Source organism: Sphingobacterium sp. UBA6320 (genome assembly GCF_002440335.1).
Lineage (GTDB): Bacteria > Bacteroidota > Bacteroidia > Sphingobacteriales > Sphingobacteriaceae > Sphingobacterium.
On the sequence record NZ_DJTA01000007.1, the window covers coordinates 91,516 to 149,186 of the forward strand.

Below are 57,671 nucleotides of genomic sequence, written 5' to 3' on the forward strand. Positions count from 1 at the left end.
TTTGAATTTGATATAAGTTTCAATAATAATCTGCTTCACTCCTAATTCTGGAAGATTTTCTTCTCCCTTTTGAATGAGGGTGTCTCCTTTTTGAATCAATTCGAAATCAAAGATATTATTTTCCCAATCTCGCATACTGCAGTATTGAAGTCGTTCTTGATATTTGTTACCATTTAATGTATAAGTTCCACCTCCAGAAACAAATAAAGGATCTTTTCCTTTGCCCTTCTCTTTGTCGTGATTAAAGAAAGAAAAATGATTTTCATTAAACATTTTAAACATCTCTGTTTTTAATGTATCTGAAAAAGCAATAATAGTATCCCCTCCTTTGATGGTTTTACTTTCAATTAAACGATAGGTTCCTGAAAGGTTTTGATCACTTTCGACTGCCTTATCCATTTTTTTAGAACAAGAGGTACACAAAATAAAGGACAACAAGACTAGCAGCTTTTGATTTTTTAGGTTTTTCATAAAATGGTTTTATAATAATAGCGTTCAAATAATTATAGTCTGAACGCTATTAAAGATGCAAGATTTTTTTTGTACCACCAAATTGCTATTTTCAATTTCCCGTTTATATAAAAAATGTATCACAGTAAACCGTTGGACATGCGGTAAAGAATAATAAATTACTGATATACTTTCACCCAATCAATCAGCATTTCCACGGGTAATTGTTTCGAATCTACTTTCCCCACCCAATTACCTCCTAATTGTTGATCTATTAATAAAAAGAAAGGTTGATCATAGGGCCATTGTGCTTGATCTAATTCAGTCATTCTAGGATATGTAAACGTATCTTTACCATTTAACTGGAATACAATCCGATCAGGATACCAGCTTATGCCATATATATTATATGCAGCTGCATTGATTTTAGCTGTTCCGGAATGTGGCGGATTATTTTTTCTTCCGAGATCCAATGTATAATAGGAATGAGTTGTCTGATAGATGATAGAATCATGATTAAGATGTTCCATAATATCAATTTCTCCATTTTTAGGATACTTGCCATATTTATCTAATTCAGCAAGCATCCAAATTGCTGGCCATGCTCCTTGTGCACTACCAAGCTTAGCGCGTATTTCAATTCGACCATATTGAAAGGCAAACTTTCCTTTACTCCAAATACCACCTGTTAAAAAAGGACGGGAATCTCTGGACGAATCCGAATTATTAATGCCCTTCAAAATCAGTTTACCATCTTCCATTGCAAAACAGGCAGTATCCATACTCATATGTCTATTCCAATCAGACTCGCCTGCGGGTATTTTACTCCATTTTGTCGTATCTATAGAAGTGCCATTAAAATGATCTTCCCAGATCAATTTCCATTTTTTTGCTTCACGCCGCTCATGTTGTATATACACATATGGATGTGTTATTAAGCGATTGCTAACTTGACATGAAGTTAAAAATGCCATGCATGTAAAATATAGAATAAAATAATTAGTCATCTGCATAAAAAATTGCATTAGTATATGTAAAATTACTTAAAACACTTCTATTATGATTAAGTATGTGAACCAGTTAGCCAATTATTATATTTGAAATCATTTATGAGGTTTATCTCTTTAAACTTCTCATTGAGACGCTAACAGTAAACAGCCCAATGTAGGTACAAGATCATCAATAAACATGAGCAAATTAAATTTCACCTTGTGGCACTCTTTAAAACAATCATAATAAATGGTATTTCTACTTCTGCTAATGGATCTTTATATATTCTACTATGATCAGCGACTGTAATAAAAATAGTTTATTTTTCTATTCCAATAGTTTGTTTGGTTAACTAACAGATTTCAACAGCTGATTACTTTCAAAAAATATAATTATTCACTAAAAGATTAATCGTGGACAAAAGGTAGCGGATCTCGTAATATAAAGCGAAAATCTATCTTAGTTCCGTTTCTGTCTATCTTCATTATGATTTCTTTTCCTTCTTCCGATTTCATTAAATTTGTGATATCTTCTAATGTATAAGCAGAAGCTGTTCTCCCATTAACTGCTAAAATTTTATCATCTCTCCTTAAACCTGCCAATTGAGCAGGAGAATCTGCCCTGACCATATCGATTTTAAATAAAGGTTTTAAAACAAACTTAAACTGCAGTTTATTATTAAAATTAACATCCTTACTATCATCACGCTTTAATGTAACTGGTATTTCCTGCTTTTCCCATTTCATTCCATCGTGTACAATTTCTAAACCACTCATATTCAAATAATAAAATTTATCAAAATTTCTATTCTTACTTAGATAAATCTGTTTATTGGGATAATCAAAAATAATTCTAAACCGCCGTAATAACTCATTGCCAATAGATCCAATTCTCTCATTTACCATCTTTGCATTTTGAACGAATTCCAACTCCGGGTAAGCCACCAGTGGAAATGACATTTGGAATGGACCTATGGTCAATTTCTTTATGCGATTTCGCAAACCATAAATTTCACCATTAAATCCCTGACCGATATAATCCGAGATAAAGGGGGGGCGAATTTCATAATCTTTCAATCTATTTTTCAATAACAATACCGCATCACTATTTCCCATATCGATAAGTGCTTTACCATTAATCTCCAGATTATCTTGCTGTACAGAAATTTTAACAAATGGGCGACTTCCGATAACCTCAATGGCTAATGTCGTTACCTTTGACCATGACTTTGGGGTAGTTTTATTAGGAAATACTGTTATTCTCTTTTTCAAAAAGTCAAATTCAATTCTATGGTCTGAAAAGAAGCGACTGCCCAATATCCCATTCACCTCAACACCTATTCGTGATGATATATCAATATGCTCATTATCTAAAATAAAAATAGGATGATCTCTATCTACCATTCTTTTTGCTATTCGCAAATGATTATTGATCGCTAGAATTCCCTCTATCCCACCACTACTTCCAAATCCCTGAAACTTATTTTTAAATATGGTACTATCGACAAGACCTAAAGACTTTCCAAATACCATTGTTTCTTTCACACCAGTATCAAGCAAAAAATTCATCATAAAACCATTGACTTCGACAGGTATAATAACCAAATTATGAGCAAAAATAAAAGGGATACTCAGCTTTTTATTTTTGAGCAAAACAAACCCTGACTGCGCGAAAGCGCATTGGAAAAGAAAACATGTGAACAATAGGAGGCCTATTTTCATAAAAGTCTATATTGGTATCCACAATATACAAAAAAAGAGGATAATAACACATTTGTCCTATAAGAGATAAAAAATAAAAATTTAAAAGCAAAAGAAGCCTTCATATATTTCATATGAAGGCTTCTTTCAAAGATAGATGTCAAATCACCTATCTATGTTTATTATAAATTATTTTGCAAACCAAAGTTTTTTATCGATCTCATCACCACCAAGCTTACTGACAGCATTACTCCAATTAGTACCATTTAAAGTTTGTTGAGTAACCGGATATCTCACACGAGCAGGAAGATCCTTAGCTACAACATTACCCGATTGAAGCGGGATAAAAGTGTAGGTAGAACCATCGTGTGGACGCGTTGCTGTTTCACCAGGCATCAATAATATTTCAGTATCAGGAAAACCTGTTCTTCTATATTCATTCCAAGCTTCATCAGGATTATAGAATAAACTTACGTATTTCTGGTTTAAGACATTACGTTGATTAGCCGTTGGAAGTTTAGCTACAAATGTCGCGATATCTGTTTCAGGCACACCTACTCTCTCCATACTAGCACGCACTCCCTTTTCATAATGATCTTTAGACCAGGAGTTATTTTCACTCAATATAAATTCTACTTCAGCATATTCCATTAAAACTTCTCCGCGATTTGCTGTTAAGATTTCCTTAGAAAAGAAATTTACATTTGCTGCTGCTTGATAGTAAGTCTCCACTTTAGGTAAAGCATACGGAACACCGATATAATCCTTCATATCTTTTGAATCAGTATATCCTGTACTATTATATGCCAAAAATGTTATACCTTTTGGAGCGGCTATTTTATAAAGTCGTGGATCAAATCCAAAATTTGCAGTTTCTCCTTTAAGAAGTTGTACAAAAGAGCGGTTTGGCCAAAAGTCAGTACGTGGAGTACCAGCATAAAAAGTCTGCCAAAGGGGATTACCTTCTACATTTGTAGAGCCAAAAGCATGTACTGCATTATCTTCATTAGATGTAAAAACACCGCTTGCGATTGCATCTTTTATTTCAGCAGCAGCAGCAGGGTATACATGTTTGATACGATTGGCTATACGAAGTCGTAAGGAATTAGCAAATTTCTTCCATTTTGCCGCATCACCGCCATAAATGTTATCTCCACTAGTGAATCCTGATTCATTAATTTTTATTTGAGCAGCTGCTTCTTTAAGTTCTTTTAGAAGATCTTTATAGATATCTTCCTCAGTTGCATAAGCCGGTAAAGGATATTGTTCAACATTTAATGCTTGAAAATTAGGATTTTCCTTTTGCCCATATGACCAATAAGGAACTGGACCAAAATGAGACACAAGATTATCAAATGTATATGCTAACATGATACGAGATGATGCAATTTGATTATCCAAATTACCATAAGCTGACATTTTAGTACTAGTTTCTGGATTTGTACACATATCAATAATATCCTTGAAACTATTAGCTGATCTATATAAATAAATCCAACCATTTGTAGTTTGTGCATCACGATATTGATATTTATCCTCTTCTACATAGTTGTTTTGTGCAGAGTATTGCATCCAGGGCATAGACATTCTAGCCATCCACCAACCATCACGTGTAAAATTCATCAGATAGCGGTTTGCTCCATTAAATACCGTGTAACTTGGTACTTCTTCTGGTGAATTCGGGTTTTTATTAATGTCAGCAAGATCTTTTGTACAGGACATCATCGTTAATGTAGATAATCCGATCACAGAAGACAATAATATTGCTTTTATATCTTTCATATTAAAATAGTCAAAGTTAGAATTGTAGTTTTAAATTAAATCCAAATGTTTTTGAAGCGGGTAAATTTCCGCCTTCAAAACCTTGAATGTTACCACTTCCTGTAGTTGCCATCTCTGGATCAAAGTTTTTGTTGTCTAGACCCCAAGTTGCAAGATTTCTTGCAAAACCAGAAATGGTTGCTCCTTTTAGATGTAATTTGCTAATAAACTGGCTTGGTAAATTAAAACCTAAAGTTATCTCACGCAGTTTTATATAGTCGGCGTCAAAAACGTTTTGCGCAGTAGGTCCAGCATAATAATGTCTATAATACTGTTCACCTGTAATTTGTTTAGTATTTTCCTTAGTATCCGTAACAGTATATGAGCCATCTTGGTTAAATGTAACTTTACCTGTTACTCCTTTAGAAATAGTACCATTTTCACGTACACCATCAGCAGCGGTTGCTTCCATGACACCAGTATAGTGACCAAACATATTAGAAATAGAGAAAAACTTACCACCTTTTTGCATATCAATTAAGGCCGAAAGCGTGAATGCTTTGTAAGTAAACGTATTTCTCCAACCTGCATTAAAATCAGGAAGTATAGAACCTAAATTTTTATTTGGAGTTTTCAGATATAACCCAGACGCCTCAGATACCACTTTATTTCCTCCGTCATCATAAACAAAATCAGAGCCAAATATTTGACCATAAGGTTGGCCCGGTTTAGCTATTAGAGTTGCATTAAATGGAGCTGTACCGATTGTTAACGATTGCAATCCTTCAGCTAATTCTACCACTTTATTTCTATTTCTAGAGAAGTTAATATTAGATGTCCATTCAAAGTTTTCTTTACGTACAGGAACTAATGTTAACATCGCTTCGAAACCCTTATTAACTGCTTTACCTGCATTTAACACTCTTGAACTAAATCCAATCTCTGCACCAGTAGTTACTGGCATAATTAGATCAGTAGTTTCTTCATTATAATAAGTAAAATCTATACCAACTCTATTGCTTAACATTTGCGCTTCAAAACCGAATTCATATGATTTTTTGGTTTCAGGACGTAATTGAGAATTCAATTTTGAAAGTCCTTTAAGGAAATAGGGGTTATCTAAGAATGTGGTATTGTCAAAAACATTATTTAAATAAACATCTGCTAAACGATAAGGATCCGTATCATTACCAACTTGCGACCATCCAGCACGCAATTTACCAAAATTCAACCACGATTGTTTCAAGACCTGAGAAAAGACAAATGATCCTGTTACAGAAGGGTAAAAATAGGAATTATTATCTTCTGGCAAAGTAGAAGACCAATCATTACGCCATCCAAAATCTAAAAACAATAATTCTTTATATCCTGCTGAGAAATTTCCAAAAATTGAATTTACGCGCTTTTTCGAATGAAAAGTTTCTATTGTAGCAGCTTGAGTACTATTGTTGATCGTATACAAATTTGGCACAATTAATCCACCCTGAGTTGAGGCAGTAGATCGATGAGTTGTTGTATTTCTACGATTCATACCAGCAAAGGCATTCAAAGAAAATGTCTCCCACTTTTTATCAAAATGTATACGACCTTCATAATTCATTTCCATGAACTCTCGTATAGCTTCGGAGAATGATGAAGTTGCAACAGAACCTACAGCAACCTGTTCATTAATTTTCAATGTGTAATTATCACCATAAATATTTCCAGTTGCGTATAATCCAGGCATAATATCATAACGTAACTCTACATTTCCATAGAAACGATCACGTTGATCAGTCGCAATATTTTCATTAACAATCCAATAATGATTATCTGAATAATTTGGAGTTGGATCATCCCAAGATTTAATATTCCAAGATTTTTGCGCACCAGTAATCGTTTTATAATTTTTCAGACGAGAATAATCCAATTGAGTCTGTCCCCACTGAAACATTTTCTGACCAATAGAATTATCTCCATATCCTTGCTCTGGTCTATTGAAACCATTAGTTCTTACATAATTAATTGTTCCTTTAGCAGTTAATTTATCAGAAAACTTGTTATCTAAACTCAATGCAACTGTAGTACGCTTAAGTTCACTATTAGGTACAATACCTGTTTGACTTGTATTCGATAGTGATAGACGCGCTGCTGTATTTTCATAAGACTTAGCAAGAGCTAAAGAGTTGGTATATGATACTCCTGTGTTAAAAAATGATTTATAATCATCTTTAGGATAAGCCCATGCACGAGTTTTTAAATAGTTTTCAGTATCATTTGGATCGAAAGCATCCCAATGCAATACTTGTTGCCCATCTAATTTTGGACCCCATGACTCATCCGCGGAATAATCAACCAATTGATATTCTTTTCCGTTTATTGTAGCTTTAGAAAAATCTGAGCTATATCCACCACCATATAACTTCTGTAATTTAGGTGTGATACCTAAACTCTCAAAAGCAACACCTGTATTGAATACGATCTCATCACGACCTTTTTTAGCTGATTTTGTCTTAATTAACACGACTCCATTTGCTGCTCTAGCTCCATACAAAGCCGATGCTGGACCACCTTTTAACACGTTGACTGACTCTATATCATCTGGATTAATATCAAATCCTGCATCTCCATAGTCACGTCCACCAGCACCACGTTCCGCATTGGCTGAATTGTAGTTGGAATTATTCATTGGAATTCCGTCTACAATGATTAAAGGTTTATTCTCTCCTGTAAGTGAGCCAATACCGCGAAGGACAATACGTGTTGATCCCCCTAAACTTGAAGAAGGTGCAGAAACAACTGCTCCAGCAACATTTCCTGAAAGAGATTGTAATGCATTACCACCTCGAGCTGCTGTTAAAACATCACCTTTTACCTCTTGCGTCGCATATCCTAAAGATTTTTTATCTCTTGTTACTCCCAAAGCTGTAACAACAACTTCATCCAAAGCATTATCGGAATTATCCAAAGTAACATTAAAAGCGGATTGTCCTTCTTTAACAATGAGGGTTTTATCAGAATAACCAATAGAACGGAAAACGATAACTTTTCCTGTAGGAACAGAAAACGAATAATTTCCATTCGCATCTGTTTGGGTAGCTAGAGTAGATCCTTGTACAGCAATAGTAACTCCTGCTAATGGTTTACCATCAGCTCCAGTCACTCGACCGCTGACCTTTTTATCCTGTGCAAATGCAACAGAGGTCAGAATCATACTACCCACAAAAAAACTGAGTAATGTTTGTTTCATATGTTTATGTTTATTTAAGTATGTAAAGCCTTAAAAAGGCTTTGGTTAAGTAAATTCCTTTTCATAAAATTTTAACAACCGAATCTTCTCGTACTATTTTCGATAATTAAAATTCATATTCAATCAAGATTTTCAATCCATTTTATCTTTATACAGACGAAAAACCGCAATCGATTGTTTATTTTTTGTTTAACACATTCTTATAAAAACTATATTAAACTTATATAAATATTTCGTTGGTCAATTAGGTATTAGCTCTTAACTAATCTAGATTTTGCCTAACACACTTTATAATTTCAAACAACAAGCTTGTTAAAAAATGTTAAAAACAAAGTTAAAATAATAATTTAATTAATCAACAATCCAAATAAAAAGATATGATTGGAGTTTATTACTGTATAAAATCACCAAATTATTGTGGTACAATTAAACTCTTTTAATATGTTATTGCTACTTTAACCGAGGATAAAGCACTTTGTCCTATAGATTTGCTACTACTTAAATTGTCATGCAGTATTTAGTTTTCTTCTTTTTTAAGATCAGTTAGTATACTTTGTTAAAAAAATGTTAAAACAAATATATACCATTTTTTAAATTTGAAACAGTAAAATGATATGCTAGCATATAAAATCTCCAATAAACTACATAACTAATTGATATTTAGATGATTATTTTTAATCTCATATGTAACAAAAATCTTTATGTATCAGTTAATTCTGTATAAAGAAGATTTATTAATCATTGTTTAGACAATTATTAAAGATTTAATGAAAGAATAGACACACAAAAACTGATTTACGATTTGCAGGCCGGATTATTTTTCTTAACAAGGTGCTAATAATGATATTCTACATTTGAATCAAAAAGAGCTTGCATAAGCAGATGATGAACTATTTTCTTCCATATCAGATCTGGAACTAATATCCAATCTTCTTTACCTCCATCATGAAAGACCAGTGATAACAACCAAGTCTTTTCGCTTATTTTACAGTTTGCTCCGCAGACTATTTGATTATCTTCTAAAATATAAAAACAAGCAAATTGATGAACCTATCATCAGACACTATCAGCTCTTATTCAGTTTATAGGATGTATAACGTAACCACATGGATACTCAAGAACAACCTACCGATATCAAATCAATCTTCTACATAACAAACTCCACACCCATCATAGACGCTCTCAAAGAAATGGGAATCTCCGAAACCCTACTGTAGGAAATCCAATATGCTGTCGACCAACACTTCGATGATATAAAATTCAATCTCTCCTGTTAACGTTATTTTTTAAAATTGAGTATATTTTTACTACTAACGTTTTTACGCTCACAAGACTATTTAATTAAATAATTTCAACTCCCATGAATATCCTGAATCTCCCAAAAAAATTGAAGATCATAAAAGACACCCTGATTCAAACAGCTAATTATAAAAAGTAGGGGTATACCCCCGTTACCCCTATACCGACCGGCCAACTTCTCTTTAAAAACAAGCTCTATATCTCTGTAGAGCTAATTCTATAGATCAGCTGAAAATACCCCATTTCCTATAGACTACCCCTCACCTCCCTTTAAACACCAGTTAAGCCGTCTATCCGGTGTAGAATACCCTATTCATTGCCCCTACGCAACGCCATTAACCGATTTATCTTTGTTTTGAAGCGTACGAATAAGCAGAAGCTGACGCTTAAACAGGTCGCCCCGTCACAACGGGGAGTAAAGGACTGTGGCGCCCTGTTTTTAAAAATAAATAGTAAAACACAAATAATTGGACTTAAAAACGCAAATAATTGGGCTCAAAAACCCAATTATTTGGATTTTCTTTTTATGAACTTTAGGTGAACATTTATAAAAAGCAAAAAATAACAATTTTAAAACCCATAATTATGTTAAAATCATTACAATTACAACTCGATCAACCATTTGGAACTATCTGTGAGCCTAATAAACTAATAATGAAATCTCATATGGAGATGAAAAATGGAAATTGCCAGCATTTTAAGCGGGCAAAAACCGAAGCCATCTTACAAGAATTTGATGGCCTATTGGCATTTATCAATCTATTGGACGTCAAGTCTACAGATAGATGTATTATCCCATTTAAGGTCATAAAATCAGATATCCACTTAGTCCACCTACTAAAATCAACTGGATCAATCCTGATTAAAGATCTGCAGGGAAATAAAAGCTATACGATCAATCCTTTAAGAGGTCGCTACATTTACTTACCAGCAGGTCTGTATGAATTGCATATACCAAAAGGCCAGAGCCATTTATCGAATCTCTATTTTCGATGTAAAATCTTCCGTGATGGCAATGAACGACCTTTCCATTTTTTACATCCTCTCATTGAAGCCCATCGTAGTCAAAGTATATATTCCTGTGTCAGCATAGATTTTGAAGTCGGTACACGTACACACGCCCATATCAAACATTTAGTCAGTAATCTAAAAAAAGGAAAACTAGAAAATGAAGAACATATTTTTACAGCAGTCAAAAAATTGATCAGACTCTCCTCAGAAAAAATTTTTAATGAATATGAACGTGTTGACGGAAATGAAAAAACTGCACTTGCATTGCACGATAGTATCAGGACTTATTGTGAACTCGAAGGACATACCTTTACCTTAACAAAACTTGCTAAGGACTTTGGAGCTAGCTTCAGAAACTTGAATAAGATACACTTGAAATATTTTAAGAAAAGCATGCAGCAATACAAGAACGAAGTGATTCTAAAACAAGCTACAGATTTAATTTTAGCTGGCAATCCCTCTTCAAATGTATCTGACACCTGTAATTTTAAACATCGTGAAACTTTTAATCATTTCTTTTACCGTCATACTGGTATGAGTCCCACAGATTATTTCAAAACACAAGGTAAATAATACTACACAGATTCATTCCATTCAAAGAATAAGAGAAGCAGTTTCACTAAAACTTCCTCCTCTCTTAATACTTCTTCTCTACATCACCCAAATTTTCAAGCAACCGCAGCAAGAAAAAAGGATAAAATCGTCAAGTTCTAAGAACCAAAATCGTCAACCCATCCTCAATCTTAGTCCCGACCTTAGCCTTAGCAATTTAAATAAATAGCAAAGCGAAGAAAATAAATAGTAAATCAATCATGAAAAAGAAGATAAGACATATCACCAGCAATAGCATCCATATCTTTATGATCGTGTTTTGGCTATTTGTAGCTACAGATAAGCTCTGGAACTTGGAGACTTTTCATAGTGCGTTACTTAAACAGCCATTTCCATCTTTGTGGGCAGGTACACTGTACTGGAGTCTTCCTATTGGAGAACTGATTATCGGATTATTATTTATTGGACAGTACCGTCGTTTGGCTCACCTTCTTTCAGCAATTTTGTTACTCATCTTCAGCATCTATATCAGCCTAGGGGTGATGGGATTGTACTCAAAACTACCATGTGGATGTGCTTCTGTCTTTAATGAACTTTCGTGGCATTGGCATCTTATTGTGAATATTATTCTTTTCAGCCTATCTATATTGGGATGGTACTTGACTGGACCAACCAACCCCATAGATAATAACCCTGATAAGTGCACAGTTCAACCAATCTCCTATAAGAAGTTTTTCGTTCTACTTATCATCTTCTTTCGTACTGAATTTTGTAGGTTAAGAAAAATATTTCCGAAAAAATTCGCATTATTCCCGGGTAGGCCGGTACAAATTTAAATTATGATACGTGATGGTACACCCCGTAAAAAGAGATCCCGAGGAACAGACAGATCGGTACACCTCGCTAAAGCATGTTACTGATCAATGACAATAAAATAAAGTTTTTTGGAGGACGTTTTTTGCTATTATAAAAACGGGAACACAAGATGAATATCATTAATTTCATCAAAAAAAATGCAATGGCTATGGTAGCTGCAGTTGCAATAATCGGTTTTAGTTCTTTTAATTTGGTGGAAAACTACAATTCAGCTGGTCTGATGTGGTATCCAGTGGATGCTACTGGAAATATCTCCAGTACAGGTAATTCGTCCCCTACGAGTGGATGTAGCGACCAACAACTTCCGATTGTTTGTGAAATACAGTTAGAATCAAATCCAAACGGAACTCCACCTGCAAATCATATCGATGATACGCAGTTAGAGGGAGGATCAGTTCCTTTCTCTTCAGCCAAATTTCGTGAAGAAAACTAAAATCTAACGAATATAATTAAATACCTCCCGCTAATACATACTTTGCGGGAGGTATCTTTTTATATATCATCATTGTGCATAGCTACCTAGATCAACTACCACTTGCGGGAACGGCATAGCGTATCGTAAACTATTTGGTTCTAAAGAATATGTCTCTCCTTCTACAATCTTAGTAACTGTTCGTTCTGTATTTTTATGAAGATTCAATCTTTTCAAATCAGTCCACGCAACTCCACGTAATAACAGTTCTTTACGTCGCTCCAATAAAATACGGCTCAATAATTCATCACTTGAAAGATCTGCTATAGGCTGAAAATCTTTATATCTTTTAGACAGCAAAAAATTCAGATCTGCCCTACTCTTATCAAGATCGCCACTCCGTAAATAACATTCCGATCTAATTAAGTATAATTCATCTGTTGCAAGACCTCCAAAATAACCATTCGGACCAGTATATGAACCTTTAAAATTAGTAAGACCATTTTTCAACACAAAAAAACCTTTTTTGCGAAGATCATTATCGCTGTACTCTTTGAGTAATTCCGGACTAATATCAATACGTACTGCCGACATGACTTGCGCATAACTTATAGAAGTATAAAAAACAACCTCAACATTGCCATCTGGAAATGGATAGGCTTTAGTAAGATCCAAATCATTATAATTTAAAAGCTCACCATTTAACTTTATAGCTTCATCACTATTATGCAAAGCACTTTTATAATCCGCCATTATTAAATTAACACGAGATAATAACATGAGTGCTGCTCTCCTATTAGGTTGGTACATATTAATAGTTGTTTCATCAAGCAACTGAATAGACTCCGACACATCATTTTTCATTTGTAAATAAGTCTGTCCAATAGTAGATCGAATTAATTTAACATCTAAATCAGTACCATCTCTTAGCGGCAATCCCGGTTTACCTATATTTTGTTCGCTATAAGGAAGGCAATAAATCTGTGCCAACTGGTAATAAGCCCATGATCTAAAAAACAAAGCTCTACCTTTTACATTGTTATATTTTTTTTGATCGTCAATTTTATCAATTTTATTTAAAATTTCTAAAATCAAATTTGCATAGTAAATCTGTTGATAAAAATTCCCCCAGTTTTCCAAACCAATATTGTCAACAAACAATTCTTCTTTCCACAAATAAGCATTTGCCTGCCATGGAACAAGACTTCGCCAATATGATGAAGGTACTATAAAATCTCCTGCAGCAATATCGCCAAGTGGGCTTGTTCTCCCTTCATTCATGATTGTTGTCCTATTCAAAATAGCTTCGGCATCTGACAAGGTACTTGGAATTACCAACCCTTTTGAAGAACGAATCTCCAACCATTCTTTTTTACATCCCTGAAGAATCACTGTAAAAAGAAAAGTTAAGAGAATGAATATTATCTTTTTATTTTTCATTATAGCAGTTTTAAAGTTTAATAATTCATTTTTAATCCAATCGAAAGCATACGAGGAGATAAATAATATGATGCTGATGGAAAATCAGGATCCAAACCCTTTCTATTTTTCCTCCATAGAATACCCATATTGTTTAAATAGCAATAAACAGATAAATTTGAGATTTTAGATCTACTTCTCAAAAACTGAGACATTGCATAATCTAGTCGGATATCGCGAAGTCGAATATGGTCTCCTTCCTCCACCAATATTTCAGAACGAGTGTACACCATATCTCTATTTGCTACATTTGCAAAGGGATTAGATGGCACATTCGTTTTCAATTCATCTCCTGTTTGCTTCCACCGATCCAAATAATCAGCATGCATCCCTTTTCCATTAGTTAGCAAAAGACTATATTCCACTGAATTTCTTCTAAAATAATACCCAAATTTGAATGCGATATTAAAACTAATAGACAGATATTTCCATTGAAGATTATTTCTAAACGCTCCACTATAAATCGGAATACTGCTTCCGTGATCAACGAGTTTATCTAATGCGAGTCCATTAATATACTTAGTATACTCCGTGTTTAATACTCCATCATTTTCTACCAAAGGATTACCAGTCTGTGGATCCAGACCATACCAAGGCAAACTATACATTTCATCAATGGACTTATTTTTTATAGGACGATTATCCATACCTCTAGTATATCCTGAGACTGAAACTGTATTATCACCATAGTAGTCTGTTACCAAATTACTCGTGCGTGATATCCAGAATTCATTGGACCATTTCACCTTGTTCCCTATTCCATTCAATCCCAGGGTTAAATCGAATCCCTTCGTTTCCATCTTCGCATAATTACGCTTAAGCTTTGCTTGCGTACCTCCGTAGTACACCGTCGGATCAATCAAGTCTATTCCAATAAGGTCGTCTGACTTCTTCCGATAATAATCAAAAGAGCCGTTAAGCTTCCCTTTTAACAATCTAAAATCAGCACCTAAATTAAAAGTAGTGACCTTCTCCCAACGCAAATTTTGATTTCCTGGAGACGTAATTAAAGCCTGCTGTAGATTAGTTGTCGAATTTACACTGTAAGAAACGGTTGGAAAAGCAGTCATACTTCGGTCAATGTTACCATTCTTTCCATAGGTAACTCTCCATTTCAACATTTGCACAAGATCATTTTTAAAAAATGATTCTTCCATCATATTCCATGCAACACCTGTTGACCATAGCGGAACACCTTTTTGATTCGTATTCACACCAAACAAATTAGAGGCATCCCATCGGATACTACCAGAAATCATGTATCTGGATCTCCAATCATAACCAAAATTGGCATAATAAGACAAGTAACGGTCAATGTTCTCTCTCAATGCACTAGACGGAAAAGGAATACGACCAGATGATTGCGGACGCAGTGGATAAACTTTTGTATAATCCAAAATCATTTGAGAAGTAAGTAATTCGTCATCATAACCATAAAGAGTATAGTCGTCCAGTTTACTTTTAACTTCCCGTTGTTCCGTTCCCATAAGTAAAACAACACGATTTGACCCAAATTGCTGATCGACATCCAGTTGCAGTCTTCCAGATCTGGAAAGCAGATTTTGTTTACCTTGATTTAATATATCACCATATGGAAAGGCTCGAAAACCATCAGACTGGGTATAACGATTGACCAAGTTCCTGACATAGTAACCATCTTTTGAATTCAGATTCCGATTATTAGTTATAGCTTTCAAAGATTGTAGATTAAAGGAGAACCGTACTCCTTTCAATAGATTATAGTTGACCCCAAAAGTCCAACGATTTTCATCTCTATCCGAGTGCTTGTCCTGCAAAATAAGTTCATCCAATGGTCGATAAGACCAATCCAATAAACCTTCCGAAGATGCATTTTTTACGTAGTCAAGATTATAGTCTTTTACAATAGATGCATGGCTTCCATCATCTTCTTGAAGTGACATGTAGGGATATAGATAAGAAAAGCTTCTAAAATCAACTGCATTGGACAGACTATTCTCGGCTATAAAACCATATGAAAAATCGACATTTAAGTTTTTAATCGGACTATAGCTGAGCGAAGAAGAAAATGTACTCCTTTGTTGATGATTACCCATATCAGTCATTCGCTTTCCATCCCATCCGCCAGAAAAGAAATAGCTCAATTGCTGAGAACCACCTTGCATATTCAAATTATACTGTTGTGAAAAAGCAGGTCGATATAAATAACGTGAAGCTTGGTCACGAACATCAATTTGAGATAACTGCAGCAACATATTATTTAATTCTGAGTTGCTCAACTCCTTGTTCCTGTGTTTAAATAACATCATAACAACGGGTGATAGTGGAGATTTTGCGACATCATTATACTTCGCATCATAGATACCCCGATTAAAATATTCCTTCTCAAGGTCGAGGTAATCTTTTGTTGGAATAAAGTCATCTCCATACTTTAAGTTTGGTTTGGAAGAGAATGAATTTAATGCATTTAAGGATACTGAGAGCGGATGATCTTTCTTTCCTTTCTTGGAAGTCAAAACAATTACCCCATTTGAAGCACGCGCACCCCATATGGAAGTTGCAGCTGCATCTTTAAGTACGGTAATTGACTCAATATCGTTAGGATTTAGACCCGTTATATCACCATCATAAGGAAAATTATCCAAGACAATCAAAGGTGAACCGTCAGCATAAATAGTATTAGCCCCTCTTAATCGCATAGCTAGGCGTTCATTATCACCACTAATTTGTCCCACCCTTCTTTTGTCAAATTGCAGCGAGGGTGTAATATCCTCAAGCCTATCCAAAATAGAAGAAGAGGTACTCCGCTGTATTAACGTATTGTCAATAAAATCAAAGCTTCCAGTAGCCCGTTCTTTTGGCAATGAATAATACCCCGTACTGATCTCTACTTCATCCATCAAAATAGAATGAGGTATCAAAGTTACTTGGAGATTAGTTTTATTGAACGCCACTTTTTTAGCCCTGTATCCAACAGACGATATCCAGATTGAATCCTGTATGTCTGAAATGATCTGAAAATTTCCGTCAGCGCCAGATATTGCCAACACTTCAGATCTTAAGTTTTTGATCGTAGCACCTTTTATTCCGACTTTTGTAATGTCATCAACTACAGTTCCAGTATACCTAGATTGCGCAAAAATTGTATTAAAAAGGTATACTAATCCAATAATAATAAAATATTTAAATTTATTCATCGCTACCACTCCTTTCTACGATCAACATAGGTAAAGTTGACATACCCCTTTTTATACCCAACCCAAATTGATAAAGAGCCTTATCAACAGCATTCAAATCCTTAGGATCTGCTTCCAGCTTGAGACTTACACTGCCAGCATAACCTGTCATGTCAGCAATTGGAAGACTATTTCTAAAATTGTTGGTGCGCAAATAGGCAATTAGATTTCTTAATGGTCTATTGACCAAAGTATATGAATTTACATCGGAAGATGTTTTGGGAGTACCATTCTGCATTTGGAATTTTTCAAAAACGGTTTTATCTTTTACATAAAGACAGAATGATTCTACACTTTTATCAACGACATAAGCCTTAACATTAAATCTTAAGGAAAGAAAACGAGAGAGATCCTGTTTGTATAAATCCATCTTTTGTTTTTCCCCCAATTCATTTACATGAGTAAGATAATAGCAATATAAATTAGATTTTTTCCATTGCCTAAGATTGCTTTCTGTCTTATAATCCTTCGTATTAATGAGCTCCAAGGGCAATTCCATCCTTTGCCTAAGCGAATCTGAAATACGCCATATAATCCGATTTTTCATACCACTAAACGGTATATTATCACGGTTTGCATAAAGTAGCAATCCGATAATAGAATGATTGAACAATGTCAATGATTGTTTTTTTTCAGATACTGCAAATATGTTATAAGGCAAGGCTTTTGTAAATGAGCTGCTAAAAATAGTATTATCTGCAATCATTTGACTCGTATCCGATATTGTTAATTTATTAAGGTCTGAATGGTCTATCTCTGATTCTTTTTGCAACAATTGAACAGGTTTGTTCATTACAAAATCATTGATTTTAGCAACTGTGGTAAGATTTCCATCCGTTATATAAGTCACTATCCCATCTTTAATCCATATCTGATGAGGGACACTCACATGAGGAAAATATCGGATTAGCATGCTATCGGCATAAATAGAGAACAAATCCACATCATTTTGCTTCAATATATGTTGAGCCGAACTTGCATTATTTTTGGTTACAGGAACCACAATAGCATCCTCATCCAACAAATTTAATTGAGCAGACAACTCTTTTAATTTATTTATGCACGGAACACACCATACAGTCCAAAAATCCAACAGGATCAACTTTTTATCACGGAAATTATTTAGATATATCCTCTGACTTCCCTGAGCGTAGTTCAGTACGTCCAAAGGTAAATGCCACAATGCTTCGGGAATAGTATCTCCCACCATAAGTGGCTTAATCTTATTAAGCCCATCAGCCCCGTTGTCCTTGCGAGGCGTCTGAGCTGATAAACTAAACATATAAAACATAAGGACTAGTAAAGAATAAGTCCTTATACTATTCAATGCGTTGAAAGAAATACCCATTAATTTTCGAAACTCATAAACACCCCACTCACTGACAGCATCGTGAACACTACTTAACATGTTATTTAAAGGGGTTTTTAAGCGATTTGCCAACTTATTAACACAAGGCCACACCTTTGCCCAGCATAAAAATTTTAGATGCTTAAAAACGCTTGTTTGAAATAAAGCACCTTTAGCGTATAGATCAAGTATGGATAAAGCATACATAAAGCGTTGATAGTGCGTTAGTAGTGTGTAAACGGATACCGTTTTACGCACTATCCATGCTTTATCTATGCATATGCAACGCATTACGGACGCTTGATCTACGCTTCGCCCATTGAAGTACGGTGCTTCACCAGCTGTCGCCTTCAAGTCCGTAGCCAAGCTACTGCCGTTAGTACCTATTTGGTAGCTCTCCAGTAGCTTCTCAGTACCTTTCCGATACCATTTCAGTAGGGCGTTAGTGAATAACCTGTACACTGACCGTACAGCAAGACCGGTTTTAGCAGATACATTCTTCATGAAAATCATAAAAAAAGCAAAGCCATCTGCTCCGATCTTGTTCGGACCTTCTTTTAACCTTCTTTTAACCCTGTAGTAAGTTTCCCTGTAACTGCGCAGTACTTGCAAAACACCTGCACCGTCCTTTTCCTGGTGCAGGGACGGGAGAGGTACGGTGCCCATACGGTGCAACGACGTCCGGAGGTAAAACAAAATCCGAAGCTTGTTAAAAGTAGGCATACTGCGGGTACCCCCTAGAAAAAGCTTCGATTTGCTGTTTGCCATATCTAGAAAGCTCCTACTTACTTTCTTTTCTTTTTCTCTACCCTTTTTTCTACATCCACTCGGGTTTTGCTCGACTATCCTTCGACTTTTCATGCACTGTAGCCGATGAAATCCCGAGGCCGAGTCGAAGCCCAGTCGCAGAAACTTAGAAGTTGGTGTTAATTTGGTCAGGAAAAAATCAGAATTTATGCTGCCTGATCTGTTTTCTTTGGTCTTTGTCTGCTTATTCATTGTTGGTTCATTACCTTTTGTCTGGTATTTCATTGCCGTTTGCTTGCCCTTTCTCCGCTTATTAATTGCCGATTCATTGCCGTTTGTTTGCTGTTTGTTCAGTGTTTCAAGGCTTCTGCATAGGCCCTGGGTTGCACCTTGCTTGCTTATTCTCTGCTGTTTTACTGCTAATTCTTTGCTTTCGATTTGGTTATTTAGCAATAAATAGTCAGAGGAATGGTTATCCAGTTCCAAGTCAGGCATATCGTTGTCTCCAACATTAAGCGCTCCCTCATAACAGGAAAGTCGTTGCATAAAAACGCAGTTAGTTACTTGTGCAATAGTGTTTTTCACTATGTTTCTAATCGCGGAATATTCAGATAATATCGGCTGCTTTCTACTCAATAGAAATTCTTCCCCATTAGGCTTCAATAGCTTCCGGAGATATCCCCAGAACTTGATTATATCTCGTGTAGTTTTGTTCATTATTTTGATTTTTTAGGCATAAAGCTTCCCCTACCCCTTTTCATCCCGAGGGTTGACACGTTTTATGCGTCAATAATCCCTCGGTTGAATAGGAGTCCACAGATAGAAATTTTATTTAATTAAATACTTAATGGAACGAAATAGATCGCTCCGCAAAGTCTTTTAATGTTTATTATTGAGTGCATTGGAAGAAAATAGATTCTAGAAATCTACAGCTCAAGTACCACGCTCAACAGTAAAAAATAAGATTATTTTAATTTTACCTAAGCACGTTTGAAAGAATTCATACTAGGTTATTTAATCGGCGTCACGTGCTTCAAGATAGAATGATGATAATAAATTTTGCCCTCTCAGCTACTCAGGGGCTGTAATAATGTTTTTATACAATTTTCTTTTATACATTGACGATATGCATTGGTTAATACAAAGAAAATACATTTATTATTATATAAAGAAAAAACGAGGTTGATTAATATTGTTTTTAGGTTGACTTTTATGTATATTTGTTATTAAACTTATAATTATTTTAAAATGGAAAAGAAAGTAAAAGTAGGTCGTAACATCAGCTTTATAAGAAATTTAAAAGGTATTAAGCAAGAAACTGTTGCGATAGAATTAGGAATTACTCAACCAGAGTATTCTCTGATTGAAAATTCTGAAGAAATTGAGGATAGCATTATTCGTCAAATAGCACAAATTTTAAATGTTACTCCCGAAATAATTAAAGAATTTAATGAAAATCAAGCTTTCTATAGTATAGAAAATAAAGTAGATAATTCAGCCATTCACGAAAATGGACATGGAATACATCAAATCTTTAGTCCAGTAGACAAGGTGGTTGAACTTTATGAACGTCTATTAGCTAGTGAGAGAGAGAAAATCGAAATACTTAAAGCTCAAATAAAAGAATAAAAGATGTCAGAAATAATAACAAATAAGTTAAGTCTTCATAGAGGCCGAAAAATTGAGCGTGTCAGGAAATTAAGAGGCTGGACTCAATCATTACTCGCTGAAAAATTAGAGGTATCAAAGCAAGCTATTTCTAAACTTGAACAATCTGAAAATATTGGCGATGAAAAGTTAGCTGAAATTGCAATTGCTCTTGGGGTAACATTCGAGGGATTACGTGATTTTACTGAAGAAAAAGTATTATATAACACCAATAATTTTTATGAAAATTGCGGTGTTTCTGCTACAAGTATTGCAGCTAATGTTGAGAATATTCAAAATCCATTGAAAGAAACTATTGAGATGTTCGAAAAACAACTTGAAGCTACTAGAAAAGACCTATTAAACATAATTAAAGAACGAATAACTTTGAAATAATAAGTCTTAGATTGAGTTATAAATTTAAAACTATATAAGTTATTTATGACGATCCAGAGATAATTAGAAAAGAGAAAGATCAATAAAAGGTAAAGGTCTCGCACGAATACACAAAAAAGTAATTAGTTATTTCAAATATACTATCATGAATCCAATTGAAGAGGCTTTAGAGTTAAAAAAAGAATTAGACGATCTTCGACCTTTAACAAAGGAGCAAGAGGACACGATTATGCAGAAATTTAGGTTAGATTGGAATTATCATTCCAACAATCTAGAGGGAAATTCTCTAACTTACGGTGAAACCAAAGCCCTTATACTCTATGGCATCACAGCACAAGGTAAACCATTAAAGGATCACTTTGAAATTACAGGACATGACGAGGCAATAAAATGGATTGAGGATCTTGTAAAAGGTGATTACCCATTAACAGAAAATTTCATTCGTGAACTGCACACCTTATTGCTCAAGTCTCCCTATGAGGTAAAAGCCATCACTCCTGATGGTCAACAAACCTCTAGAAGGATAGCTGTTGGACAGTACAAAACAACTCCGAATCATGTTCAAACAAGTACAGGTGAGATTTTTAGATTTGCAACTCCTGAGGAAACTCCTTCTAAAATGCATGACCTTATAAATTGGTTTAGATCTGAGATTGAAAAGCCTGATGTGAATACGCTAATTCTTGCTGCAGAATTTCATTATAGATTTATCCGTATCCATCCGTTTGATGATGGCAATGGTCGGACTGCACGTATTCTAATGAATTTTATATTGATGAAATTTGGCTATCCTCCTGTAATTATCAAGACTGAAGATAAAGAGAATTATTTTTCTGCTTTGCGACAAGCGGATGCTGGTATGATTACTTCCTTTATTGAATATATTGCTCAAAATCTTGTAAAATCTTTAAACATCATGCTGTCTGGAGCTCGGGGAGAGAGTATTGAAGAGGAAGATGATGTATTGAAAGAGCTCGCATTATTGAAAGCACAGCTGAAAAATGAGAAGCAAACCAAGTCTCCTTTACTCGCTTACAATACAATTGAAAATTTCAGATCTGAGAGTCTACCCATTTTGGATGAGGTAATAAAGGAAGTCGATGACTTATTCGCAGATTCTCGCATTTCGATCTACGTAAACGGAGAAGCTTTTAAAAACAACCTATCAGATATCAATTTTTCACATATTCATTCACCACTAAATTTTATCACAGGATTTACGGCCGAGAAAAAATTGAATATTTTTGGAAAAGATCTTTATAAAGATGAAATCAAAGAAATCTCTTGGATGGTAAAAAAGTGGGGCCTTAAAGGAGCAACTAAAAAAGGAGATTTAAATGTGGAAATAAAGCTAGTTTTAGGAGTTACACACCCTGCTTTAAAAGTTAAAGTAAATACGCAACCCAACATCATTGACTATCCATATCATTATGAAAAATCAATAGATATGGAAGTTCTTGAACATTTCAAAAAACTATTACTAAAAAGTATCATGAAGGAAATCAAACTGTCAATTTAGTAAATGATCATTAAATACTGCATAACTAAAAAAAACGCCTGAAGCTGGGAACTCGCAAGCGTTTTAACTAACCAATTATTTAACCTAAATTATGAATACATACTAAACGCAAGAGTTAGGTTATTGATATAAGTGATTTTGCGTTTTAACACACTTTAACAATTTTGATTAAAAAACCGGAGTACTTACAAACTGGGTGAGGATATTTTTCTCTAAAACTATCCATAATTCCAGATTTGGTCAATAGCAACCAACAGTCCTATGGAACTATAGCACTTCAAAAAAGTTTAAAACTCAAAATTTACAAACAAAGCTTTATGATCAGTTGGCCATACTCCTACAGGTAGCAGAAATTCATCCTGACTATCCTCATCCTGTTTTTTACCATACTTAACTGTTTCAGAAGGACCAACAATTTTGACTTCGGAAACTTTTATAGGCTTATTCGCTCTATAATAAACATAATCAATACGATCCCTATCATCTGCCTGTGGTGCCCATGCAAGTTTTTCCATACCGAGATCCTTATTAAACGATGGATAAGTAAAACCGGGATACTTAACAGGATTTGGATATTTTTCTCGAAAGCTATCCACAAAGCCAGATGCTTGTAATAAGACTGAACAATCCCAAGGAACTACTGTACCTCTATGATCGAACAGGTTTTTTGTTGCAGATGTCCAATCCAGATGAGAAGGTTCATTAAAGTCGTCGGCTATAATAATTGTTTCATCCTTATTTTCTTTATTAGCATCTTGAATAATATCTTTTATTGCTTCTTCTCTTCGTCCCTTTCGGTTAGCTTCTAAGATAGCGTCTACACCAACTATAGGTTGATCAAGTTTTTTCCAGGTAACGCCATCATATCCTCGAGGTAGATAACAGGCATAATTAGTGTAGTCCAAGTGCACAGCATAAAATGTTATGTTCCTTCCATTCACTTGGATTTTACTTTTTAATACTCCGCCCATTTTACTAGTATCACCATATAACGCTTGTTGATCTTTAATTGGAAATTTAGAAATAAAAGCTACATCTAAAGATGGCTCACTAGAAATGCCATGATACACCGCATTTGTACTTTTCAATTCTTGCAAGATACGCAGCACAAAATCCGTTTTGTTATAATTGCGAACCTCGCTGAATAACACCACATCAGCCTTCTTATCTATAATTTCATCCGCTATTGCCTTAAAACCATTTGGAACCATCGTACCTTCTTGCCAAATATTAATCTTCAAAACCTTCAACTGATTCTTTTGTTGCGAGAAAGATAACTTCCCAATAAAAACAAGGGTCAGGACAATTATCAACTTTATTAAATTGAATATATGAAACATACTTTTTATTTTTCCTAATTATGATGCAAATCTCTCTTAATTATTCATAACATGTCAACAAGCTCTATGATCACGCATTCTAAAAAATGGATTCCAACAAACAAGTCTTCAAGTATATATGAATTAACCATAGACAAGAGAAAAATATAAATCTACAGTTTTATACATACGATTTAAAATAAAAAAGCGATCCCTTTCGAGATCGCTTTAAAAGTATAACCTTAAAAATAATTATTTAACATCCCACCATACCGGCATATAGATCAAAACATTACCAGGATAGTTCAAGTTTGAAGTTGCTTCACTATTTGCATAAGGCATACGTAAAGGCATTCTTCCAGCACCTAAAAGAGATTCCACGGAAGTGGTAAAGAAAGTAGGATACCCCGTTCTTCTCCACTCCGTCCATGCTTCAAATCCCTGAAAACCGCACATCGCAAAATACTTCTGCGTGATGATTGTTTTTAACTTAGTTTCAGTACTCGCTTCATCCTCAAACTTAGCATCTTTAGCATTGGCCAAGTAAGTTTTAGCTTCTTCATCACTATATCCTGTAGCTTTAAAACTGGCAGCCACTCCCTGCTTATACAAAGTTGTAGCGTCACCTTTACCCCAGCCTTTTAATGCCGCTTCAGCTTGTAAGAACAAACTTTCTGTATTTGACATCAATTTTACTGGCGCTGTAGCTGAAGTCGCTGCGTTCGCATTTGCAGCAACCAATGCAGATGGAGATGATACCGATTTATTCGTATTTGCTTTGTATCCACCTTGTACGATATGCGCTATTGTATCTTGAACTTTTCCATCAATACCGACCACTTTTTCATAAAATGCAAATCTTCTAGGGTCCTTATTCGCAACAAAAGCATTAACAACAGTACTACTAGCAACAACATTCTGTACTCTTCTTAAACCTACCATATCATTATAAAGTGGATTTTCGTTTCCTCCAGTAGTTGTGTACGTAATTGAAGCATCTTGACTTAAGAAAATTGGATTTGAAGCATACAAAGCTTTAATACCTGCTGAAGCTTTATCTGCATCTACATTAGAAATTCTTAGATATGCTCTTAATTTCAATGTATTGGCAAAAGCTTTCCATTTTTTTAAATCTCCACCAAAAATCATATCTTGGCTACTTACAGCATTTGCTTGTGCAGTTCCTAGTAATGCAACTCCTTTATCAATATAATTGAAAATGGAATCATAAACCAACTCTTGCTTTTCATATTTAGGGCTAATGAATTGAGCAGCATTTAGAGCTTCAGATAATGGAATATCACCAAATGCATCTGTTGCCACCTGAAAAGTATATGCTTTCAAGATATAAGCAATACCTTTAAAATACTCACTATTTGCAACGTTTGTATTTATAATTAATTCAGCATTATTTAAAGTATTTCTATAAAGAATTAACCATGATCTATCCATCGCCGTATTTGCGATTTTATATTGATCTATAGTCTGATACTGAGTAGATGATGGGTTTTGAGTCCAATATTGTCCCCATATATTTCCATACACTTGAAAAGTATTACCGATAACCTGACTAATACCAGCTTGTACCGTAGGTAAAAGTAGATTAGGATTAGCCTTGTCTGGATTATTGGGATTATCATTGATATCCAAAAATTTGCTACAACCCGTCAAGCCAAGCGTACCGATTAAAGCTACTGCTATTAGCTTTTTAGCATTTTTTAAATTTATTATGTTCATTATTTATAAGCGTATTAGAATGAAACCTTAACATTAATTCCGTAATTTCTTAAAGAAGGTTGAGCTGTATAGTCGAAACCTTGTGCATTACCCGCACCCGCTGAGTTAACTTCTGGATCAGCGTATTTATTTTCGCTAGGTGTCCAGATGAATAAATTGTTACCAAAGAATCCAATTGAAGCAGCTCCAAAAGGAGTGTTTTTTAATTGAGTTTTAGTAAATTTATAAGTAAGGGTTAGATTACGCAATTTGATATAAGTGGCATCAACTACATTCATACCGGCTTCGAGATTAGGATAGTAATCAATTTTATCATATTTGGCAGTTGTATTGACTACTGAATTTCCATCGGCATCAAGATAAACAGAATTAGGAAAAATTTGACCAAAACGATCTCCTCCACTTTCAGCAGAAGTTCCCACAAATGCTAGGATATCTTTTGTTCTTGAATAGAAAACACCTCCTTGTTTAGTATCGAATAAAGCGCTCATCGACCAATTTTTATAAGACAAGTTGGTTCCTAAAGAAGCTTGAAAATCCGGATTATACGAACCTAAATATTGTGCAGATTCGGTAGCGATAGGTAAACCAGTAGATTGATCAACAATAGTGCGACCTTGAGCATCTTTAGCATTAGTAACAGCATAGAACTCTCCGTATGGACGACCAACTGCGGCTACAATCGACATACCTGAAAAACCTCCAACAGAAACTTGATCAACCCCATCCATCAATTCAACAACCTCACTGTTGTTCTTGGTAAATGTTCCAAACATTTCCCATGTGAAATTTTGGTTTTTGATAGGCGTACCTCTCAATGTTAACTCAACACCATTATTTTTAACCTTACCTGCATTTACTAAACTAAATCCGTAACCTGTTGAATTTGGAATCGGAATACTTAAGATCTGATTTTTTGAATTATTGTTATAATAAGTAAAATCTGCGTACAAACGATTACTAAAAAAACCCAATTCAGTTCCTATTTCAAAAGAAGTTGTGATCTCAGGTTTTAAGTCTAAGTTACCAATAGTAGAGCTAGACATTAATGCTGCAACATTACCAAATGGAAAAGTTGTACTTCCAAAACCACCATTGATCTCACCTCTTGAGAAAGTAGTCAACAGTTGGTAAGGATCCGTATCAGAACCTACTTGTGCCCAGTTAGCACGTAATTTTGCATAATTAAACTTATTTTTCAATTCAGGAGTAAATAATTCTGAAAGAACAAATGAACCACTTACACTTGGATAGAAGAATGAATTATTTTGTTTTGGTAATGTAGATGACCAATCATTACGAGCTGTAGCTTGTAAATAAGCAATGTTTTTGTATGAAACATTCAAATCCCCATACACGCCGACTAATCTTCTGTTACTCCAAGAATCTGCTACCAGATCCAAAGGACCATTACTATTCGCTAAATTATACCATCCAGGCACGACTAAACCACCGCTTGCATTTGTCGCGGTACTGCTTGTAGATGTTCTACGTTGACGGATATTATTACCTAACATAAACGATGCTTCCCAATCATCATTGATAGCGTGAGTCGCAGTTGCCATAAAATCATGAACAATTTCATTCACATTGTATTGATCAATGCGATAACGTCCATTTCCAGTTTGAATGTTTGATTTTGTATAATTTCCAGAGGTATTATCTGCAGGCAAAAAACTATATTTTGGAGATTCGGATCGACGACGGTCTGTATAATTATCCAAACCTACACGCTCTTGAAAAGTTAACCAGTCTAAAGGTTTGTAAGTAACATTGAAATTTCCAATAATACGATTTACATCATTAAAATTATTATTGTTTTTTAAAACCCAATATGGATTCATCGAATACGGACCATAGTAGCCATAAACATCGTTATGTTCAATACCATTTTCATCTGTATATCCGTAGCCGTTATATGGATTGCTTAAATCTTTTAAACCAACAATATCAATATCTCTTGGAGTCTGTAATAAACTATTATATACGGAACCATTACCTTGCCCCCCACCAACATTATTACTATTGATACGACTATAGTTTACCGAAACACCTGCCGAGAATTTATTGGAAAACTCTGTTGATCCATTAAAGCGTACTCCGTACTTATTATAACTATCTTTTTTCCCAGGATAAACACCATTTGAGTTTAAGGCATTTAGACCTAAATAAAAAGTCGATTTATCGGAACCACCTGAAAAACTCAAATTATTATCCGATGCTAAGCCTAGATCAAAAAAATCTTTTACATTGTCCTTTACAGCAGAATAAGCTTTTTTCTGACGAACACCATTAATCGCTTGTCCCCACTCTTGAATTTCCCCTGTAAAAGGAGATCCCCATGACCAATTTTCCTTTGGATCATTATCAAAAACTAAATCACCTTTTTTTGTACGACTTGATGAACCTTGTCCATATTGATTTTGAAATTCTGGCAATTTCAAAATAGAAGACATGGTATTAGTTGAACTAAAAGTGATTTCATTTTTAGCTCCTTTTTGACCACTTTTGGTTGTGATGATTAACGCACCATTAGATGCTCTTGAACCATATAATGCAGCTGCTGCAGGACCTTTTAAGACTGTTACTGATGCAATATCATCAGGATTGATATCATTACCACGGTTACCAAAATCAACGCTGGATAGTGAAGACGAACCTCCAATGACACTTGAATTGTCAATAGGTGTACCATCAACGACAATAAGCGCTTGATTATTACCTGAAATGGATGATCCACCACGCAATACAACACGAGAAGAACTCCCTGGTGAATTCGATGTTGAAGTAATGTTGACACCAGCCACTTTACCTGCTAATGCACCAATAGCACTTGAATTTCTTCCTTCAGTTAACTCATCACTTTTAATTGTTGGTGCCGAATAACCTAAAGATCTTTTCTCTCTTTTAATTGCATTTGCCGTAACAACAACCTCTTCCAAAGCGTTATTATCATCTTCTAATGACACATTGAAAACGGTAGCATTGTTATTAACAATAATCGTTTTTTCGCCAAAACCAATAGAGCGAAATACAACAACCTTACCAGCTGGAACATTCAAAGAGTAGTTACCATTAGCGTCGGTCTGTGTAGCTTGATTAGTACCTTGTACAACAACAGTAACCCCTGGTACTGCTTGACCAGTTGCTGATGTAACACGGCCACTAATCTTTTTCTCTTGCGCGAATGCTACTGATGACAATATCATCCCACCTACAAGAAAACTAAGTAATGTTTGTTTCATATTATTTACTTTGTTAATTTAATATTTTGATAAAATAATATCCATTCAAAAAAAACTGTTAAAACTTATATTGTTCAAACAACCTTATATAAACGCAAATAAAATCCCAAGTATGAAACCTAAAGGACTCAATATTACGTAAAAACAGAATAAACACATGGAAAGCAATAAGGGCTTATTAAGACTCCTTGATGCTCATTTTTATGAGAATCTGTAAATTTTCTTTTTAAAATTTACGATAAATAACGTGGTAGTATGATCTTTATAGACATTACATCTGTAAAGCGGGTAGCAAATATATATAGACAAAGTTGCTATTACAAGTATTTTAACAAAAAAGTTTTTTTTACATCACAAATGTAAATAAGAGTAATGTATATTATAAAAAACGCAAAGAGCTTGAAAGGAAATTATATTTTCCTAAATCCGAATTAAAACAGAATTTTATACGGCATAACACTATATTAACAAAATTTTAACAGTAAAAGAGAATTTTACGAAACAAAAAAAGGTTGTAAAAAAATTTACAACCTTCTCCTAATTTTTATCAATAATATTAATCAATATATTCAAATCCTGTATAGGGAACCAATACCTTAGGTATTTTTATACCCTTATCTGTTTGATTATTCTCCAACAAAGAAGCTACTATACGTGGTAAAGCTAATGCAGATCCATTTAATGTATGCGCCAATTGCATTTTACCCTCTTGGTTTTTAAATCTTACTTTCAGACGGTTAGATTGATAAGTTTCGAAATTTGAAACTGATGACACTTCTAACCAACGTTTTTGAGCCGCACTAAATACTTCTAGATCGTAAGTCAACGCAGCAGTAAAACTCATATCACCACCACATAATCGCAGCACACGATAAGGTAATTCCAATTTTTGTAATAAACTTTGCACGTAAGTACTCATTTCTTCCAATGCAGTATACGATTGATCAGGGTGCACAATCTGCACCGTCTCGACCTTATCAAATTGGTGTAAACGATTCAATCCGCGCACATGCGCACCATAGGAACCTGCTTCACGACGGAAACATGGTGTATATGCACAGTGTCTAATCGGAAATTGCTCTTCTTTCACAATCACATCCCGATAGATATTCGTAACAGGTACTTCCGCAGTAGGAATTAAGTAGAGATCATCATGAGTTACATGATACATCTGGCCCTCTTTATCAGGTAACTGACCTGTAGCAAATGCAGACGCCTCATTAACCATAATTGGCACCTGTACTTCTTCATAACCTACTTTTGCAGCTTCATCTAAAAAGAAGTTGATCAAAGCTCGCTGCAATCGAGCTCCTTTACCTTTATATACAGGAAAACCTGCTCCTGTTACCTTAACACCAAGCTCTAAATCTACAATCCCATATTTTGTTAATAAATCCCAATGAGAAACAGCATCATCAGCTAGTGTAGGAATAGTTCCATGCTCTAAAACAACTTCATTATCGTCAGCTGAAACACCTACAGGAACTGATGTATGAGGTAGATTGGGAAGTTGAACAATTTTTGCATTTAGATCTTGTTCCACAATAGCTAATTCATCAGTCAGGTGTTTAACCTGTTCCTTATATCCTGAGGACTGGGATTTTACGGCTTCAGCTTCTTCCTTTTTACCTTGACGCATCAATTCTCCGATTTTCTTTGCGGATGAATTTGCTTCTGCTGAAACGGCATCTGACTCGGATTGAATTTTGCGACGTTGTTCATCTAAATGGATGATTTCATCAACTAATCCAATTTCCTTGAAATTTTTGACACCTAATCTTTCGATTACTTTATCCCTGTTTTCACGGATATAATTCAATTGCAACATAATTATGTGTATTTTTAAAGAAACAAACTTAGATAAATTTGTTTTATTTACAATTTTAATTGTGTCATTTATACAACAATTTTATTCGTTTGAGTCTTTTTTATGGAGCTCTATTCAAGCTATCCACTTTGCAATCTCTCCCCTTTAGTCAGCTAGTAGTATATAATAGAAATAAAACAAAAGCAGACCATTTGTGAGTATCCTGTAAATATTCAAGTCATTTTTAGTCACATATGTTAAAATATTTAAGATAACTTGTAAATTGCCTTTGTAAACTTTTAAAAGCATAATAACTCCATGCACTATTCACCAGATCACAATCGATATCAAGAAATGGAATACCGTCGTTCGGGTCATTCTGGAATTAAATTGTCAGCAATTTCATTGGGCTTATGGCAAAATTTTGGTCATATCAATGATTTTGAAAACAGCCGCAAACTTATCCAGACCGCATTTGATTCTGGCATCACACACTTTGACCTTGCAAATAATTATGGTCCGCCTCCAGGTTCTGCAGAAGAAAATTTCGGGAAAATACTAAAAACTGACTTTAAAGGATACCGCGATGAAATGATTATCTCTTCCAAAGCTGGCTACACCATGTGGGATGGTCCATACGGAGATTGGGGATCTAAAAAATATCTGGTATCCAGTTTAGATCAAAGTTTAAAAAGGATGAATTTAGATTACGTGGATATTTTCTATCATCATAGACCTGACCCCGAAACTCCTCTAGAAGAAACAATGGCCACATTACACCTGTTGGTTCAACAAGGGAAGGCATTGTACGTCGGTATATCAAACTATAAAACACCTGAAGCCAAGCGTGCTATAGATCTGTTGAAACAGATGGGTACTCCCTGCCTGATTCACCAGCCTAAATATTCCATGTTCGAGCGTTGGGTAGAAGAAAGCCTATTGGATTTACTCGCACAAGAAACGGTTGGTTGCATCCCTTTTTCACCGCTAGCGCAAGGATTACTAACAGATAAATACCTGCATGGCATCCCTCAAGATTCTCGAGCAGCTTCGGGCAGTATATCATTGCATGAAAGTGATATTACAGCTGATAAAATTGAAAAAATAAAAGCTTTAAATGATCTCGCCATACAACGAAATCAAAAGTTGGCACAGATGGCTGTATCTTGGTTATTAAACAAACCACAGGTTACATCTGTGCTTATCGGAGCGAGTAAAATTTCCCAGATTGAAGATGCAGTTGCTGCAGTAAAAAATCAGCATTTTTCAGCAGAAGAATTATTACTTATCGATCAGATCTTAGCAAAATAATGTTAATAGCATCATTTTTTTTATTCAACCATTCTTGCTGATAGATACCTGTTTTTTCAATTTCAATACAAGTATTTATCAGAGAGAATGGTCGTATAAAGCTTTGATTGCAATTATCAAAAAAAACTTACCTTTGTAAATGCTTTATTTAGTCCCTACGCCAATTGGCAATTTAGAAGATATGACTTTTCGCGCGATTCGTGTGTTAAAAGAAGCAGATCTTATTCTCGCTGAAGATACACGCACAAGCGCACCACTTTTAAAACATTTTGGAATCGAAAAAAAAGTATTTGCTCATCATCAACACAATGAACATAAAGCGATTTCAGAAATCATTAAGTTTTTAAAAGATGGACAAAATATTGCCTTGATTTCTGACGCCGGTACTCCAGCTATATCAGACCCCGGGTTTTTATTGGTTCGAGAAGCAATTAAAGAAGGGCTTGAAGTACAATGTTTACCTGGAGCAACAGCCTTTGTTCCAGCTTTGGTCAATTCAGGATTACCAAATGATCGCTTTTGCTTTGAGGGGTTTCTTCCGGTAAAAAAGGGACGTCAAACACGTATGAAATTCTTAGCAGAAGAAAAAAGGACAATGATTTTTTATGAATCACCGCATCGCATACTTAAAACAATTGACGAATTCATTCAAGTTTTTGGTCCCGAAAGACAAGCTTCCATATCAAGAGAGTTAAGTAAATTATACGAAGAAAATGTCAGAGGAACACTTGCGGATTTAAAATTACATTTTGAAAACAATCCAATTAAGGGAGAATTTGTATTTTGTGTGGGAGGTTTAGAATAGTTTCGCCTTCGTTTATTTTTAAAATATATTTAATATGAACTTTGAACTTTTTGCCATTGACGGCCAAGATATCAAAATCGTTGAAAAGTTAGTCATCAAATTACAAGATATGATGACCGACGGAGAGCGAATTGATTATATCGCAATACAGAAAAAACCTGCAGTAACGATTCTTCCTGATAGTATCACGATCAGTAATAAACGTATTTTCATGTGCGAATTCACCAAACTGGGTTTAGCTACTGATTTTGAAATATTCAGTTGGAAAGACATCAAAGACATTGCTTTTAAAGAAGAGATCTTTGGTTCCAAAGTCACCGTAATCCCTACAACAGGTGAAAACTTGAGTATTGATTATATTCCAAAAGTGCAAGCAAGAAAATTATATCAATTAATTAAGGGCGCATTAGAATCGTCAAAAATAAAGGAACTTGAACTGGAAAAAGAAAAATTTATAGTAACAGTTCCAAAACAAGCAGCACCATCATTTGAAATACATACACCTGTTGAAGAAGAGGTCGTTAGTAGCAATGGTCAAGCTTCACCTAAAATAGAAGAAGTCAAAGAAATTATGATCACACCCATCGTTGAGGAATCAGCTCCTAAAGTAGTGGAAGAAGATGATGAAATGACGCTTAAACTAAGAAAATTGAAAAGCTTATTTGACAAACAATTGATTACACAGGCAGAATACGAAAATAAGAAAAACGAAATTTTATCTCAAATTTAATCGTGAGAAATCAATACTTACTGGCACTTTTAAGTGCCTTTTTATTATGGTTAGGATGGCCACCCGTTCCCTATAGTAGTCCCATTTTACTAATAGCTTTCCTACCACTTTTAATTGCAGTTGAACATATCATTCGGAATGAAGAGTTCAAGAAAAAAGGAAAAAAAATATTTTTAACGGCAGGATTAACAGCTGTGGTTTGGAATACAGCATCCATCTATTGGGTGTATAATTCAATATCTGCCGTGATGCCTTGGTATATTGCGATTTTTATATCATTGATCCCTTTTCTCTTAGGTGCACTCTTAATGGCTCTAACATTTCGCCTATACTATCAGATGAGAAAAAAAACAGCTATTGGTATTTCTCTATTTGGACTAATGGCTTTTTGGATATGTTATGAATATTTACACCAAACATGGGACTTAGCATTTCCATGGATGACCTTGGGCAATGGATTTGCCAATTTTCATCAACTTATTCAATGGTATGAAGTCACGGGTGTTTATGGTGGAACCATTTGGATCTGGTTAAGCAATATCTTGGTTTTCTTACTTTATTTAAACAAAAAGCAAATCAATACACTGAGTAAACCGCGATACATTAAAATCATGTTGGCACTAACTTTACTCTTACCATCAACTTATTCTATCATTCGTTATTTAACATTTGAGGAACACTTAAATCCTTCTCAAATTGTAACCGTTCAACCCAATATTGACCCATTTGGAAAATTTGGATCTATCAGCTCTGAAGACCAATTAAATACATTGATGCGGCTTTCAAAATCAGTTGCAAAACCGAATACGGAGTTTTTTATCTGGCCAGAGACAGCTTTATCCCAAAGAGGTGATTTCGATGAAGAAGATTTTAGAAATACCAGCACATTTGATTCACTTATCAATTTTTTAAATGATTATAAGAATGGTAACGTATTAACAGGAATTGAGAGCTATCAATTGTATAATGATCAGAGAACAAGTACCGCAAGAGAAATAGCGCCAAACCTATACAAAGACAATTTTAATGCAGCAACCTTAGTTGATGTTTCATCAAAACTACAGTTTTATCATAAATCAAAATTGGTTCCTGGAGTAGAGCAGATGCCATTTGGCAGTGCTATCAATTTCTTAAAGCCATTATTTAGTGCTTTTGGAGGAACCACAGGAGGATATGGAAAGCAGGACAAACCTTCAGTATTCTATTCTCAAAGTGGTATAGGCGCAGCTCCAGTTATTTGTTACGAGTCAATATGGGGTAATTATGTAGCAGAATATATTCAACAAGGGGCACAGTTTATTGCCATTATTACCAATGATGGCTGGTGGGGAAATACTTCAGGTAAAGATCAGCATTTAGAATATGCTAAATTAAGAGCAATCGAAAATCGCAGATGGGTAGCTCGTGCTGCCAATACCGGTATTTCAGGGTTTATAAACCAAAGAGGCGATATTATTCAGCAAACACAATGGTGGCAGCCCGCAGCCCTAACCCAAGAAATTAATCTGAGTGAAGAACTAACCATCTATACAAAAAATGGTGATATTCTAGCCTATATCGGTATTTTTACCGCTTTACTTGCTTCTTTAACATTTTTCAAAAAATCAAAAACAAGCAATTTTATTAAATAATCCAATTCGCACAGATAAGTAAACTTACTTTTACTTAATTTTGTCCATTATGCAAGTATATTTTGATAATGCTGCAACTACAGCGCTAGATCCAGAAGTCATTCGTGTCATGATAGACACCATGGAAAATAATTATGGGAATCCTTCTTCCATTCATTCACATGGCAGACAAGTAAAAACAATTGTTGAAAAGGCGCGTAAGTCAATTGCGCAAATCTTACATACTTCTCCATCTGAGATTTTCTTTACTTCTGGTGGTACCGAAGCCGACAATATGGCAATTGTACGTTCCATAGTAGATTTTGGAATCACACATGCAATCACAACTCCTATTGAACATCATGCTGTATTGCATACGCTAGAAGAAATGCAAAAAACAGGAAAAGTTCATCTTGATTTATTGCATGTAGATGCTCATGGTAATATCGATCTCCATCAATTAGAGGATTTACTATCCAACAATCCGAGAACATTCGTATCCATTATGCATGGCAATAATGAATTGGGCAATTTGAATGAAATTGAAAAAATAGCTGAAATTTGCCAAAAATATAATGCGATATTCCATTCCGATACGGTTCAGACCATGGGACATTATCCACATGATTTGAGTAAATTAAAAATTGATTTCATTACTGGAGCAGGACACAAATTTCATGGCCCCAAAGGAGTGGGTTTTCTGTACATCAATGCCAATACAAAAATCAAACCTATGATCTACGGAGGTGCACAGGAACGCAATATGCGTGGTGGAACTGAAAATGTATATGGTATCGCTGGACTAGCAAAAGCACTTGAACTAAGTTATGAGCACATGGAAGAACATGCAACTTATATACAAGGCTTAAAATCCTATATGATTGAACAATTAAAAACTGCGATTCCTGATATAAGATTTAACGGCATAATAGAACCCAATAAGTCCCTTTACACCGTACTAAACGTATCATTTCCATGTACTGAAATGGCAGATATGTTACTTTTCAATTTGGATATTGCAGGCATTTCTTGCTCAGGAGGAAGTGCATGTAGTTCTGGTACAGATATTGGCTCACATGTCCTTGGAGCTATAAGAGCAGATGGTAATCGACCATCCGTTCGCTTTTCATTCTGTCGTCACAATACAAAAGAAGAAATTGATTTCGTAGTAAATCATTTAAAAGATATCTGCAAATAAAAAAAGACCTTAATAGGTCTTTTTTTATTAATGTGATTTTATTTATAATTACTCTTGCATTTTCTCTAACTTATAATTTTCTGCCAACTCTCCAACAATATCATTACCTGATAAATCCAATTGCCAAAGTTTTGTTTTTTCTCCCAACTTGAATTTATAATCTACACCTTCTAAGGTAATAATATCATTTTCAAACTTCCATTTACCATCCTTAACAAATACCTCATCACTTTTATTCAGATACTTAGAAGTGTACCTATAGGAAAAATTTTGATTCAATTTTAATACAGTTTCTATTCCATCACAATCAGCACAAGGCATAATACCAGTGTACGAACCACTCAAATCATGTAAAGTAATATTTGGGTGGTCTTTCTTATCTTTCACTGCTTCCGCTCCCTTACGTTGGTTATCGCATGCAGTAAAAACCAATAAGATACAACATAATATAATAAATAGCCTTTTCATCTTCTATAAAACTCACTCTCGAAATCTCCAAAAACATATAGGCAAAATGAATACCAAAAATGAAATTTACAATGTTAAAATAATGTTAATATTCATCTTCATCATCTCCATCAAGTAAACTCAAAGCTCCTCGCAGTTCATTTAAAGCATGCATATTACGTTTCTGTTGGGTAATGATCATACCATTTTTATAGATGGTGCGTGCGTCATCGGGTCTATTCATTTTCTCATATAGTTTACCTAAGTGATAATATGTCCCCACATAGTCGGCATGATTGGTTATTAAATCCATATAACCTTCAAGTGCCTCCTTTTGCTTACCTAATTTTAAATATTCGGTTGCCATTGCATATTTCAAAAACGGATCTTGTGGAGAGTCCTTCAAAAATTCCTTCAATTGTTCTAAACGTTCAGACATCATCTATTTTTAATTATATCGGTAAAGCTACAAATAATAGAACAAGCTAAAAAACGAGTCCAGAAAACAATTTACTATGCTAGCATATAAAAATGACAAATAATTGACGAATCTTTTGTAAATCAAATTCTCAAAAAATTCCTAATAAAATTACAGTTAACATAAAAAATACATCAATATTTTACAAAACATATAACACTTGAACAATATTAGGCTTTTTATTTAAGAAAAATGAAATTCAACAATTCCTCTACTGGAGTACGTTACTATCCCAAATTATCTTTACATTTAACTTAAATTATAGTAGGTTTGTATAAAACGGTTATAAATTATGAAAATATTAGTGTGTATAAGTAATGTCCCAGACACTACTTCAAAAATTACATTCACGAATGACAACACCGCTTTTAATACTGCTGGTGTACAATATATTGTGAATCCATATGATGAGATTGCCTTATCAAAAGCAATAGATTTAGCCGAAGGTGGCAAAGGCACTGTAACTGTGATCACCGTAGGAGATGCAAGCACAGATGCAACTATCCGTAAAGCTTTAGCAACCGGCGCTGATAATGCAGTTCGAGTTAATGCTTTACCTAGAGATGCTTGGTTTGTAGCAAATCAGATTGCTAACTATGCCAAAGAAAATAACTTTGATCTCATACTAACGGGTAGAGAATCTATTGATTATAACGGAACACAAGTAGGCGCTTTTATAGGTTCTATATTGAATATCCCATCTGTTTCGATCAGTAAAAAATTATATATTGATGGTAACGCTGCTAGTGTAGAACGTGAGATCGAAGGTGGAAAAGAAGTATTAACACTAAATTTACCTGCCGTCATCGGTACAGCAGAAGGTGTTGCTGAAACTAAAATACCAAATATGAGAGGTATTATGACTGCACGAACAAAACCATTAGATGTCATTGAACCAATCGAAGTTGCTCAATTGTCACGTATAGTTAAGTACGAGACTCCAGAACCACGTGGCGCAGTGACTTTAGTTGATGCTAGCGATGTGGAAAAATTAGTTGCTCTTTTGCACGAGAAAGCAAAAGTTATTTAACCATCATTAAAACGGAAAAACATGTCAACATTAGTATATGTAGAAAATACAGACGGTCAATTTAAAAAATCAGCTTTTGAAGCACTTTCTTATGCCAAAGCTGTCGCTGACCAATCTGGCAGTCCAGTCATTGCATTATCAATTGGAAATGTAGATGATGATCAGCTACATCTTCTAGGGAAATATGGTGCCAGCAAGATTTTAAATGTCAATACAGAACAATTAAAATCGTTTGTCAACCAAGCCTATGCTGCAATTATCGTTGATGCAGCCAAATCCAATGATGCATCCATCATTATTTTATCCAATTCTTTTTCAGGTAAAGGCCTAGCTCCAAGAGTTGCTGCAAAGTTGAACGCAGCCTTAGCAGATGGTGCTATTGAATTACCTCAACCAGTTGGAAACGACTTACAAGTAAAAACTGGTGCATTTTCAGGAAAAGCTTTTGCTCTTGTTGAACTTACATCACCAATTAAAGTCATTGCACTGAATCCTAATTCGTTTGAACTGAAAGAATCCGAAACTTCTGCAACAATTGAAAATTATTCACCAAGTATAGATGCAGGAGATTTTAGCACAATTGTCAAAGATATCATTAGAGCGACAGATAAAATCTCACTACCTGAAGCTGACATTGTAGTATCAGCAGGTCGTGGTCTCAAAGGACCTGAAAACTGGGCTATGATCGAAGAATTAGCTGATGTGCTGGGAGCTGCTACTGCCTGTTCAAAACCAGTTTCTGATGCGGGATGGAGACCTCATTCCGAACACGTAGGACAAACAGGAATTGCAGTAAGCCCTAATTTATATATTGCCATCGGAATTTCTGGTGCTATCCAGCATTTAGCAGGTGTAAGCTCATCCAAAACGATTGTTGTTATCAACAAAGATCCAGAAGCTCCATTTTTCAAGGTGGCAGATTATGGCATCGTTGGAGATGCATTTGATGTTATTCCTAAATTAATTGCAGCGTTAAAAGCTTATAAAGGATTGTAAAATTACTGATTCAGAAACTCCATTCTCATTAAAAATGTGAATGGAGTTTTTTTGTTATTCATTATGCACATCTTTTTTAGTTAAAAACGTCCTATCACTGAGAGAGAACGACAAATTTACCTTTATATCACCAGTATCATATTGCTATTCTAAGCAAATTTATCTAAGTTTGTAAACCGTAAAGGTATCATAATGAAGAAAATCAAGTTAGACATCGTTGGTTTATCCTACAGTCAGACACAATCTGGAGCATATGCACTAGTTCTAGGTGAATCTGGAGGTAATCGCCGTCTTCCTATTATCATTGGAAGTCATGAAGCACAAGCTATTGCGATAAGAATAGAAAAGATGGTTCCCAGTCGTCCACTAACCCATGATTTATTTCAGAATTTTGCAAAAGCTTTCCAAATTAATTTAGAAGAAGTACTGATATATAATTTAATAGAAGGCATCTTTTATTCTAAGATTATTTGTTCAGACGGTCAAAAAACAGTAGAAATAGATGCTCGTACTTCTGACGCCGTCGCATTAGCAGTACGCTTCGGAGCACCTATTTATGCCTACGACTTCATTTTATCTTCTGCTGGCATCGTTATCGAAGGTAACGAATTTGCCTTTCTTGAAAACTTAGAAAATGCCGTATCATCAGAGGTTACCCCTGATGATGTAAAAGAAGAAACGACCAAGCCGCAAATCCAAAATCCTTTCTCAAGTCTTACAGATGAACAATTAAAAACCGTTCTCGAACAATCTCTCCATGATGAAAACTATGAGCAAGCGGCATTAATTCGTGATGAAATCTCACGCAGAAAATAATAATCGAATCCTCGACAAAAAACAAACTCAACTATACATTACTTATGTCTATTAAATTAAGGTTGACCATTATGAACTTCCTCCAGTTTTTTGTGTGGGGAGCATGGTTAATTACAATAGCAAATTACTGGTTTGGTACCAAGCAATGGGACGGAACTCAATTTGGAGCCATCTTTGCAACGATGGGTTTTGCATCTTTGTTTATGCCAACTTTAATGGGGATTATCGCAGATCGGTGGGTCAATGCTGAAAAATTATACTTAGTGCTCCATCTATTGTATGCCGCGGTCATGTTTTACCTACCACAAATAAATGAACCGACAACCTTTTTTTATGCTATGCTTTTAGCCATGTGTTTTTATATGCCTACCCTAGCATTATCAAATTCTATAGCATATACCGTACTTACCCAAGGAAAATATGATTTAGTAAAAGCCTTCCCTCCGATTCGTGTTTTTGGAACTATCGGATTTATTGCAGCGATGTGGCTTGTAAATTTGACAGGAAGCAAAGCATCAGAAATGCAATTTTATATCGCAGGAATTTTTGCATTGGCATTAGGTCTATTTTCATTTTCAATACCAAAATGTCCTCCAAAAAATGTGAAAGATGAAAATTCTTCCTTGGCAAGAACACTTGGCTTAGAAGCTTTTAAATTATTTGGAAACTATAAAATGGCTTTGTTCTTTATATTTTCTATGTTTTTAGGAGCTGCCCTTCAATTGACAAACGCATATGGCGATGTATTTTTAGATGAATTTAAATTTTTCCCTAAATACACCGATTCATTTGTGATCAAATATTCGACCATCATTATGTCGATTTCCCAAATATCAGAAACCCTATTCATCTTAGCCATTCCATTTTTCTTAAAACGATTTGGCATAAAAAAAGTAATGTTGATATCGATGTTCGCATGGGTTTTACGTTTTGGATTATTTGCCTATGGAGATCCATCTTCTGGATTATGGATGATCGTCTTATCTTGTATTGTATACGGTATGGCATTTGACTTTTTCAATATCTCAGGCTCATTATTTGTTGAGACATCTACCAGCCCACAAATAAGAAGCTCCGCACAGGGTCTTTTTATGATGATGACAAATGGATTTGGTGCAGTATTCGGTAGCTTAGTGTCGGGATGGATTATTGACAAATATTATTCCATATCCTTTAATAGCATGGGACAGTTAGCGTCCTTTTTAGATACCGATGTCAACAATAACACATTGGTTTCGTTTGTTAAAGAAAGGGGATTATCTATCAGTGAAAATGGATTATTCAATACACAGCTTATCCTCAAAGATTGGCACCATATCTGGCTTGCATTCTCTATTTATACATTGATATTAGCCATTTTATTTGCTATTTTATTCAAACATAAACACGACAAAAACCTACCATTAGGTGCTAAATAAGAAGAAAAGCATTAAATGCAGATTCGGCGGGGATCGATCAATTCTTTTCAGTGAAAAATATACAATTTGGCTATAAAAGCATATATCACAAAAAGATAACATATCTATAAATAGATTGTATCCAATTACAATTAACAAAAGAAAATGGGCTATCCAATATTTGGACAGCCCATATCTTTTTAAAAAACAAACTAAATTTTAGACGTGTTTCGCAACAGATCCCACATTAACCTTTTACTATATGAATCAAAAATTACTCTGGTACAAATATAAAGCTGCTATATTAAGCTATTCTTAAGTAATGTTTAACCTTTCAATATTATTCATAAAAAAAGCAACCTATAAAGGTTGCTTAACGGTTTTTATATGGCTATTAACTACTTTTATTTACGGACAACTTGAATTTCTTTAATCGCTGTATGTGTTCTATTGAACATATCGATTGCTTTTACTTCAACTTTATAATTTCCCTCTTTTAACTTTGGTAATTTAAATTTCCATAAATGCGTACTAACTGTTCCATCCGACGGTCTTCTCCCCTCTTTGTATGCTGTTGCTAAATCAAATTGCTGCACGGCATGATCGAAAGATGGATCAATCTCACCAACCTGCTCCATTTCCTTCCATTTACCTTCATTGATACGATACAAAACCTGATCACCTTTTTTACCAATGAAAAAGTTTGCATATACAGGATATCGCTGTGCATATTTTTGATCAATAACAGATGGACCATATAATGCAATCTGATAATTTGCATCCTTACCTACGACCTTATAATCAAAAGAATATTCATTATTCTTAATATTTAAGATGGCATATCCTTTTGGTGTTCCATCTCGCATAGTTGACACAGGTATTCCATTTTCATCCAGTTCTCCAGAGTACCAATCGCCAGAAGTCGTTCCTACATTATATTCATGGTGCGGTTTTGCTTGCTTCCAGCCTTCCTTAGCACCAAAGAAATTTTGTTGCTGGAAATGTGTATGAGCCGATAAAGAAAGTGTATGCGGAAATTCACTTAAAATATCAAATAGTCTATCGCGATCTGCTGTACGGAAAACAGAAGCATCATCGTGGGCTAAAGGAATATGAAAAGCCAAGACAATCAACTTATCTTTGGGTACATATTTCAAATCATTAGCAATAAAATCCAATTGATCTTTCCTCAATCCACCTTTATATCCTTTTCCTGTATCCGGATTAGGATAAATAATATCATCAATTACTAAAAAGTGAGCATTACCATAATTAAAAGAATAAGTTGCAGGACCAAAAGAAGCTTCAAAAGCCTCATCAGAATAAATGTCTTCCTTGGTGTCAAAATTTAAGTCGTGATTACCGATTACATTAAACCAGGGCAATCCCATTAATGCAATTGTACTTTTATAAGCAGGATGTAACGATAAATCATTTCCAACCAAATCGCCTAAGCTTATCCCAAATACCGCGGCATCTTTATTCGCGATACGATCAATAATTCCACGTTTAAAATAATCCATCTCAACCATATCATATGCTTGTGGATCGCCAAATACAAATGCTGAAAAATCTGTAGACTCTTTCTGAGATGTTAATCCAAAATTGATTTCTTTAGGTAACTTTCCTGTAGGAGAAACACCTTTATAAGTCAACTGTGGACTTCCTTCAGGTTTATGGATATAATAGAATTGTGGCTGATGATTGGTATCTATCGGCAAAGCATAGTTCGCCGGTTTGATGACAAAAATAATATTGTCTTTATTCACAGGCAACTTGTACTGCCCCTTAGCATCAGTTTGGACGACATCTATACCATTACTGACAGAGACATTGGGTAAACCTACTTCTTTTTTATCAATAATTCCATTCTTATTGATATCATTAAAAACAATACCTTTCGCAAATTCTTGAGCACTAAGGCTGTAACTCAAAGACAATGCTGCAGCAACAGCAAAAATATTTTTCATTTGAATGTCTAACATAATTAAGAGCGAAGCTACTACTCCAATGTGAATCAATAATCACCTTATGTTTAACAAACTGTTAATTGCAATAAAAAAGGGAATCATTTTGATTCCCTTTAATTTCTTTATTTACTAGATCTAGATTGGGCTGCTGCCAAGATCCGATTGACCTCCTCAATCATGGATTTACCCGCATCCCGCATTTTAGGATTACCAGCAAAATCAGCATCCATAGTAACTTTTTTTGATTTATCTTTATAGTTGAATTCTAAATAATAACGAGGTACTGTAGCTGTTTCTATATTTTTTTTCGCCTCAGGACCTGTCATATCATCATCCAAATTCCAAAAACCTAATTCCTGAGCTTTGCGATGCAAATAAAGCAAATCATCTTTAGTCATACGAACGGTATCACGTTCTATTTCATTTGTCTTGGTCACATACTGAAAAATTCCTGTATTTGAATCATAATGATTGTCCATATGATTAGGCTCACCGTATCGAAAGACTACGGATTGAAAATCTGTAAAACGGAAAGGTGCATTGCTGATCATATTACTGTAGTAATAAACACAGTAAATTAGAAACGGTACTACAATACATAAACCCAAAAAAATCTTTTTACCCTTGATACTCATCTTTATTTTAGTTTTAGACAAAAATAAGGATTAAAACAGTTTTATAAAGTTTTATATGTTATTTGACACAAAAAAGGGAATTCAGCTTGAAAATTTGATTAAGATTTCGGTGATCCTGCATTTGTAAAGTATTTAGAATACCACGAATCAGCCAGATCTGAGATGATAACTCCCTTTTTGGTCGAGACATGCACAAATTTATTATTATGAAGATAAACACCCACATGATCAATATTACGGCCACCAAATGAAAAGAAGACCAAATCACCTTCTTTTAACTGCGCTGCTCTTTTATTTTTAACGACCACACTCATATCACGCGACGAACGTGGCAAGTCTTCTTTATATACTTTAAGATAAAGCATACCTACAAAACCAGAACAATCAACTCCTTTCTTTGTGGCACCACCCATACGATGTGGTATCCCCATCCATTCGTCAATAAAAGAGTAAAGATTCGGATTGAGCTCCTTTCTCTTTACATGTAGTAGATCAGCATAACTATCTAAAGAACTTTTACTATAATCTATTCCTCTTGCTTCACTAGCATCGGTCAAAACAGCGTTTCCACGACCATAATTATTCGTCTTTTTCTTTACAGAGCAACTACTAAGTAAAAGCAACAGACTGATAAAAAATAATAAATTTCGTTTCAAACACATAGTGAATAGTTAATGTTACCCAAATGTAATAAAACCAAATTTAACAGACAAACACACATATCGTTCTTATTCTACCTTTCCAAGTTGTAATTTTGTCCGAATTTGAAAAAAGAGATATGGAAAAATTAAAAGGTGCTATTGCGGTTTTTATAGGTGCAAGTAGTTTCGGATTGTTATCTACATTTGTAAAAAAAGCATATGCACAAGATTATACCTTAGGACAAGTAACAGGTGTACAAGCTATTTTTGGTATGATCATCCTCTGGATGGTCTATTTGTTCATACAGCTACTCAATCCAAAAGCCAACGAAAGCTTTTCCAGAAAATCGAATAAATGGAAAATTGTCATTAGCGGTATCTCTACCGGCCTAGTAAGTCTTGTTTATTATAAATGTGTACAATTGGTGCCCGCCTCTTTAGCAATCGTTTTATTGATGCAATATATATGGATTGGTACACTAATCGAATTCATTATATTCAAAAATAGACCTTCTGGTCGTCAATTGATCGGTATTGCGATCGTCCTTATCGGAACTGTATTCGCAACTGGTCTCCTAGAGCACGGGATAGATAAGCTCAACTGGACAGGAATTATATATGGATTGTTAGCAGCTACAGCCTATGCTGTGTTTCTAATCGTCAATGGACGCGTGGGCAATGATTATCCTCCCATTCAGAAAAGCGCACTAATGGTCACTGGCTCCTGTGTTATGATCTGTTGCATCTTTCCGCCAACATTTTTGATTTCAGGCGTTTTGGGAGATAGCATATGGCATTATGGGCTTATTCTTTCATTTTTTGGTACAGTTATACCTCCCTTACTATTTGCCTATGGAATACCTAAAATAGGTTATTCCTTGAGTGGTATTTTAAGTTCAGCAGAATTACCTGTTGCAACTGCAATGTCCTATTTCATATTAAAAGAAGCAGTAAGTCCGATACAATGGGTCGGTGTATTACTGATATTAGCCACAGTTATTTGGTTAAATTCGAAAAAAGAAGAAACCGTATAAAAATTAAAGAGGTCCATGGTAATAACCATGGACCTCTTTAATTTTATATTTAAGTTGCACTTAGTGCACTAAGACCTCTTTTAATTCTTCTATTTCGACCTCACAGCTATCGGTAATCGACAGGTATTTCACATGGGCAACCTCATTGACCAACAATGGATCATAAGGAGTACGCACTTTTACATAATTTTTAGAGAACCCATGCATATATCCATCCTTCTCATCACTTTCAAACAGTACCTCACCAACTTTATCTAATTGCTTTTCATAAAAAGCACGACGTTTTTTTTCCGATAAAATATGCAACATTTTACTACGGTCACTACGCTGAGATCCTGGTACTGCACCTTCCATTTGCGCTGCTATAGTATTCTCACGTTCGGAATACGTGAATACATGCAAATAAGAAATATCCATCTCATTTAGGAAATTGTAAGTGTCGATAAAATCTTCACGCGTTTCACCCGGGAATCCCACAATAACATCTACACCAATACAGCAATCAGGCATTAATTCCTTTATTTTCTCCACACGTTGCGCATAAAGCTCACGTTTATAACGACGACGCATCATGCTTAGCACTTTATTATTTCCAGATTGTAAAGGCATATGAAAATGTGGAACAAACCGTTTAGATTGAGCCACAAACTCAATAATTTCATTCGCTAAAAGATTAGGCTCAATCGAAGAAATACGAATTCGGTCAATTCCAGTAACTTCATCCAAAGCTTTTACGAGATCCAAAAACTTATCTTGTCGTTTACCATCCCGAATACCAAAATCACCGATATTAACGCCCGTTAACACAATTTCTTTCACTCCAGAAGCAGCAATTTCTTCAGCTTGTCGTACAATTTCCTCAATTTTACCAGAGCGACTTGCACCACGCGCAAGAGGAATTGTACAAAAAGTACAGGAATAATCGCAACCATCCTGCACTTTCAAAAATGTTCGCGTGCGATCTCCAATAGAATATGCCGATACAAATTGATTTGTTTCATCAATGGGTGCATTATAAACAACTGCCTTCTCATTTTTTGTCAGATCATTAATGTGCTCAATGATATTAAACTTCTCTGCAGCACCCAATACCATATCTACTCCTGGTATCTCAGCAATCTCCGCAGGTTTTAATTGTGCATAACAACCCACTATGGTGATATAAGCATTAGGTGAATATTTAAGCGCTTCCTTCACCACCTTACGACATTTCTTATCAGCATGATCCGTCACCGAACATGTATTAATTACATAAACATCTGCCGCACTATTAAATGGCGTTGTTTCATAACCCGCGTCTTGAAAGACTCGACCTATGGAGGATGTTTCTGAAAAATTCAATTTACATCCTAAGGTATAGAAAGCTACTTTTTTACTCATAATGATTTTGCAAAAATACAACAAAAAGCTCCAAATGAAAATTCTTAATTCTGATTTACACGCTTTTCAATTAATTATGAGATTTTAATGATTCAAATAAAGGAGCCATGGGCTTCATATCACTATTTTTCGCCTATTTATAAGATCTCTTAAAAAGAGCCTATTTCAGTTTTACCCGCACGCACTTTTTAGAATCATAATGTGAATACTTCAAAAATATCTTACCTTCGTATATAATATTATATGTTTATATCATGATCAGCTTTAAAGCAATCATAAATTCAAAAAGCTTCATCATTTCATAATCACAAATAAATAAAAGCAACTATTTACAATGAAACAATACCTTGACTTACTAGAGCACGTATATACAAATGGGGTCACTAAGACTGACCGTACTGGAACAGGAACTAAGAGTGTATTTGGATATCAGATGCGTTTCAATTTAAAAGAAGGCTTCCCATTGGTGACAACAAAAAAGTTACATTTAAGATCTATTCTGCATGAATTAATCTGGTTTTTGAAGGGAGATACAAACATCAAATATTTAAAAGATAATGGAGTAAGCATTTGGGACGAATGGGCAGATGAAAATGGTAATTTAGGTCCTGTTTATGGCTCACAATGGCGATCATGGCCAACACCCGATGGTGGGCATATTGACCAGATTGAAAACATCATCAAGCAATTAAAAACATCACCAGATTCGAGAAGAATAATTGTTTCAGCTTGGAATGTTGCAGAAATCGAAAATATGGCTTTGCCTCCATGTCATGCATTTTTTCAATTCTATGTTGCCCCTGCCGATCCTGAAAATGGAATTTTAAAACCACAGTTATCTTGTCAGCTGTATCAAAGAAGTGCAGATATCTTTTTAGGTGTACCTTTCAACATCGCTTCTTATGCATTGTTAACGATGATGGTCGCTCAGGTATGTGATATGGAAGCCGCTGAGTTTATTCATACATTAGGAGATGCCCATATTTACAGTAATCACTTCGAACAAACAGAACTACAATTAAGCCGTGCGCCCAAGACATTACCTCAATTAAAAATCAATCCAGAAATAAAGGATATTTTCGAGTTCAAATTTGAAGACTTCGAATTGCTAAACTACGAGTCACATCCGCATATCAAAGCACCAGTGGCAGTTTAACAATAATGATCCCTATACTTTTGTGTAAAATATAAATATGAGTAAATTGAAAATAACATTAATCGTAGCCGCAACTGAAAATAACGTCATCGGCAAAGGAAATAAAATGCCTTGGCACTTACCTAATGACCTTAAATATTTCAAAAAAAACACATTAGAACACAGTGTCGTCATGGGTAGAAAAACCTTTGAATCATTAGGAAAACCACTACCAGATCGCAGGAATATCATTTTAACTCGTGATATGACAGCAAAATCCGATGAGGTAGATATCGCCAATAGTTTTCAAGAAGTATTGAACTACTGCAGAGATGAAAGAGAAATTTTTATCATCGGTGGCGGCGAAATATTTAAACAAACACTACCATTTGCCGATAAAGTTTTGCTCACTCGACTGCACACAACTATAGAAGGAGATGCTTACTTTCCTGATTTACCAGCACAGGAATGGGAGCTGGAAAGCGAAGAAAAACATGTAAAAGACGAAAAACATGCTTTTGATTATAGTTTTCAAGTATATGTAAGAAAATAATATGAGGCTTCCTAAATAATAGGAAGCCTTAATCATAAAACTACCTTTCGAAAATTATCAGACCTAAACCGATATGCGTAAATACCTCACTCTTTTATTCATAAGTTTCATACCTTATTCCTTTGCTCAAAAAATGGACACGATTTATCTCGAAAAACTTCTAAGAAGCCATCCCGAACTTTTTCAAAAAATCTTAGATCACCCCAATAAAAATGAAGTTCAGATTCTTTATACGCAGATTGACAGAGATAAAAACAATGTACCGCATTTTAGATCATTCAGCTATAGATTAAATCCCAACTGGTATTTTTATCCTGCCAGCACTGTAAAACTCCCAACAGCAATTTTAGCATTAGAAAAAATAAATGAACTAAACATGGTAGGATTATCAAAAGACACACCGTTAAGAATAGATTCATCTTATGAAAAGCAAACCGCTGTATCAAAAGACCAATCTGCTAAAAATGGGCTCCCCTCAATTGGTCAATATATTAAAAAAATCCTTTTGACAAGTGACAATGATGCTCAAAATAGACTGTTTGAATTTATTGGTCGAGCCGAATTGAATAGCAAATTGATAAAACATGGTACCAAAAATAGTCGCATTGTCAATAGGCTTGCAATTGGAGATAAAGGTATCTGGGCAAAACATACAAATTCAATAACGTTTTATCAAGGAGACAATCCGGTCTATAAACAAGAGGCACAATATGATCCAAATGATTATCCAATTAAGCTTCAAAATACACTTCAGGGAAAAGGTTATATGAATGATAAAGATGAAATTATTTACGAACCATGGAGTTTTGAGGGACTCAATGTATATCCCTTAGATGACCAACAAATGATATTAAAAAAATTATTATTCCCAGAAGCATTTAAGTCGCGTGAAAGATTTCAACTTACCAAAGAAGATTACTCGTTTATATATGACTACATGTCTCGGTACCCATTTGAATCTGATTATCCTAAATACGACACAACAGAATTTTGGCCCACCTACAGTAAATTACTTTTTTATGGTCGCGACAAAGAAGCATCTCTAAATCCAAATATCCGTATCTTCAATAAATATGGCGATTCGTATGGATACAATATAGACAATGCATATATTGTTGATTTTGAGAAAGGAATAGAATTTCTACTTGCAGTAGTTGTACAATCTAATGAAAATGGGATTTATAATGATGGAATCTATGAGTATGACACCGTCACTTATCCATTTCTCAAAAACATAGGTCAGGTCATCTATCAAGAAGAACTTAAAAGAGATAAAAAAGTAAAACCCGATCTCTCAAAATTTGATTTTAGAAAATAAAAAAAACCGCTTTACAACCTATCGTAAAGCGGTTTTTTTTAAAAATTCATCTTTTTTCGATTATCTTTTCAGAGCCACTTCAATTAAAGTACCATAAAACTCTTGTTCAGTCATACCAGTCGCACGTACTTGCTGCGGAATAAAGCTCTGTGGAGTTTGTCCTGGAATGGTATTGATCTCAATAAAATAAAACTTATCCGTCTCCTTCTCCAAAAAGAAATCAATACGCACCATTCCTTTGCAATTCAATCGCACATAAATCTCTTTTAATATTTTTGAAATTCGAGATTGTTGTTCTTTATTAAGATCTGCAGGAGTGATTTCTTCTGTTAATCCAGGAATATACTTTGCCTCAAAATCAAAAAACTCACGTGTAGTTTTCACCTCCGTTGCAGGAAGTACAATCAATTCACCATCTATATTACGATAGATTCCTTCAGAAAATTCACGTCCATGTACAAACTCCTCTATGATCACTTGGCTCCCTGTATTCTCCGCATCAAAAGCCTTATCAATTGCGGCCTGTAACTCTTCAGCAACTTTTACTTTTGTCATACCGATACTACTACCCCCAGCATTTGGTTTTACAAAATACGGAAGTGATAATTTCTCTTCCACTAAGAACACACCTTCTGCACGTTGCGTATCAAATAATAACACAGATTTTGCTAAGTTTATATGTTCAATATCTGCGAGTATTGCTTTTGTATATCCCTTATTCATGGTCAGCGCCGAAGTCAAGGCATCGCAAGAAGTATAAGGTATACCCACTAAATCAAAATAACTTTGCAGACGACCATCCTCACCAGGAGAACCATGTACCATGATAAATGCTAAATCAAACTTCAATATGCTATCATTAAGCAATAAGGTGAAATCTTCTTTATTGATAGGACATTTTATCCCAGAATCACTTACATAAAACCAAGCATCCTGTGTAATCGTAATTTGATAGATATCATATTTGTCATGATCCAACTGTGAATAAACAAATGCCGAACTTTTAAAAGAAACTTCCGCTTCGCCTGTATAACCTCCAGTTATTAATGCTATTTTTGTTTTCATAAAATTATAGTGATTCTTATAGCAAATATAATTTGCGATACACAGAAAAACGAATAATTTTGTTCAATAATTAAATGAAGTGTATTCGAAACAAATAATGGCGCTAAACTTGCTTGAAAAGAATACTATAAAATGATTTTTTAAAGAAATATAAATGTCAAAAATATTACAATATTTAAGAACTAATACGTTTAGAAACAATCTTCTAATTGCCATAGGTTTTGTTTTAGCAATTTTCCTATTCATCTATTTAGGTTTAAAAGTATATACGAAACATGATGAGTCCATCGAAGTCCCACAAGTAAAGGGATTACATGTCAGTGCTGCTATTTCAGCATTAGAGAATGCTAATTTAGAATATCAGATTGATTCTGTGTATCAAATGGATGCTAAACCCGGCTTGGTGATTGAGCAAGATCCTGAACCCAAATTTCATGTAAAAACCGGAAGAACAATTTATCTGACCATTATTACACAAGTAGCGCCTGAAATTGCGTTCCCTAAAATTAAGGATAAAACATTAATTGAAGCTTCTTCCATACTAAAAAATCATAATTTACGTATAGGTGATACAACTTATGTGGCTGATATCGCAAGAGACATCGTATTAGATGCCCAATTTGCAGGACAGTCTATTCGTGAAGGCAGAATGATTACAAAAGGATCTAAGATTGATTTAATACTCGGTAATGGTCAAGGTGCAAATGAAGTTCAAATACCAGATTTGTCAGGGCTTACTGTTGCAGAAGCAAAATTTGCACTTCAAGGAATAGGATTATCCTTAGGGACTGTTACATATGATATTGGTGTTTCAGACACCAGTACCGCGCGTGTCATTACACAATTTCCAGGATTAGAAACAGGTATAACAAGTATTGGTTCTAAAATTGACCTCACTTTGTCAAATAGCATTCCGACTACTCCTACAACAACAAATCCTTCTTCAACACAAAAACAAAAAACAAATCCATAAAAATGGAAAATAAAAAGAAAATACCAAGTTGGTTAAAAATTAGCATTCTCCTGATCTTTGTCGTTGGAGGTTATTTTGGTTGGACGGCTTACAAGACCTTCTTAGCGTCAAATGTTACCGACAATCAAAAATATTTATATATCAATACAGGAGACACTTATGCACAAGTATTGCAAAAGATCAAAGAACAAAAAATAGTTTCCGATCCTACTAGTTTTGATAGAGCAGCAAAATATCAAAATTACACCGATAATGTTAAGCCCGGACGTTACGCATTGACACCTGGTATGAACAACAGAAGATTTATTGGTAATTTAAGAGGTGGTTATCAGGAACCAGTTAAGTTTAGGTTTGAAAATATCCGTTTAAAAGAAAATTTCGCCGCAAAATTAGCAGATAATTTTGAAGCAGATTCTGTTACATTTTTGACGTTACTCAATAATGAAGATCTAGCAAAATCGTATGGTTTTACTAAGGACAATTTCATTGCGATGTTTATCCCGAATACATACGAGCTGTATTGGAATACAACACCTGAAAAGCTATTTGCCAGATTTCATGATGAATGGGAAAAATTTTGGACACCGGAGCGTTTGGCTAAAGCAAAAGCAATCAATTTGACACCTCAGCAAGTAAGTTCACTTGCAGCAATTGTAAAAGGTGAAGCATTGCATAAAGATGAAATGCCTGCTATAGCTGGTTTATATTTAAACAGGCTGCAAAAAGGAATGTTATTACAAGCAGATCCAACAGTTATTTTTGCCAATAACGATTTCACTATCCGTCGTGTACTAAATAAACACTTGAGAGTAGATAACCCTTATAACACTTACGTCTACAAAGGTCTCCCTCCAGGTCCGATTATGATGCCAAGTATTGTAGCAATAGATGCGGTGCTGAACTACAAGCACCATGATTATATTTATATGTGTGCCAAAGAAGATTTTTCAGGTTATCATGCGTTTGCCACAAATGTTGCCGAACATCAAATAAATGCACGTAAATTTCAAAAAGCATTAGACGAACGAAATATCAAAAAATAATATGTTTCAATTCGAATATCAAACCCGTGTACGCTATGCTGAGACCGATAAAATGGGATATGTGTACTATGGAAATTATGCAGCATTTTACGAAATAGCACGCACTGAAATGCTTAGAAGTACCGGATTTTCTTATCGAGAATTAGAAGATATGGGTGTGATGTTACCTGTCATCGAGATGAAGTGCAAATACATCAAGCCGGCAAGATATGATGATTTGATAACCATAAAAACAACCATCCGTATCAAGCCTGCTGTAAGAATTATATTTGAATATGAATTATTCAACGAAAAACAAGAATTAGTAAATACGGGGGAGACAACGTTGGTTTTTGTCGATATCGTCAAAAATAAACCGACAATGCCACCCGCCATTTTTTTAGATAAAATGTCGAAATATTTTGATTAATCATGTCAAAGATTCATCACTACTTATTGCAATTAAAACCTTACAATCAAGTTGTTGAATGGAGCAAAGCGGTCATTTTACCTGGATTCGGATCTCTACCATTATATACAGTAGCTGTATTTTTTTTTCAAGAAATATCCCGTGATTCAATCTTAAGTAAGGCATCTTCCCTTTCTTATAGTTTCATGTTAGCCATTTTTCCTGGCATTATCTTTCTTTTTACGTTGATTCCTTATATACCCATAGACAATTTTCAGGAACAGCTTTTAGAGTTTTTAGAAGTTGTGATCCCGCGAAATGCCTATGAAGTCGTCGAAACAACACTAGAAGATATTATCAAGAATCAGAATGGCGGTCTCCTATCTTTCGGTTTTATATTAGCCACATATTTTGCGACCAATGGTATGGCATCCATGATGCGGGCTTTCAATAAAGCATCCCTCATGGCGGAAAAACGAACATGGATCAAGCGTAGAATGATTGCACTTGGACTTGCTTTTTTGATCATCACCGCACTAACAGTAGGAATGACCATATTTACGTATGCCGGCATTATTGTCAATTATTTAAAAGACAGTATCGCGATCACCAAAAGCTTCTGGGCATTCGTTATCAAAGCAGCACGATGGCTAATCATATTTGGAATTTATTTCTTTACCGTAAGCTGTCTTTATAAATTTGCCCCGACATCATCACGTAGATGGAAATTGTTTAGTCCAGGGGCTACACTGGCAACAATATTAGCCATCCTGACCTTTTCTGGTTTTGCATTTTACATCAACCACTTTGGTACATATAACAAACTATACGGTTCTATCGGCACCTTAATTGTAATTATGATCTGGATGTACCTCAATACATTAATATTGCTGATCGGGTATGAATTGAATGCTGCAATTGCATTATCCAAACAAAGCATTAAAATAGTACGACCAAAATCATACAATTCATTTAAAGGTATTAATGAACAATAATCTCCTATCCATTTTCCCGCTCCATAGTCCGATTAAAAAAATTGGGTTATCCACAACAAGCATCCTTTCGCTATCATTAGCTTACTAAATGATATTTGATACATTAAGTATATGGAAACAGATCCATCCATCTGTTACAATAGCACAACCCAAAAAATTATAAATAACTATTTTACAACAACTTATAAATACACAATAATTGAAGCTCTAAATGATATAGATCGTTTTATTACCTCTATTTTAACACGTATACCTGGATATGTGGTCTACTTAACTGATGGTGTATCTATTTATAATACCCAAGAATAAACGTAATGTGGATAACATTTTAAAAAAAATAATATATAAATACTTGTTAATAAAAGTTTTTCGTATTTTTGCAGTCCCTACAAAGTGGGGAAAAGGAGAAAAAATAATTAATGGCAAAAAAACAAGAAGTAGAAAAAGAGTTAGCAGCGAAAAACGCAGAGCTACAAGGCGCTGACACCAGAGTGGTGAAAGACACAGAAAAAATTGAATCAGAGGCTGATTCAAAACTAATCGAAGAAATCAAATCTAACACATGGATCACTCCAGAAGGTGAATTCGACTGGGATGCTAGTGACAAAGGTTTCGGAAATTACAGCGAGGCTGAGCGCGCTAAATTAGAAGAACAATACGCAGGTACTTTCAACCAAATCAATCAAGGTGAAATTATCGAAGGTACTGTTGTTTCTATCAACAGTAAAGACGTTGTCTTGAATGTTGGTTTCAAATCTGACGGTTTGGTTTCATTATCTGAATTCCGTGACTTACCAGAATTGGCAGTTGGTGATGTAGTTGATGTTTTCGTAGAGTCGCAAGAAGATGCTAATGGACAATTAGTATTATCTCGCAAACGTGCTAAAACTCAAAAATCTTGGGAAGCTATCAATGAAGCATTGGAAAATGATGCTATCATTAACGGTTTTGTTAAAAGCCGTACTAAAGGTGGGCTTATTGTTGATATCAAAGGTGTTGAAGCATTCTTACCAGGATCTCAAATCGATATCAAACCTATCCGTGATTACGATGTTTACGTTGGTAAAACAATGGAATTCAAAGTTGTTAAAATCAACCACGAATTTAAAAACGTTGTCGTATCACACAAAGTTTTAATTGAAAACGACTTAGAGAACCAAAAATCTGAAATCGTATCTAAATTAGAAAAAGGACAAGTATTAGAAGGTACTGTTAAAAATATCACAGATTTCGGTGTGTTCATCGATTTAGGTGGTGTTGATGGTTTACTTCACATTACTGATATTTCATGGGGTCGTATCGAGCATCCAAAAGAGGTATTATCATTAGATCAAACTATCAACGTGGTAGTATTAGATTTTGATGATGAGAAAAAACGTATCGCTTTAGGCTTGAAACAACTTTCTGAGCATCCTTGGGAATCTTTAGATAAAGACTTAGCTGTTGGTTCTAAAGTAAAAGGTAAAATCGTAACAGTTGCTGATTACGGTGCTTTCTTAGAAATCATCCCAGGTGTTGAAGGTTTAATTCACGTTTCTGAAATGTCTTGGTCTCAAAACTTACGTTCTCCACAAGAGTTCTTAAAAGTAAGCGATGAAATCGAAGCTGAGATCTTAACTTTAGATCGCGAAGAACGTAAAATGAGCTTAGGTATCAAACAATTGACTCCAGATCCTTGGAAAAATATCGTTGAGCGTTACCCAGTTGGTTCTAAACAAACTGCAGTAGTTAAAAACATGACTAACTTCGGTGTGTTCGTAGAATTAGAAGAAGGTATCGACGGTTTGATCCATATCTCTGATTTATCTTGGTCTAAAAAAATCAACCACCCTAACGAATTCACTAAAGTTGGTGAAAAATTAGATGTTGTTGTTTTAGAATTAGATGAAGAAAACAGAAAATTATCTTTAGGTCACAAACAATTAGAAGAAAACCCTTGGGATACTTTCGAAACAATCTTCACTATTGATTCAGTTCATGAAGGTACAGTATTGAAAGTTGGAGACAAAGGTGATATCGTTGCTTTACAATATGGTGTTGAAGGATTCTGTCCATCTAAACACTCTGTAAAAGAAGATAATTCTGCACTTAAAGTTGATGAAGTTGCTTCATTCAAAATCATTGAATTCAACAAAGAAAACAAACGTTTAGTAATTTCTCACTCTCGCATTTGGGAAGATGAAAGAGCTGAAGCACGTGTTGAAGAATTCAATGCTCGTAAAAAAGAAGCTAAAGTAGCTAACAATGCTGTTAAAAAAGTGAAAGATTCAGTTGAGAAATCTACATTAGGTGACTTAGACGTTCTTGCACAATTGAAAGAGCAAATGGAAGGTGATGAGAAAAACGGTAAATAGTTTTTAGCATCAACTCAATCATATTAAGCCCTAGCAAATTGCTAGGGCTTTTTTGTTTATATCAAAAACATAATTAAATTTACCTAACATAAATTTAGTAAACCATGTATTTTCCATCTTCCCTCATTACCACAGCACAGCTGCAAAAAGAATACGAAAAACCTAATGTCATCTTATTAGACTGCACGATTGACAAAGTGGGACAGTCCTTAAAAGATGCGCAATTAGCATTGATACCAAACTCCCTATTCTTCGATATTGAGAACACATTCTCTGATCACAGTAGTCCCCTACCACATACACTCGTTTCGACAGAAGTATTTACAAAAGGCATTCAAGAATTAGGTATTAACCAAAATAGCATCATTATACTATATGATCGGTGGGGTGTATATTCAAGTCCTCGAGCATGGTGGATGTTCAAAGTGATGGGTTTTGAACAAGTTTATGTTTTAGATGGGGGATTGCCTGCATGGCAAGAAAAACATGAGCCAATAGCTGATCAATACATAAAACCATTAGCTAAAGGCAACGGTGAAGCACGATTTAATAGAGCATGGTATGCAGATAAGGATTATATATTAACGCAATATCAAAATAGCGGAACACGTATTATAGATGCTCGTAGCC

The 57,671-nt window shown here is 34.8% G+C and carries 45 protein-coding genes (1 of these 45 running past the window's edge); 26 read left to right on the forward strand and 19 right to left on the reverse strand.

From position 1 onward, the window contains the following. The 5 genes from B3P23_RS03275 to B3P23_RS03295 all read right to left on the reverse strand — a co-directional run. Positions 1-399, reverse strand: a 399-nt coding sequence (locus B3P23_RS03275; RefSeq protein WP_293924479.1) for a hypothetical protein, incomplete at its 3' end; no start/stop codon positions are given. Between the two features lie 230 nt (positions 400-629). Further along, positions 630-1,424: a glycoside hydrolase family 16 protein gene (locus B3P23_RS03280; protein ID WP_293924480.1), complete on the reverse strand. Its 795-nt coding sequence runs from the start codon at positions 1,422-1,424 to the stop codon at positions 630-632. Between the two features lie 423 nt (positions 1,425-1,847). Further along, positions 1,848-3,011, reverse strand: coding sequence for a PDZ domain-containing protein (locus tag B3P23_RS03285; protein WP_293924481.1), 1,164 nt, complete (start codon positions 3,009-3,011; stop codon positions 1,848-1,850). Between the two features lie 318 nt (positions 3,012-3,329). Next, on the reverse strand, positions 3,330-4,922 hold the full coding sequence (locus B3P23_RS03290) for a SusD/RagB family nutrient-binding outer membrane lipoprotein (protein ID WP_045753680.1): 1,593 nt from the start codon (positions 4,920-4,922) through the stop codon (positions 3,330-3,332). Positions 4,923-4,938: 16 nt separating this feature from the next. Continuing rightward, the gene (locus B3P23_RS03295; protein WP_045753681.1) at positions 4,939-8,130 is read right to left on the reverse strand and encodes a SusC/RagA family TonB-linked outer membrane protein; all 3,192 of its coding nucleotides are present in this window, start codon (positions 8,128-8,130) and stop codon (positions 4,939-4,941) included. A gap of 1,884 nt (positions 8,131-10,014) precedes the next feature. On the opposite strand from B3P23_RS03295, the gene B3P23_RS03300 reads away from it, so the two are divergent. From B3P23_RS03300 to B3P23_RS03310, 3 genes are all read left to right on the forward strand, one after another. Further along, entirely contained in the window at positions 10,015-11,013 is a 999-nt protein-coding gene (locus B3P23_RS03300) for a helix-turn-helix domain-containing protein (protein WP_293924484.1), read from the forward strand. A gap of 239 nt (positions 11,014-11,252) precedes the next feature. Further along, positions 11,253-11,828, forward strand: a complete 576-nt coding sequence (locus B3P23_RS03305; protein WP_293924486.1) for a MauE/DoxX family redox-associated membrane protein — start codon at positions 11,253-11,255, stop codon at positions 11,826-11,828. A gap of 149 nt (positions 11,829-11,977) precedes the next feature. Next, positions 11,978-12,301: a hypothetical protein gene (locus B3P23_RS03310; protein ID WP_045753684.1), complete on the forward strand. Its 324-nt coding sequence runs from the start codon at positions 11,978-11,980 to the stop codon at positions 12,299-12,301. Between the two features lie 69 nt (positions 12,302-12,370). Here B3P23_RS03310 and B3P23_RS03315 read toward each other — a convergent pair whose 3' ends face one another. From B3P23_RS03315 to B3P23_RS03325, 3 genes are read right to left on the reverse strand one after another with little or no spacing between them, the layout of a single operon-like run. Continuing rightward, a complete protein-coding gene (locus tag B3P23_RS03315; RefSeq protein ID WP_293924489.1) occupies positions 12,371-13,720 on the reverse strand; it encodes a RagB/SusD family nutrient uptake outer membrane protein in 1,350 nt (449 codons plus the stop codon). A 17-nt stretch (positions 13,721-13,737) separates the two neighbouring features. Next, complete coding sequence (locus tag B3P23_RS03320) at positions 13,738-16,935, reverse strand: SusC/RagA family TonB-linked outer membrane protein (protein WP_293924491.1); 3,198 nt, start codon at positions 16,933-16,935, stop codon at positions 13,738-13,740. Beyond that, entirely contained in the window at positions 16,928-19,786 is a 2,859-nt protein-coding gene (locus tag B3P23_RS03325) for a TlpA family protein disulfide reductase (RefSeq protein ID WP_293924493.1), read from the reverse strand. Before B3P23_RS03325 ends, B3P23_RS03320 begins: the two co-directional genes overlap by 8 nt. A 531-nt stretch (positions 19,787-20,317) precedes the next feature. On the opposite strand from B3P23_RS03325, the gene B3P23_RS03330 reads away from it, so the two are divergent. The 3 genes from B3P23_RS03330 to B3P23_RS03340 all read left to right on the forward strand — a co-directional run bounded on the left by B3P23_RS03330 (position 20,318) and on the right by B3P23_RS03340 (position 22,631). Then, on the forward strand, positions 20,318-20,698 hold the full coding sequence (locus B3P23_RS03330; RefSeq protein WP_293924495.1) for a helix-turn-helix domain-containing protein: 381 nt from the start codon (positions 20,318-20,320) through the stop codon (positions 20,696-20,698). Between the two features lie 3 nt (positions 20,699-20,701). Continuing rightward, positions 20,702-21,112, forward strand: coding sequence for a helix-turn-helix domain-containing protein (locus B3P23_RS03335; protein WP_293924497.1), 411 nt, complete (start codon positions 20,702-20,704; stop codon positions 21,110-21,112). A 145-nt stretch (positions 21,113-21,257) separates the two neighbouring features. After that, positions 21,258-22,631: a Fic family protein gene (locus B3P23_RS03340; RefSeq protein ID WP_293924499.1), complete on the forward strand. Its 1,374-nt coding sequence runs from the start codon at positions 21,258-21,260 to the stop codon at positions 22,629-22,631. A 287-nt stretch (positions 22,632-22,918) separates the two neighbouring features. Here the strand turns inward: B3P23_RS03340 and B3P23_RS03345 are convergent, their stop codons facing one another. The 4 genes from B3P23_RS03345 to serS all read right to left on the reverse strand — a co-directional run bounded on the left by B3P23_RS03345 (position 22,919) and on the right by serS (position 30,760). Next, entirely contained in the window at positions 22,919-23,872 is a 954-nt protein-coding gene (locus B3P23_RS03345) for an endonuclease/exonuclease/phosphatase family protein (RefSeq protein ID WP_293924501.1), read from the reverse strand. Between the two features lie 330 nt (positions 23,873-24,202). Further along, the gene (locus B3P23_RS03350; RefSeq protein ID WP_293924503.1) at positions 24,203-25,687 is read right to left on the reverse strand and encodes a SusD/RagB family nutrient-binding outer membrane lipoprotein; all 1,485 of its coding nucleotides are present in this window, start codon (positions 25,685-25,687) and stop codon (positions 24,203-24,205) included. A gap of 14 nt (positions 25,688-25,701) precedes the next feature. Continuing rightward, positions 25,702-28,932, reverse strand: coding sequence for a SusC/RagA family TonB-linked outer membrane protein (locus B3P23_RS03355; RefSeq protein ID WP_293924504.1), 3,231 nt, complete (start codon positions 28,930-28,932; stop codon positions 25,702-25,704). A 556-nt stretch (positions 28,933-29,488) separates the two neighbouring features. After that, positions 29,489-30,760, reverse strand: coding sequence for a serine--tRNA ligase (gene serS / locus B3P23_RS03360; RefSeq protein WP_045752814.1), 1,272 nt, complete (start codon positions 30,758-30,760; stop codon positions 29,489-29,491). A gap of 297 nt (positions 30,761-31,057) precedes the next feature. On the opposite strand from serS, the gene mgrA reads away from it, so the two are divergent. The 5 genes from mgrA (at position 31,058) to B3P23_RS03385 (ending at position 36,393) form a co-directional block, all read left to right on the forward strand. Beyond that, positions 31,058-32,050, forward strand: coding sequence for an L-glyceraldehyde 3-phosphate reductase (gene mgrA, locus B3P23_RS03365; RefSeq protein ID WP_293924506.1), 993 nt, complete (start codon positions 31,058-31,060; stop codon positions 32,048-32,050). A 139-nt stretch (positions 32,051-32,189) separates the two neighbouring features. Further along, positions 32,190-32,855 carry a 16S rRNA (cytidine(1402)-2'-O)-methyltransferase gene (gene rsmI, locus B3P23_RS03370; RefSeq protein WP_293924508.1) on the forward strand — a complete coding sequence of 222 codons (666 nt, stop codon included), beginning with the start codon at positions 32,190-32,192 and terminating at the stop codon, positions 32,853-32,855. Positions 32,856-32,889: 34 nt separating this feature from the next. Further along, positions 32,890-33,585: a PH domain-containing protein gene (locus tag B3P23_RS03375; RefSeq protein WP_293924509.1), complete on the forward strand. Its 696-nt coding sequence runs from the start codon at positions 32,890-32,892 to the stop codon at positions 33,583-33,585. A 2-nt stretch (positions 33,586-33,587) separates the two neighbouring features. Then, positions 33,588-35,216 carry an apolipoprotein N-acyltransferase gene (gene lnt, locus B3P23_RS03380; RefSeq protein ID WP_293924510.1) on the forward strand — a complete coding sequence of 543 codons (1,629 nt, stop codon included), beginning with the start codon at positions 33,588-33,590 and terminating at the stop codon, positions 35,214-35,216. A gap of 49 nt (positions 35,217-35,265) precedes the next feature. Then, complete coding sequence (locus B3P23_RS03385; protein WP_293924512.1) at positions 35,266-36,393, forward strand: cysteine desulfurase family protein; 1,128 nt, start codon at positions 35,266-35,268, stop codon at positions 36,391-36,393. 48 nt (positions 36,394-36,441) lie between these two features. Here the strand turns inward: B3P23_RS03385 and B3P23_RS03390 are convergent, their stop codons facing one another. After that, complete coding sequence (locus tag B3P23_RS03390) at positions 36,442-36,861, reverse strand: copper resistance protein NlpE (protein WP_094773027.1); 420 nt, start codon at positions 36,859-36,861, stop codon at positions 36,442-36,444. Positions 36,862-36,946: 85 nt separating this feature from the next. Then, positions 36,947-37,282, reverse strand: a complete 336-nt coding sequence (locus tag B3P23_RS03395) for a tetratricopeptide repeat protein (protein ID WP_248754678.1) — start codon at positions 37,280-37,282, stop codon at positions 36,947-36,949. A 328-nt stretch (positions 37,283-37,610) separates the two neighbouring features. Here B3P23_RS03395 and B3P23_RS03400 point away from each other — a divergent pair, with 328 nt between their 5' ends. From B3P23_RS03400 to B3P23_RS03415, 4 genes are all read left to right on the forward strand, one after another. Beyond that, positions 37,611-38,348, forward strand: coding sequence for an electron transfer flavoprotein subunit beta/FixA family protein (locus tag B3P23_RS03400; protein WP_293924514.1), 738 nt, complete (start codon positions 37,611-37,613; stop codon positions 38,346-38,348). A 21-nt stretch (positions 38,349-38,369) separates the two neighbouring features. After that, positions 38,370-39,344, forward strand: a complete 975-nt coding sequence (locus B3P23_RS03405) for an electron transfer flavoprotein subunit alpha/FixB family protein (protein WP_293924515.1) — start codon at positions 38,370-38,372, stop codon at positions 39,342-39,344. 192 nt (positions 39,345-39,536) lie between these two features. Next, positions 39,537-40,160 (forward strand): bifunctional nuclease family protein, encoded by a 624-nt coding sequence (locus B3P23_RS03410; RefSeq protein WP_094773030.1) that lies wholly within the window; start codon positions 39,537-39,539, stop codon positions 40,158-40,160. Between the two features lie 44 nt (positions 40,161-40,204). Beyond that, positions 40,205-41,578: a nucleoside permease gene (locus B3P23_RS03415; protein WP_293924516.1), complete on the forward strand. Its 1,374-nt coding sequence runs from the start codon at positions 40,205-40,207 to the stop codon at positions 41,576-41,578. Positions 41,579-41,961: 383 nt separating this feature from the next. Here B3P23_RS03415 and B3P23_RS03420 read toward each other — a convergent pair whose 3' ends face one another. The 3 genes from B3P23_RS03420 to B3P23_RS03430 form a co-directional block, all read right to left on the reverse strand. Continuing rightward, the gene (locus B3P23_RS03420; protein WP_293924517.1) at positions 41,962-43,527 is read right to left on the reverse strand and encodes a calcineurin-like phosphoesterase C-terminal domain-containing protein; all 1,566 of its coding nucleotides are present in this window, start codon (positions 43,525-43,527) and stop codon (positions 41,962-41,964) included. Positions 43,528-43,649: 122 nt separating this feature from the next. Continuing rightward, positions 43,650-44,078 (reverse strand): hypothetical protein, encoded by a 429-nt coding sequence (locus tag B3P23_RS03425; RefSeq protein WP_045755290.1) that lies wholly within the window; start codon positions 44,076-44,078, stop codon positions 43,650-43,652. A gap of 182 nt (positions 44,079-44,260) precedes the next feature. Further along, the gene (locus tag B3P23_RS03430) at positions 44,261-44,824 is read right to left on the reverse strand and encodes a C40 family peptidase (protein ID WP_045752802.1); all 564 of its coding nucleotides are present in this window, start codon (positions 44,822-44,824) and stop codon (positions 44,261-44,263) included. Between the two features lie 116 nt (positions 44,825-44,940). Here B3P23_RS03430 and B3P23_RS03435 point away from each other — a divergent pair, with 116 nt between their 5' ends. Beyond that, the gene (locus B3P23_RS03435) at positions 44,941-45,837 is read left to right on the forward strand and encodes an EamA family transporter (RefSeq protein WP_293924519.1); all 897 of its coding nucleotides are present in this window, start codon (positions 44,941-44,943) and stop codon (positions 45,835-45,837) included. 60 nt (positions 45,838-45,897) lie between these two features. On the opposite strand, the gene mtaB is transcribed toward B3P23_RS03435, so the two are convergent. After that, a complete protein-coding gene (mtaB, locus tag B3P23_RS03440) occupies positions 45,898-47,217 on the reverse strand; it encodes a tRNA (N(6)-L-threonylcarbamoyladenosine(37)-C(2))-methylthiotransferase MtaB (protein WP_248754682.1) in 1,320 nt (439 codons plus the stop codon). Between the two features lie 334 nt (positions 47,218-47,551). On the opposite strand from mtaB, the gene B3P23_RS03445 reads away from it, so the two are divergent. From B3P23_RS03445 to B3P23_RS03455, 3 genes are all read left to right on the forward strand, one after another. Then, positions 47,552-48,373 (forward strand): thymidylate synthase, encoded by an 822-nt coding sequence (locus B3P23_RS03445; RefSeq protein WP_045752799.1) that lies wholly within the window; start codon positions 47,552-47,554, stop codon positions 48,371-48,373. Between the two features lie 37 nt (positions 48,374-48,410). Then, positions 48,411-48,905 (forward strand): dihydrofolate reductase, encoded by a 495-nt coding sequence (locus tag B3P23_RS03450; RefSeq protein WP_045752798.1) that lies wholly within the window; start codon positions 48,411-48,413, stop codon positions 48,903-48,905. Positions 48,906-49,038: 133 nt separating this feature from the next. Beyond that, positions 49,039-50,223, forward strand: a complete 1,185-nt coding sequence (locus B3P23_RS03455; protein ID WP_293924522.1) for a serine hydrolase — start codon at positions 49,039-49,041, stop codon at positions 50,221-50,223. A 60-nt stretch (positions 50,224-50,283) separates the two neighbouring features. On the opposite strand, the gene B3P23_RS03460 is transcribed toward B3P23_RS03455, so the two are convergent. Continuing rightward, entirely contained in the window at positions 50,284-51,288 is a 1,005-nt protein-coding gene (locus tag B3P23_RS03460) for a D-alanine--D-alanine ligase (protein WP_293924524.1), read from the reverse strand. A 154-nt stretch (positions 51,289-51,442) separates the two neighbouring features. Between B3P23_RS03460 and B3P23_RS03465 the strand changes: the two genes are divergently transcribed. The 7 genes from B3P23_RS03465 to B3P23_RS03495 form a co-directional block, all read left to right on the forward strand. After that, a complete protein-coding gene (locus B3P23_RS03465; protein ID WP_094773031.1) occupies positions 51,443-52,261 on the forward strand; it encodes a PASTA domain-containing protein in 819 nt (272 codons plus the stop codon). Between the two features lie 2 nt (positions 52,262-52,263). Next, complete coding sequence (gene mltG / locus B3P23_RS03470; protein ID WP_248754685.1) at positions 52,264-53,304, forward strand: endolytic transglycosylase MltG; 1,041 nt, start codon at positions 52,264-52,266, stop codon at positions 53,302-53,304. Position 53,305: 1 nt separating this feature from the next. Continuing rightward, a complete protein-coding gene (locus tag B3P23_RS03475; RefSeq protein WP_248754686.1) occupies positions 53,306-53,713 on the forward strand; it encodes an acyl-CoA thioesterase in 408 nt (135 codons plus the stop codon). Positions 53,714-53,715: 2 nt separating this feature from the next. Next, positions 53,716-54,687 carry a YihY/virulence factor BrkB family protein gene (locus B3P23_RS03480; protein ID WP_248754687.1) on the forward strand — a complete coding sequence of 324 codons (972 nt, stop codon included), beginning with the start codon at positions 53,716-53,718 and terminating at the stop codon, positions 54,685-54,687. Between the two features lie 111 nt (positions 54,688-54,798). Continuing rightward, positions 54,799-54,996, forward strand: a complete 198-nt coding sequence (locus tag B3P23_RS03485) for a hypothetical protein (protein ID WP_293924527.1) — start codon at positions 54,799-54,801, stop codon at positions 54,994-54,996. A gap of 110 nt (positions 54,997-55,106) precedes the next feature. Continuing rightward, on the forward strand, positions 55,107-57,041 hold the full coding sequence (gene rpsA, locus B3P23_RS03490) for a 30S ribosomal protein S1 (protein WP_293924529.1): 1,935 nt from the start codon (positions 55,107-55,109) through the stop codon (positions 57,039-57,041). Positions 57,042-57,145: 104 nt separating this feature from the next. Next, on the forward strand, positions 57,146-57,671 hold the 5' portion of the coding sequence (locus B3P23_RS03495) for a sulfurtransferase (RefSeq protein WP_248754688.1). It continues 308 nt past the right edge of the window; only the first 526 of its 834 coding nucleotides appear in the window; its start codon is at positions 57,146-57,148; its stop codon lies beyond the right edge, outside the window.

What these genes read in the sequence shown, in the direction of transcription:
- B3P23_RS03280 (WP_293924480.1), bottom strand. Translation starts at nt 1,424, where the DNA reads ATGGCATTTTTAACTTCATGTCAAGTTAGCAATCGCTTAATAACACAT.
- B3P23_RS03285 (WP_293924481.1), bottom strand. Translation starts at nt 3,011, where the DNA reads ATGATGAATTTTTTGCTTGATACTGGTGTGAAAGAAACAATGGTATTT.
- B3P23_RS03290 (WP_045753680.1), bottom strand. Translation starts at nt 4,922, where the DNA reads ATGAAAGATATAAAAGCAATATTATTGTCTTCTGTGATCGGATTATCT.
- B3P23_RS03295 (WP_045753681.1), bottom strand. Translation starts at nt 8,130, where the DNA reads ATGAAACAAACATTACTCAGTTTTTTTGTGGGTAGTATGATTCTGACC.
- B3P23_RS03300 (WP_293924484.1), top strand. Translation starts at nt 10,015, where the DNA reads ATGTTAAAATCATTACAATTACAACTCGATCAACCATTTGGAACTATC.
- B3P23_RS03305 (WP_293924486.1), top strand. Translation starts at nt 11,253, where the DNA reads ATGAAAAAGAAGATAAGACATATCACCAGCAATAGCATCCATATCTTT.
- B3P23_RS03310 (WP_045753684.1), top strand. Translation starts at nt 11,978, where the DNA reads ATGAATATCATTAATTTCATCAAAAAAAATGCAATGGCTATGGTAGCT.
- B3P23_RS03315 (WP_293924489.1), bottom strand. Translation starts at nt 13,720, where the DNA reads ATGAAAAATAAAAAGATAATATTCATTCTCTTAACTTTTCTTTTTACA.
- B3P23_RS03320 (WP_293924491.1), bottom strand. Translation starts at nt 16,935, where the DNA reads ATGAATAAATTTAAATATTTTATTATTATTGGATTAGTATACCTTTTT.
- B3P23_RS03325 (WP_293924493.1), bottom strand. Translation starts at nt 19,786, where the DNA reads ATGAACAAAACTACACGAGATATAATCAAGTTCTGGGGATATCTCCGG.
- B3P23_RS03330 (WP_293924495.1), top strand. Translation starts at nt 20,318, where the DNA reads ATGGAAAAGAAAGTAAAAGTAGGTCGTAACATCAGCTTTATAAGAAAT.
- B3P23_RS03335 (WP_293924497.1), top strand. Translation starts at nt 20,702, where the DNA reads ATGTCAGAAATAATAACAAATAAGTTAAGTCTTCATAGAGGCCGAAAA.
- B3P23_RS03340 (WP_293924499.1), top strand. Translation starts at nt 21,258, where the DNA reads ATGAATCCAATTGAAGAGGCTTTAGAGTTAAAAAAAGAATTAGACGAT.
- B3P23_RS03350 (WP_293924503.1), bottom strand. Translation starts at nt 25,687, where the DNA reads ATGAACATAATAAATTTAAAAAATGCTAAAAAGCTAATAGCAGTAGCT.
- B3P23_RS03355 (WP_293924504.1), bottom strand. Translation starts at nt 28,932, where the DNA reads ATGAAACAAACATTACTTAGTTTTCTTGTAGGTGGGATGATATTGTCA.
- serS (WP_045752814.1), bottom strand. Translation starts at nt 30,760, where the DNA reads ATGTTGCAATTGAATTATATCCGTGAAAACAGGGATAAAGTAATCGAA.
- mgrA (WP_293924506.1), top strand. Translation starts at nt 31,058, where the DNA reads ATGCACTATTCACCAGATCACAATCGATATCAAGAAATGGAATACCGT.
- rsmI (WP_293924508.1), top strand. Translation starts at nt 32,190, where the DNA reads ATGCTTTATTTAGTCCCTACGCCAATTGGCAATTTAGAAGATATGACT.
- B3P23_RS03375 (WP_293924509.1), top strand. Translation starts at nt 32,890, where the DNA reads ATGAACTTTGAACTTTTTGCCATTGACGGCCAAGATATCAAAATCGTT.
- B3P23_RS03385 (WP_293924512.1), top strand. Translation starts at nt 35,266, where the DNA reads ATGCAAGTATATTTTGATAATGCTGCAACTACAGCGCTAGATCCAGAA.
- B3P23_RS03390 (WP_094773027.1), bottom strand. Translation starts at nt 36,861, where the DNA reads ATGAAAAGGCTATTTATTATATTATGTTGTATCTTATTGGTTTTTACT.
- B3P23_RS03395 (WP_248754678.1), bottom strand. Translation starts at nt 37,282, where the DNA reads ATGATGTCTGAACGTTTAGAACAATTGAAGGAATTTTTGAAGGACTCT.
- B3P23_RS03400 (WP_293924514.1), top strand. Translation starts at nt 37,611, where the DNA reads ATGAAAATATTAGTGTGTATAAGTAATGTCCCAGACACTACTTCAAAA.
- B3P23_RS03405 (WP_293924515.1), top strand. Translation starts at nt 38,370, where the DNA reads ATGTCAACATTAGTATATGTAGAAAATACAGACGGTCAATTTAAAAAA.
- B3P23_RS03410 (WP_094773030.1), top strand. Translation starts at nt 39,537, where the DNA reads ATGAAGAAAATCAAGTTAGACATCGTTGGTTTATCCTACAGTCAGACA.
- B3P23_RS03415 (WP_293924516.1), top strand. Translation starts at nt 40,205, where the DNA reads ATGTCTATTAAATTAAGGTTGACCATTATGAACTTCCTCCAGTTTTTT.
- B3P23_RS03420 (WP_293924517.1), bottom strand. Translation starts at nt 43,527, where the DNA reads ATGAAAAATATTTTTGCTGTTGCTGCAGCATTGTCTTTGAGTTACAGC.
- B3P23_RS03425 (WP_045755290.1), bottom strand. Translation starts at nt 44,078, where the DNA reads ATGATCAGCAATGCACCTTTCCGTTTTACAGATTTTCAATCCGTAGTC.
- B3P23_RS03430 (WP_045752802.1), bottom strand. Translation starts at nt 44,824, where the DNA reads ATGTGTTTGAAACGAAATTTATTATTTTTTATCAGTCTGTTGCTTTTA.
- B3P23_RS03435 (WP_293924519.1), top strand. Translation starts at nt 44,941, where the DNA reads ATGGAAAAATTAAAAGGTGCTATTGCGGTTTTTATAGGTGCAAGTAGT.
- mtaB (WP_248754682.1), bottom strand. Translation starts at nt 47,217, where the DNA reads ATGAGTAAAAAAGTAGCTTTCTATACCTTAGGATGTAAATTGAATTTT.
- B3P23_RS03445 (WP_045752799.1), top strand. Translation starts at nt 47,552, where the DNA reads ATGAAACAATACCTTGACTTACTAGAGCACGTATATACAAATGGGGTC.
- B3P23_RS03450 (WP_045752798.1), top strand. Translation starts at nt 48,411, where the DNA reads ATGAGTAAATTGAAAATAACATTAATCGTAGCCGCAACTGAAAATAAC.
- B3P23_RS03455 (WP_293924522.1), top strand. Translation starts at nt 49,039, where the DNA reads ATGGACACGATTTATCTCGAAAAACTTCTAAGAAGCCATCCCGAACTT.
- B3P23_RS03460 (WP_293924524.1), bottom strand. Translation starts at nt 51,288, where the DNA reads ATGAAAACAAAAATAGCATTAATAACTGGAGGTTATACAGGCGAAGCG.
- B3P23_RS03465 (WP_094773031.1), top strand. Translation starts at nt 51,443, where the DNA reads ATGTCAAAAATATTACAATATTTAAGAACTAATACGTTTAGAAACAAT.
- mltG (WP_248754685.1), top strand. Translation starts at nt 52,264, where the DNA reads ATGGAAAATAAAAAGAAAATACCAAGTTGGTTAAAAATTAGCATTCTC.
- B3P23_RS03475 (WP_248754686.1), top strand. Translation starts at nt 53,306, where the DNA reads ATGTTTCAATTCGAATATCAAACCCGTGTACGCTATGCTGAGACCGAT.
- B3P23_RS03480 (WP_248754687.1), top strand. Translation starts at nt 53,716, where the DNA reads ATGTCAAAGATTCATCACTACTTATTGCAATTAAAACCTTACAATCAA.
- B3P23_RS03485 (WP_293924527.1), top strand. Translation starts at nt 54,799, where the DNA reads ATGGAAACAGATCCATCCATCTGTTACAATAGCACAACCCAAAAAATT.
- rpsA (WP_293924529.1), top strand. Translation starts at nt 55,107, where the DNA reads ATGGCAAAAAAACAAGAAGTAGAAAAAGAGTTAGCAGCGAAAAACGCA.